The organism is Companilactobacillus kedongensis (genome assembly GCF_003946625.1).
Classification (GTDB): Bacteria; Bacillota; Bacilli; order Lactobacillales; family Lactobacillaceae; genus Companilactobacillus; species Companilactobacillus kedongensis.
Genome location: NZ_RHOR01000011.1, coordinates 1 through 57,671, shown reverse-complemented (window position 1 = coordinate 57,671; position 57,671 = coordinate 1). Strand labels below are relative to the sequence as shown.

The 57,671-nt window shown below is 35.0% G+C and carries 50 protein-coding genes, 1 other RNA gene and 1 pseudogene (1 of these 52 running past the window's edge); 19 read left to right on the top strand and 33 right to left on the bottom strand.

All coding sequences use genetic code 11. The features are described from left to right. Positions 1 to 600, top strand: partial view of a ribose/proton symporter RbsU gene (rbsU, locus tag EKM60_RS07515; RefSeq protein WP_125714054.1) — the 3' portion only. Its footprint begins 288 nt before the window's first position; 600 of the gene's 888 nt are visible here — the last part of the coding sequence; the start codon falls outside the window, past its left edge; it ends in the stop codon at positions 598 to 600. 254 nt (positions 601 to 854) lie between these two features. On the opposite strand, the gene EKM60_RS07510 is transcribed toward rbsU, so the two are convergent. The 3 genes from EKM60_RS07510 to EKM60_RS07500 are packed head-to-tail and all read right to left on the bottom strand — an operon-like array spanning position 855 to position 2,823. Next, positions 855 to 1,418, bottom strand: a complete 564-nt coding sequence (locus tag EKM60_RS07510) for an LOG family protein (RefSeq protein WP_125714052.1) — start codon at positions 1,416 to 1,418, stop codon at positions 855 to 857. Continuing rightward, a complete protein-coding gene (locus EKM60_RS07505) occupies positions 1,419 to 2,261 on the bottom strand; it encodes a phage integrase N-terminal SAM-like domain-containing protein (protein WP_125714050.1) in 843 nt (280 codons plus the stop codon). Then, a complete protein-coding gene (locus tag EKM60_RS07500; protein ID WP_125714048.1) occupies positions 2,254 to 2,823 on the bottom strand; it encodes a bifunctional transcriptional activator/DNA repair enzyme AdaA in 570 nt (189 codons plus the stop codon). Before EKM60_RS07500 ends, EKM60_RS07505 begins: the two co-directional genes overlap by 8 nt. Positions 2,824 to 2,900: 77 nt before the next feature. On the opposite strand from EKM60_RS07500, the gene EKM60_RS07495 reads away from it, so the two are divergent. The 5 genes from EKM60_RS07495 to EKM60_RS07475 all read left to right on the top strand — a co-directional run bounded on the left by EKM60_RS07495 (position 2,901) and on the right by EKM60_RS07475 (position 9,024). Next, entirely contained in the window at positions 2,901 to 3,413 is a 513-nt protein-coding gene (locus tag EKM60_RS07495; RefSeq protein WP_125714046.1) for a methylated-DNA--[protein]-cysteine S-methyltransferase, read from the top strand. After that, positions 3,400 to 4,173, top strand: a complete 774-nt coding sequence (locus EKM60_RS07490) for an HAD family hydrolase (RefSeq protein ID WP_125714044.1) — start codon at positions 3,400 to 3,402, stop codon at positions 4,171 to 4,173. Before EKM60_RS07495 ends, EKM60_RS07490 begins: the two co-directional genes overlap by 14 nt. 58 nt (positions 4,174 to 4,231) lie before the next feature. Then, complete coding sequence (gene recQ / locus EKM60_RS07485; protein ID WP_125714042.1) at positions 4,232 to 6,040, top strand: DNA helicase RecQ; 1,809 nt, start codon at positions 4,232 to 4,234, stop codon at positions 6,038 to 6,040. A gap of 1,272 nt (positions 6,041 to 7,312) precedes the next feature. After that, complete coding sequence (gene xerS, locus EKM60_RS07480; protein ID WP_125714040.1) at positions 7,313 to 8,377, top strand: tyrosine recombinase XerS; 1,065 nt, start codon at positions 7,313 to 7,315, stop codon at positions 8,375 to 8,377. An 89-nt stretch (positions 8,378 to 8,466) separates the two neighbouring features. After that, positions 8,467 to 9,024, top strand: coding sequence for an MFS transporter (locus EKM60_RS07475; RefSeq protein ID WP_164508360.1), 558 nt, complete (start codon positions 8,467 to 8,469; stop codon positions 9,022 to 9,024). A gap of 295 nt (positions 9,025 to 9,319) precedes the next feature. On the opposite strand, the gene EKM60_RS07470 is transcribed toward EKM60_RS07475, so the two are convergent. Both EKM60_RS07470 and EKM60_RS07465 read right to left on the bottom strand, forming a co-directional pair. Next, entirely contained in the window at positions 9,320 to 10,543 is a 1,224-nt protein-coding gene (locus tag EKM60_RS07470; protein ID WP_125714035.1) for a CAP domain-containing protein, read from the bottom strand. A gap of 115 nt (positions 10,544 to 10,658) precedes the next feature. After that, positions 10,659 to 11,525: a DegV family protein gene (locus EKM60_RS07465; protein ID WP_125714034.1), complete on the bottom strand. Its 867-nt coding sequence runs from the start codon at positions 11,523 to 11,525 to the stop codon at positions 10,659 to 10,661. 146 nt (positions 11,526 to 11,671) lie between these two features. Here EKM60_RS07465 and EKM60_RS07460 point away from each other — a divergent pair, with 146 nt between their 5' ends. Further along, on the top strand, positions 11,672 to 13,327 hold the full coding sequence (locus tag EKM60_RS07460; protein WP_125714031.1) for an Rqc2 family fibronectin-binding protein: 1,656 nt from the start codon (positions 11,672 to 11,674) through the stop codon (positions 13,325 to 13,327). 16 nt (positions 13,328 to 13,343) lie between these two features. On the opposite strand, the gene EKM60_RS07455 is transcribed toward EKM60_RS07460, so the two are convergent. The 7 genes from EKM60_RS07455 to EKM60_RS07425 all read right to left on the bottom strand — a co-directional run bounded on the left by EKM60_RS07455 (position 13,344) and on the right by EKM60_RS07425 (position 20,886). Further along, complete coding sequence (locus EKM60_RS07455; RefSeq protein ID WP_125714029.1) at positions 13,344 to 15,743, bottom strand: ATP-binding protein; 2,400 nt, start codon at positions 15,741 to 15,743, stop codon at positions 13,344 to 13,346. Beyond that, a complete protein-coding gene (locus tag EKM60_RS07450; protein ID WP_125714027.1) occupies positions 15,734 to 16,822 on the bottom strand; it encodes a carbamoyl phosphate synthase small subunit in 1,089 nt (362 codons plus the stop codon). The genes EKM60_RS07455 and EKM60_RS07450 overlap by 10 nt, the downstream gene beginning before the upstream one ends. 21 nt (positions 16,823 to 16,843) lie before the next feature. Then, the gene (gene pyrR, locus EKM60_RS07445; protein WP_125714025.1) at positions 16,844 to 17,365 is read right to left on the bottom strand and encodes a bifunctional pyr operon transcriptional regulator/uracil phosphoribosyltransferase PyrR; all 522 of its coding nucleotides are present in this window, start codon (positions 17,363 to 17,365) and stop codon (positions 16,844 to 16,846) included. 100 nt (positions 17,366 to 17,465) lie between these two features. Next, positions 17,466 to 18,368 carry an RluA family pseudouridine synthase gene (locus EKM60_RS07440; RefSeq protein WP_125714099.1) on the bottom strand — a complete coding sequence of 301 codons (903 nt, stop codon included), beginning with the start codon at positions 18,366 to 18,368 and terminating at the stop codon, positions 17,466 to 17,468. Beyond that, entirely contained in the window at positions 18,358 to 18,822 is a 465-nt protein-coding gene (lspA, locus tag EKM60_RS07435; protein ID WP_125714023.1) for a signal peptidase II, read from the bottom strand. Before lspA ends, EKM60_RS07440 begins: the two co-directional genes overlap by 11 nt. Next, positions 18,822 to 20,504, bottom strand: a complete 1,683-nt coding sequence (locus EKM60_RS07430; protein WP_125714021.1) for a formate--tetrahydrofolate ligase — start codon at positions 20,502 to 20,504, stop codon at positions 18,822 to 18,824. The genes lspA and EKM60_RS07430 overlap by 1 nt, the downstream gene beginning before the upstream one ends. Further along, the gene (locus tag EKM60_RS07425; RefSeq protein WP_225427025.1) at positions 20,488 to 20,886 is read right to left on the bottom strand and encodes an EbsA family protein; all 399 of its coding nucleotides are present in this window, start codon (positions 20,884 to 20,886) and stop codon (positions 20,488 to 20,490) included. Before EKM60_RS07425 ends, EKM60_RS07430 begins: the two co-directional genes overlap by 17 nt. 27 nt (positions 20,887 to 20,913) lie before the next feature. Between EKM60_RS07425 and EKM60_RS07420 the strand changes: the two genes are divergently transcribed. From EKM60_RS07420 to EKM60_RS07410, 3 genes are all read left to right on the top strand, one after another. Then, complete coding sequence (locus EKM60_RS07420) at positions 20,914 to 21,303, top strand: reverse transcriptase-like protein (RefSeq protein ID WP_125714018.1); 390 nt, start codon at positions 20,914 to 20,916, stop codon at positions 21,301 to 21,303. 84 nt (positions 21,304 to 21,387) lie between these two features. Next, positions 21,388 to 22,401 (top strand): lipoate--protein ligase, encoded by a 1,014-nt coding sequence (locus EKM60_RS07415; RefSeq protein WP_125714016.1) that lies wholly within the window; start codon positions 21,388 to 21,390, stop codon positions 22,399 to 22,401. 153 nt (positions 22,402 to 22,554) lie between these two features. Continuing rightward, entirely contained in the window at positions 22,555 to 23,499 is a 945-nt protein-coding gene (locus EKM60_RS07410; RefSeq protein ID WP_125714014.1) for a magnesium transporter CorA family protein, read from the top strand. Here EKM60_RS07410 and EKM60_RS07405 read toward each other — a convergent pair. From EKM60_RS07405 to EKM60_RS07390, 4 genes and pseudogenes are all read right to left on the bottom strand, one after another. Continuing rightward, entirely contained in the window at positions 23,496 to 24,614 is a 1,119-nt protein-coding gene (locus EKM60_RS07405; RefSeq protein WP_125714011.1) for a THUMP domain-containing class I SAM-dependent RNA methyltransferase, read from the bottom strand. The genes EKM60_RS07410 and EKM60_RS07405 overlap by 4 nt on opposite strands. A 71-nt stretch (positions 24,615 to 24,685) precedes the next feature. Continuing rightward, positions 24,686 to 25,042: RNase P RNA component class B (rnpB, locus tag EKM60_RS07400), an RNA gene on the bottom strand. Between the two features lie 281 nt (positions 25,043 to 25,323). Continuing rightward, positions 25,324 to 25,770 (bottom strand): annotated as a pseudogene (gene gpsB, locus EKM60_RS11220) (cell division regulator GpsB); the annotation flags it as partial. A gap of 65 nt (positions 25,771 to 25,835) precedes the next feature. Then, on the bottom strand, positions 25,836 to 26,387 hold the full coding sequence (locus EKM60_RS07390; protein WP_125714009.1) for an SLOG family protein: 552 nt from the start codon (positions 26,385 to 26,387) through the stop codon (positions 25,836 to 25,838). A 65-nt stretch (positions 26,388 to 26,452) separates the two neighbouring features. Here EKM60_RS07390 and recU point away from each other — a divergent pair, with 65 nt between their 5' ends. Then, positions 26,453 to 27,076: a Holliday junction resolvase RecU gene (gene recU / locus EKM60_RS07385; RefSeq protein ID WP_125714007.1), complete on the top strand. Its 624-nt coding sequence runs from the start codon at positions 26,453 to 26,455 to the stop codon at positions 27,074 to 27,076. Then, positions 27,076 to 29,508: a transglycosylase domain-containing protein gene (locus tag EKM60_RS07380; protein WP_125714005.1), complete on the top strand. Its 2,433-nt coding sequence runs from the start codon at positions 27,076 to 27,078 to the stop codon at positions 29,506 to 29,508. Before recU ends, EKM60_RS07380 begins: the two co-directional genes overlap by 1 nt. Positions 29,509 to 29,732: 224 nt before the next feature. On the opposite strand, the gene EKM60_RS07375 is transcribed toward EKM60_RS07380, so the two are convergent. The 6 genes from EKM60_RS07375 to EKM60_RS07350 all read right to left on the bottom strand — a co-directional run bounded on the left by EKM60_RS07375 (position 29,733) and on the right by EKM60_RS07350 (position 41,552). Continuing rightward, the gene (locus EKM60_RS07375) at positions 29,733 to 30,389 is read right to left on the bottom strand and encodes an endonuclease III domain-containing protein (RefSeq protein WP_125714003.1); all 657 of its coding nucleotides are present in this window, start codon (positions 30,387 to 30,389) and stop codon (positions 29,733 to 29,735) included. Next, a complete protein-coding gene (locus EKM60_RS07370) occupies positions 30,389 to 31,012 on the bottom strand; it encodes a DnaD domain protein (protein ID WP_125714001.1) in 624 nt (207 codons plus the stop codon). Before EKM60_RS07370 ends, EKM60_RS07375 begins: the two co-directional genes overlap by 1 nt. 64 nt (positions 31,013 to 31,076) lie before the next feature. Then, positions 31,077 to 31,556, bottom strand: coding sequence for a cell wall elongation regulator TseB-like domain-containing protein (locus tag EKM60_RS07365; protein WP_125713999.1), 480 nt, complete (start codon positions 31,554 to 31,556; stop codon positions 31,077 to 31,079). A gap of 47 nt (positions 31,557 to 31,603) precedes the next feature. Next, a complete protein-coding gene (locus EKM60_RS07360; protein WP_125713997.1) occupies positions 31,604 to 34,408 on the bottom strand; it encodes a helicase C-terminal domain-containing protein in 2,805 nt (934 codons plus the stop codon). A gap of 17 nt (positions 34,409 to 34,425) precedes the next feature. Continuing rightward, a complete protein-coding gene (gene addA / locus EKM60_RS07355) occupies positions 34,426 to 38,055 on the bottom strand; it encodes a helicase-exonuclease AddAB subunit AddA (RefSeq protein WP_125713995.1) in 3,630 nt (1,209 codons plus the stop codon). After that, the gene (locus EKM60_RS07350) at positions 38,055 to 41,552 is read right to left on the bottom strand and encodes a PD-(D/E)XK nuclease family protein (protein ID WP_125713993.1); all 3,498 of its coding nucleotides are present in this window, start codon (positions 41,550 to 41,552) and stop codon (positions 38,055 to 38,057) included. Before EKM60_RS07350 ends, addA begins: the two co-directional genes overlap by 1 nt. Positions 41,553 to 41,638: 86 nt before the next feature. Between EKM60_RS07350 and mvk the strand changes: the two genes are divergently transcribed. The 4 genes from mvk to fni are packed head-to-tail and all read left to right on the top strand — an operon-like array spanning position 41,639 to position 45,713. After that, positions 41,639 to 42,610 carry a mevalonate kinase gene (gene mvk / locus EKM60_RS07345; protein ID WP_225427024.1) on the top strand — a complete coding sequence of 324 codons (972 nt, stop codon included), beginning with the start codon at positions 41,639 to 41,641 and terminating at the stop codon, positions 42,608 to 42,610. Beyond that, positions 42,603 to 43,565, top strand: coding sequence for a diphosphomevalonate decarboxylase (gene mvaD / locus EKM60_RS07340; RefSeq protein ID WP_125713989.1), 963 nt, complete (start codon positions 42,603 to 42,605; stop codon positions 43,563 to 43,565). Before mvk ends, mvaD begins: the two co-directional genes overlap by 8 nt. A gap of 26 nt (positions 43,566 to 43,591) precedes the next feature. Beyond that, positions 43,592 to 44,671 (top strand): phosphomevalonate kinase, encoded by a 1,080-nt coding sequence (locus tag EKM60_RS07335; protein WP_125713987.1) that lies wholly within the window; start codon positions 43,592 to 43,594, stop codon positions 44,669 to 44,671. Continuing rightward, positions 44,664 to 45,713 (top strand): type 2 isopentenyl-diphosphate Delta-isomerase, encoded by a 1,050-nt coding sequence (gene fni, locus EKM60_RS07330; protein ID WP_125713985.1) that lies wholly within the window; start codon positions 44,664 to 44,666, stop codon positions 45,711 to 45,713. The genes EKM60_RS07335 and fni overlap by 8 nt, the downstream gene beginning before the upstream one ends. Here fni and EKM60_RS07325 read toward each other — a convergent pair. From EKM60_RS07325 to EKM60_RS07310, 4 genes are all read right to left on the bottom strand, one after another. Next, positions 45,702 to 47,048, bottom strand: a complete 1,347-nt coding sequence (locus EKM60_RS07325; RefSeq protein WP_125713983.1) for an RsmB/NOP family class I SAM-dependent RNA methyltransferase — start codon at positions 47,046 to 47,048, stop codon at positions 45,702 to 45,704. The genes fni and EKM60_RS07325 overlap by 12 nt on opposite strands. Positions 47,049 to 47,056: 8 nt before the next feature. Further along, the gene (locus EKM60_RS07320) at positions 47,057 to 48,028 is read right to left on the bottom strand and encodes a hypothetical protein (RefSeq protein ID WP_125713981.1); all 972 of its coding nucleotides are present in this window, start codon (positions 48,026 to 48,028) and stop codon (positions 47,057 to 47,059) included. A gap of 171 nt (positions 48,029 to 48,199) precedes the next feature. Further along, positions 48,200 to 48,967, bottom strand: coding sequence for a hypothetical protein (locus EKM60_RS07315; RefSeq protein ID WP_225427022.1), 768 nt, complete (start codon positions 48,965 to 48,967; stop codon positions 48,200 to 48,202). A 10-nt stretch (positions 48,968 to 48,977) separates the two neighbouring features. After that, positions 48,978 to 50,000, bottom strand: coding sequence for an acyltransferase (locus EKM60_RS07310; protein ID WP_125713979.1), 1,023 nt, complete (start codon positions 49,998 to 50,000; stop codon positions 48,978 to 48,980). A 169-nt stretch (positions 50,001 to 50,169) separates the two neighbouring features. Here EKM60_RS07310 and lepB point away from each other — a divergent pair, with 169 nt between their 5' ends. The 3 genes from lepB to EKM60_RS07295 all read left to right on the top strand — a co-directional run bounded on the left by lepB (position 50,170) and on the right by EKM60_RS07295 (position 52,194). Further along, complete coding sequence (gene lepB / locus EKM60_RS07305; RefSeq protein ID WP_125675876.1) at positions 50,170 to 50,835, top strand: signal peptidase I; 666 nt, start codon at positions 50,170 to 50,172, stop codon at positions 50,833 to 50,835. A 45-nt stretch (positions 50,836 to 50,880) separates the two neighbouring features. Further along, entirely contained in the window at positions 50,881 to 51,066 is a 186-nt protein-coding gene (locus EKM60_RS07300) for an LBP_cg2779 family protein (protein WP_125713977.1), read from the top strand. Between the two features lie 246 nt (positions 51,067 to 51,312). Further along, complete coding sequence (locus EKM60_RS07295) at positions 51,313 to 52,194, top strand: helix-turn-helix domain-containing protein (protein ID WP_125713975.1); 882 nt, start codon at positions 51,313 to 51,315, stop codon at positions 52,192 to 52,194. Here the strand turns inward: EKM60_RS07295 and EKM60_RS07290 are convergent. From EKM60_RS07290 to EKM60_RS11130, 7 genes are all read right to left on the bottom strand, one after another. Next, complete coding sequence (locus tag EKM60_RS07290; RefSeq protein ID WP_125713973.1) at positions 52,184 to 52,777, bottom strand: TetR/AcrR family transcriptional regulator; 594 nt, start codon at positions 52,775 to 52,777, stop codon at positions 52,184 to 52,186. The genes EKM60_RS07295 and EKM60_RS07290 overlap by 11 nt on opposite strands. Before the next feature lie 489 nt (positions 52,778 to 53,266). Further along, positions 53,267 to 54,463: a DUF2075 domain-containing protein gene (locus EKM60_RS07285; RefSeq protein WP_125713971.1), complete on the bottom strand. Its 1,197-nt coding sequence runs from the start codon at positions 54,461 to 54,463 to the stop codon at positions 53,267 to 53,269. 60 nt (positions 54,464 to 54,523) lie between these two features. Further along, positions 54,524 to 54,709: a 2-hydroxymuconate tautomerase gene (locus EKM60_RS07280; protein ID WP_125713969.1), complete on the bottom strand. Its 186-nt coding sequence runs from the start codon at positions 54,707 to 54,709 to the stop codon at positions 54,524 to 54,526. A 334-nt stretch (positions 54,710 to 55,043) separates the two neighbouring features. Continuing rightward, positions 55,044 to 56,027: an SLAP domain-containing protein gene (locus EKM60_RS07275; protein ID WP_125713967.1), complete on the bottom strand. Its 984-nt coding sequence runs from the start codon at positions 56,025 to 56,027 to the stop codon at positions 55,044 to 55,046. A gap of 34 nt (positions 56,028 to 56,061) precedes the next feature. Beyond that, on the bottom strand, positions 56,062 to 56,265 hold the full coding sequence (locus EKM60_RS07270; protein WP_125713965.1) for a hypothetical protein: 204 nt from the start codon (positions 56,263 to 56,265) through the stop codon (positions 56,062 to 56,064). A 257-nt stretch (positions 56,266 to 56,522) separates the two neighbouring features. Further along, positions 56,523 to 57,173: a recombinase family protein gene (locus tag EKM60_RS07265; RefSeq protein WP_125713963.1), complete on the bottom strand. Its 651-nt coding sequence runs from the start codon at positions 57,171 to 57,173 to the stop codon at positions 56,523 to 56,525. A gap of 306 nt (positions 57,174 to 57,479) precedes the next feature. After that, positions 57,480 to 57,671, bottom strand: a 192-nt coding sequence (locus EKM60_RS11130) for a hypothetical protein (RefSeq protein WP_164508359.1), incomplete at its 5' end; no start/stop codon positions are given.

Sequence of the window (57,671 nt, the reverse complement as noted above, 5' to 3'; positions counted from 1 at the left end):
GGATTTCAGTTGATCGGTGCATCACTTTGGGGTGTTTTAGTCTTGGGTGAGTGGTCAAGGCCTAGTGCTAAAATAATCGGTTTTCTTTCAATTTTATTGATTATTGTAGGTGTGTATCTAACAACTTATGGTGAGAATAAAACTAAAGAGAATGGATCTAGTGCCGTTAAAGGTCTATTGCTAGTCTTGCTTGCTGAAGCAGGATATCTAGGATATTCAGCTTTCCCACAAGCAATTGATGTTGACGGATTCCAAGCATTTCTACCACAGGCATTAGGTATGGCAGTCGTTGCTACTATCTTTGCCTTAGCTACAAAGAGCAATCGAGATTCCAAACCATTTACCACAAAGAGTTCATATACTAATATTATTAGTGGTTTCTTCTTTGCTCTAGCTGCTTTAACATATTTAATTTCAGCTCGTCCTGATGTTAACGGACTAGCTACAGGATTTACCCTTTCTCAAATGAGCGTTATCATTGCCACTTTGGGCGGTATTTTCGTATTACATGAAAAGAAAACGAGGAAAGAAATGGTTGCAGTTCTATCAGGGTTAGCCTTGGTGGTCGTAGCCGGAATTATTACAGCCTTTATTAAATAAAAAAAGCCACATCAGAAAAAATTCTGGTGTGGTTTTTTATTTATCAGGGAATTGATGGAATTTATTGATATTTCAAATTTATACAAATTAATCTTAAAATTGGGAGGGATTTATCATTTAACAATCGAGGGGGGAAATTAAATGATATATATATTTAAGGAGTATTCAGTCAGATAAGAGATTCGTTTATCTCTATCTGACACTGTTAATATAGTACCATTACCCTCAGATGTAAAATAATATGTTTAAACAATTTAAAAATGTCTAATTGGTGGTGCTTGATAGCTTGATATAAAACTATCTATTTCGTCTAATGAGTTTGAAAATAGTAAAGCCTTCCGAGCGTATACATCTAAAAATCCATTCTCTGTCATTGTATCGAAAAACTTTTTCAGAGCATCATAATAGTGATCGACGTTGTAGAAGATGCAAGGATTATTGTTATCACCAATTCTAGACCAAGAATAAGCTTCAGATATTTCCTCTAAAGTTCCAGGTCCACCAGGTAAAGCGATACTGGCAATAGAATCTTTCAACATGAGTTTCTTTCTAGTATCCATTCCATCAACGATATCTAACTTAGACAGTTTCTCATGTGTTAAGTTTCGGCTGTTTAAAGTTTCAGTGATGATGCCGTGAACATAACCATTATCTTTTAAGACAGTATCAGCAATTACGCCCATTAAGCCAAAATGGCCGCCTCCGTAGGTTAATCCGTAGTCATTTTTCACTATCCAGTGACCCAAATCAATAGCACTCTGCTTGAAAATATCTTTGTTACCAGATGCGGCACCGCAGTATACGGCAATATTTTTCATTTAATCTTGCTCCTTATGTAAAGGAAAGTTAGTTTCGCGTTTTAAACGACGGTAATACAAAATTGATGCTGTATCCAATGCATCCAGTGCACGTTGTTGGTCTTCTGAGATATGCTTGGTACTTAAGGCAATCAAGATAAACGTCGTATAAAGTTTCTTTGGTGCCAAATCAAGGCTTAATTCCTCACTATCAGTTTTCAAATCTCTGTGTAAGGCAGGTACAGATAACAACGGTGAGTTAGCAGCTTTATTTCGACTCAAAAACAAATTGTCATTTTGCCAGTATGTTTTGTATGGATCAATAAATGCTTGGTATATATTTAGAAACTTCTTTTCAAACTGTGCAAAATCCAGCTGGTTGAATTCCTTATAAAAGTCTGGTGCCAAAGCTTCCTTGTAAGTGAAACCTTTAGATATGACAAGAATAAGTAAGCGTGTATAGACGCTGATTTCTTTATTAAGATATTTAGGCAGTTCTAAGAATATTTCCGTAGGGAAGTCAGACTGCTTAGGTACGGTAACACTATTGACGTATAGAGTCGGGATCTCGATTGACTTTTTGATGCCAAAAATATATTTGAAGTAAACATTTAGATTGCTGATGACTTTATTGATCGTGCTGGGGCTTAATTCCAGATTAGTCAGCATAAAATTCTTGAATTCACGGACGTCTAACTCGTGAACATCTTTAATATCTTCAGATATTTTATATTCTGAATTATGTTCGATCACAAAGGCAAAGAAATCGTTCAATGAATTGTTATATTCGATATTAGCACGTTTAGATATGTGTCTCGTTTTTAAATAGGCGTCAAAACCAGCCTTAAAAGGTATTTTAACCATAAATGTCTCCTTTCAAACTTTGGCGGAATTCACTCGGAGTGATCCCAACCTGTTTCTTAAAAAAGGTCATGAAATATGTGTCACTAGAAAAGCCACTGTCGATTGATATTTTATTAATTGGTAGTTCAGTTTCTCGTAGTAAGTTTTTAGCGTAATTTAATCTGAGATCACTTAAATAGGATAGAGGAGTCTGGTGAATGATATTTTTGAATGTTCTTTGCAAGTAATAGGGACTACCATGACAATCTTCAGCAATTGTATTGAGAGTTAGTTTTTTCTTAAAATTATGCTCAAGATACAGTCTTACCTGTGTGACCCATTCCTCATTGGATAACCTAATTCCAGTAGGATGGCATCTTTTGCATGGTCTAAATCCCATCGATTGTGCTTCTTGAATAGTTTTAAAAATAACGACATTTTCCCTATTGGGATTTTTTGAATTACAAGACGGCTTGCAAAATATTTTTGTGGTAGATACACCATAATAAAATTTTCCATCTAATTGACTATTATTATTTATGATTGCAGTCCATCTTTGATCAGTTAATAGATGTTTTTTCATAAAACCCTCAATTAAAAAGCAAGATTTTTAAGTGAATTATAGCATATAATATAGCCATTACAAAGTAGGTGTATAAGATGGCAAAAGAAATCTTCTATTCTAAAACAAAAATAAATAATAGAGATTATTTAATAGCATCCACAAATTTGGGCTTGGCCTTTGTAGGATGCCAAAATGGTAACATGAATGAACTGAATAGCTTTTTTAAGCATGACAAGCTAGGCTATAATGATGAACTTAATAAACAATATATAAAAGAACTAAGAGAATATCTTGAAGGAATAAGGACTACCTTTGATATGCAGTTAGATGTAAGTGGAACAGAATTTCAAAAGCAAGTCTGGGATCAATTGCGGGAAATACCTTACGGACGGCTAAGCAGCTATTCTGAAATTGCTAATAAAATCAATCGTCCTAAAGCCGTTAGGGCAGTGGGAACTGCTATTGGAAGAAATCCTGTATCGATCATTGTTCCATGTCACCGAGTTTTAGCTAAGAATGGGACATTAGGTGGATACCGTGGTGGGTTAGCCATGAAACAAGAGTTGTTGAATTTAGAAAAAGAGGTCAGTGAACATGTCACAGTATAAATTAGCTTTTTTTGATATAGATGGGACACTGGCAGCACATAATGATCCTAAAGTTAAATCAAGTATGGTTGAGAGAGTACCAGAATCGACTAGACTAGCTATAAAAAAGTTAAAAGAGACAGGTGTCGAACCAATAATAGCGACAGGCAGAAATCACGGTATGATAAGAGAACTATTACAGAGTTTGAATATCGGTAGCTTCATCGCCAATAATGGACGTTACGTGGTATATAAGAACCAAAAAATTGCCCATGATGTTTTTTCAAAAGATCACCTACAAGAAATTGTTAAATATTTTGAAAGTAAACATATAGACTATTGTTTTGAGACGATTGATCATTTGTACATTAATCAAAGTTCTCAATTTCTAGACGATGGTGCGATGGATCTGGATAAAATACCTGATGGCAAGATTCCAGATGAAGTTATACAAATGATAGTTCGTAGTAAAGATTCTTTTGACGTGCCAATAGACGGTATTCAAGCTGTTAAGGTTGCCCCGGGTGTTTTTGATGTTACTATGGAGAATTCAAATAAAGCAGTGGGGATAGATAGAATCCTTTCGGCCATGAAGATAAGAGCGGGAGAGACGCTTGCCTTTGGGGATGAAGAGAATGATATAGAAATGTTTGAAAAGGCAGGGTACACGATAGCTATGGGTAATGGAATACCTAAAATTAAGGAACTAGCTGATTATGTCACGACCGATGTGACTGATGATGGAATTTGGAATGCTTGTATTGCCCTGAAATTGTTTTAGAGTGAGAGTATTAGTGATATTCTAGTAATTGTAGTCTAAAAAATAGGGAGTTTTTAAGTTGAACGATCCACAGTCCATACTAAAATCAACCTTTGGTTATGATGATTTTCGCAATGGCCAAAGAGAAATAATTGATCGAGTATTAGCAGGTAAAAGATCATTAGGCATTATGCCAACCGGTGGTGGTAAATCAATTTGTTACCAGATCCCGGCAATAATGTTTTCAGGTCTAACATTGGTCATATCTCCATTGATCTCACTAATGAAGGATCAAGTGGATAGCTTAAATGAGTTGAATATTCCAGCAACGTTTATTAATAGTACTTTGGAATATCACGACTTAGAGGAAAGAATGCGTTACATTGAATCTGGAGCAGTTAAGTTGTTGTATGCTGCACCAGAAAAAATAGAGAATCCTGATTTTTATAGCTGGCTGACACAATTACCAATAGATTTGGTAGCAATCGATGAAGCTCATGTTTTGTCATCTTGGGGACATGATTTTCGTCCTAGTTATTTGAATATCATTAAACCTTTGAATGAATTACCAAGTAATCCTGCTTGGTTAGCTTTGACAGCTACTGCTACTGATCAAGTTCAAGAAGACTTGATGTCCATTTTGAATGTCAGTGACGATAATGTCATTAAAACTGGTTTTGCTAGAACTAATTTAGCACTTAAAGTTGAACGTGGCGTAGATAAATTTTCTTATGTATTAAATTATGTTAAATCACATGCCAATGAATCAGGAATTATTTATGCTGGCCGTCGAAAAGACGTTGATAAACTCTACGACTATTTAAAAGATAGAGGTGTCAATGTGGGGAAGTATCACGCTGGTTTAAGTGACGAAGAGCGTCATGATCAACAAGAAGCTTTCCTATTTGATAAGGTAGATGTGATTATTGCTACTAATGCTTTTGGTATGGGAATCAACAAAACTAACGTAAGATATGTGCTACATTTTACTATTCCTGGAACAATTGAAAACTATTATCAAGAAGTTGGTAGAGCAGGTCGTGACGGTCTTCCCGCTGAAGCAGTATTGTTGTATACCCCAGCTGATCTGCGGTTGCACATGTTCTTTATTGAACAGTCAGAGGCTGATGATGCCTATAAACAAAGTCTAAATGTCAAATTAAGAAAAATGAATCAGTATGCAAAAACTGAAAAATGTCTAATGCAGTTTATTTTGAACTATTTTGGAGAAAAAACCACTCAAGTTTGCGGTCATTGTTCAAATTGTCTAGATAATCGTGAGATCACCGATGTGACCAAAGATGCACAGAAAATTCTTAGTTGTATTGTCAGAATGAAGCAGAATTACGGTAAGAAAGTCATTTCCCGTGTTTTAGCTGGCAAAGACGATGTTGCTAACGACTGGCGGAAATTTGGTCAATTACCGACCTTTGGATTATTAAAGGATTGGACCTTAAAATCTATTAGTGAATTTATCGACTTTTTAGTAGCAAATGGATTTTTGCAGATGACTAATGGTACTTATCCTGTTTTAAAGCTCACTGAGAGTGGTGCTTCAGCGCTTAAGGGTCATATGGTAGTTGGTAGAAAGAATGTCATCATGCCTGAGAGCAGCGAATCGATTGTTTCTGATGGTAGTTTTGATGAGAGATTATTCGAACAACTTCGTAAACTACGTTTGCAAATCGCTCATGCACAGGATTTACCACCATTTGTTATCTTTTCAGATAAGTCGTTAAAGGATATGTCGCAACGTTTACCAAGTAACGATTCAGAATTTCTACAAGTTAACGGTGTTGGTAATGCTAAACTTGAACGTTATGGAACTAGATTTATGGAAGTTATTAATAACTATCAAAAAAATGAAGCAGAAGTATCGAAATCCTAACATAATAGTTGGGATTTTTTATTTTGTTATTTGGATTATATGATTAGAAGGCATAATTAAGATAAATGTTTTACGAAAACGTTTCTAAAAAACCAAAAACAAAAAAACTACTCCAAAATAAACTACTTACACATAGACTTTAGGTAAACTTGACGTCTCAGAGCTCGTCTCAAGCACGTATAGAATCAGTAAGATTTCCACGCAAGCAAATTACAATTTAAATATGAAATGAAATTACTGACTGAAGATTTAAGAAATATAATAAGACAAGAAAATCTTAAAGATCGGCAAATTTATGATAATAGTGAGATATCTATTTAAACTTAACGGAAAATCATTACTTCTTATAATACATATTATGTAACCTTAAACAATAATTTAGAAGTTTGTATTGAAATCGTTCGTACCCTGTTGGTTCTTTGTTCAGACATTTTATAAACTTTCTTTATTAAACTGCTAAAGCTAATAATTACGGCAATCAAATTACTATCTTTATTTAGTCGATTGATCGTCAGCAAATCGATTAAATAAAGTTCTTAGGACGATAATATAATTATCTTGTAACTATTTAAATCTATCAAAGCTCGACCTTATAAATTCAACATTTAGGTATCCTTTTAGGACAATTCTAAGACGTTTTAACGATGACGACTTCAACTAAGATATGAACTTGTGCTTAGAATTAACGTATGATATTACTATTTGCTAACGATAAAGTCTTTCGTTGTTGTGCTGGTCTGAACGGACAAAACTGTGTACACTACATAGGATTTAAAATAAGTCTGGCGTCTCAGAACTCATCTCAATCATAAAGCATAATTACTGCTTAGAAAGTTAGCATTGTAAAGCTGAATCAAAAATTGTTAAGCCTTATCAGATACTAAAAACCTTAAATAAACTGGCTGGTTGATTATCATTACTTTAATTTGATGAAAAAAAAATATGTATGTAAAATTGTATTTTAAGTCTTCATAAACGCTGTTATAGCACCATTTATAACTTTTTAATTGGACATTTTTAGTAATTATGAGTAACCATCAAGATATTCTATATAATTACTTAAAAGCCTTGATATGATTGATTTCTCAATAGCTATACTATTTATATATTTTATGATCTCTTGGGTGTCTAGTGTTCCTCTTTATTATGTACTTTCATTAAAACAAATATTTTAAAGAGAGTAGTGAGCTAAAAATAGCTAGGGGACTTGCTTATTTTTACGTTCACCAGTATCATAAACATTATAAGAACATACGTTTGGAGAATACTTCTATGGAAAAACAACATTACCTAAAATTAATCAAAGAAGAACTTTCCAGTTCACCTTGGTACGTTAAAGAATACTATCAAGCAAAATCAACCATTCCCCTGTCACCAGCTACATTATATCAATATCTTACGGAATTTAGACGGTTCTTTAATTGGTTGATCAGTGAAAACATCGTGTCAGTAGCTCGACCTGCTGACATTGATATTCAAGTATTAGCAAAATTAAAAAAGGAAACTGTTGAATTGTACAAGTCTGCCCTACTTAATCAAACAAAATTGACCGGTGCATCAGGCAGTCGGACGCATCCAACAATTAATCGCTCATTGAATGCCCTCTCGTCATTATTTAAATATCTAACTGAAGATACTGAAGATGATAACGGTGAGGCCTACTTTTACCGAAATGTTATGCATAAGATCTCCTTGGTTAGAACTAGTGAGACTTATGCAACGAGAGCTGCCAATTTAAAAACTAAATTAATGTTAGGCAATACTGACCATGATTATCTTGAATTTATTGATAACAAATACGAATCTAGTCTTTCTCCTGTTCAGAAACGTTACTTTTATCGTGACAAAAAACGGGATCTAGCAATTAATGCATTATTATTGGGTAGTGGACTTCGAGTATCTGAAGCAGCGAATGCCGATCTTCGTAACCTTAATCTGAAGACTGGAACAATTGGAGTTGTTCGTAAAGGTGGCCAGCGCGATACTGTTCCAATTGCACCATGGACGTTACCATACATTCAAAATTATATTAACAGTCGTAAAGAAATGTATCATGCTACTAACGATGATCGTGCCCTTTTCCTAAGTGCTTATCGGGGAAAAGCATCACGTATGCAAGCTAATTCGATAGAAAAAATGGTTGCTAAGTATTCTACGGTATTTAAGGTTCGCGTCACACCACATAAATTGCGTCATACGTTAGCATCCAAATTGTATCTGGCTACTAAGAATGAGCAATTAGTAGCTACTCAACTTGGTCAAAATTCTACTAGTGCTACTGGTTTGTACACTCATATTATTGATGAAGAACAGCGTCAAGGATTGGATAAGATGTAGTTTAATGAGTAAAGAATTTTTGTTGATTTTGGCTTAAAATAAGTGGCACCCCTGTCTCACAGTACGGGGGTGCCACTTCACTCATTTTAGTGGTGCTCTCGTTTATAACTCTAATTGGACCCCAGGCAATTATCCCGACACTAATCCAGTCAATAATGCATTATACAGCTCTAACATCTGCATTGGTTTTATTACCCGGAGCGCTTGCCAGTGGTTTAACTTCATTGATTGCTGGTCACCTCTACGATCATGTTGGTGGAAAAATCTTAGGAATAATTGGCAGTTTGGTAGTTTCAGTCTCGATGGTACCATTTCTATTTTTGAATGTTCATAGCTCACTGATTATGATGGCAACATGTCTAATATTCAAAATGATAGGTAATTCTCTTGTCATGACGCCACTAACAACTGAGGCACTGAATGTACTACCAGATAAGCTGCTTAAGCATGGGAGTGCTATGTTGAACACATTACGGCAAGTAGGTGGCTCCATTGGCACAGGACTACTGTTGGCAGTTCAGTCATTTTTTAGCACACATTCAGCGTTTATTGGTGCCCGTGCATTTTTCATTGGGATCATTGTAATCGGTCTAGTTAGATTTTTACTTGCTCTAGCGTTAAGGCCAATCGCCCAGACGAATAATTAGTTTATTCTGTATACTGCTATTTCATTTTAATAATGAATAGCAGTTTTTTTATAAAAATAGTCTGCCCCCTTTATTAGATACTGAGAACAAACTATTAGTTTTACATAATATTATTATGGATAAAATAATATCTTAAAAGGCTTAAGTACTCATTCATTTATTGACTCACCAAAATTTAGCATGGCTAGTTTATTGATTGTTGTTTTTGTTTTTTGAATTGTAGTTTTCGTAAAACAAATATTATTAAATCAATAAAAAAGATACTTGCTAAAAGCAAATATCTTTAAAGAACTGTTTAATATGATAAGTCTGTTGCTCTTAACCAAGCATTTGTACCAACACGATACATCTTTGCTCCTGTAGTTAAGTTAGTTGATCTACGATCTGTTAGCCAACCTGAACCTGCTGCTAGATATTGCCCTGTTGGGTTACCATAATCGTCATAAATCTGAGCGTTAGTATTAGTTGTTACTGTTGTACCAGCCAGGAATGTTGCCCATGGCAATACATCATCTGCCAAAACAAAACCATTAGTAGATACGTGGAAATAGATATTATTATTAATAATTGCGATTATATCAGAAGCCCAATCAGTATGTGGTTGTAAAGCTATACTGTCATATTTATTACCATCTCTGTCATAAACACTAGTATAGTTGCCTTTAGTAGTTACACCACCACGTAAATCCACAATAGTATAATTATCTTTTGAAACGTAATCTTGGTTTTGACTTTGACGTTCAGCATCTGCTAAATCATAAGTTGAAACGTTAGCAAAGTCATTGTTGTTAGTCAAATAATAGTTGTACATGTCATTAGAATCATACTTGTCATTTGCTGCTTGGTCATTACCAATTTCTTGTGAGAAGTAAACCATACCGTTTGCTACAGTTACACCAATACCGATATAGTTAACATATGGATTTAACATATTCTTACGGTGACCATAATTTGGTTCTGGATCGTATTTTTCAACATAAAATTCTTTAGTAATTTTTTGAGCAATTGTTGTTGGGTCTGTTGTTCCTAAAACTGAGAAAGGAGTTTGAGCGATGTTCTCCTCTGCGCTTTGGTTATAAGGATACATATTTGCTGAGTCCCAGCCAGCGTGATCATCAACACCACTATTAATAAAACTATCAGTTCTGGTTTGCGCATATGAATTCAATACATCAACAGAAGTTAAGGGGCTTAATCCGTTTTGAGAACGTAAGCGATTGACCTCAGTCAACATTGCATCTTTAACAGCACTTACGTCGATATCATTAAAAGTTGATTGAGTAACGGCAGATTGATTTTTACTTGCATTTGAATCACTAGATCCGTTATTGGTGGTTGTTTGATCAGAGTTAGTATTGGCATTAACCTGACCATTCCCATTATCTGTATTGTTTGTTGCTGTAGAAACCGTTGTATCGGAAGCAGTTGTTGGATCAGCAAATGCAGTTGTGCTAAACGAAGTTGATAGTAGCACCCCTGAAGCTAATAAAACAGCTATCTTTTTAGTTTTTGAAAACATAATAATCCCCTTTCCTGATAGGAAAATAAACGATATATAAATAATATCTATAAACTACATTTTAATGTAAATAGACAAAATAAAAAAGCCTAATCGGGCTTTAAAATTAATTACTTTATGATTTATCAAAATCTCTGATCCAAGCAATAGCTAAAGCGTCTTTCCCTAAGTGTGCACCAATAACTGGGCCAAAATATGATCTGTCCAGTGTTAATTCTGGATGACGCTCTTTAAGGTGTTTGGCCCAAATATCTCCTGATTCTTTATCGTCAGCATCAATTACTAACAATCTTAATAGATATTGTGAGTTTCCAATGGCTTTTTCTAGCTTTTCTTCAGCTTTTAGTTTAGCCTTTTTAATTGAACGTACTTTATCGTATGCGACAATTTTATGGCTTTCATCATCAAATTCCAAAAGTGGTTTTATGTTTAACATTGTACCGATTACGGCGGATGTATTTGATAGACGACCACCCTTAACTAGGTTCTTAAGATCATTAACTACAAATGATTCTCCAATTGAATCTCTAAGAGTATTCAGTCTTTGAATGATTTCATCTACTGACTTGTCTTCTTGAGCCATCTTAGCAGCTTCTTGAACCATATATCCCATTAGTCTAACTGTGATCCATGAGTCATAGGGAACTACTTTAATGTTCTTAATTGAAGATGCAGCACTCTTTAAATTATTAATGAAGCCTGAAATGGTGCTTGCTAAATGAATAGAAATTACGGTATCATAACCTTCTTTGGCTAGTTTATCGTAAATATTCATCATTTCACCAATTGAAGGTTGTGCTGTAGACGGTAACTCTTTTGAATTTTGCAAGAGTTCATAGAACTCTGAAGTGGTTATATCAATATCCTCACGATATGTCTGACTATCGAAAACTACCTCGATCGGAACTACTGTTATATGATACTTATCGACAATATCTTGCGGTAAGTACGATGTACTATCTGTAACGATGGCTATTTTCATAAAATTATCAATTCCTTGTTTTACTTACGTATAATGATTGTATGACCATTAGATTATATCATATTACTTTTGCTATTTTTTTACCACTCGGCAAAAAGCAAAATTTGTTTTTTTATTATTTTTTATAAGAAAGGATTACCTTAAATATGTCATTTGACGGAATGTTTACCCATTCGATGGTAAACGAATTAAACCAAAACTTAACCGGCGGTCGAATTGCAAAAATTCAACAACCGTTTGCAAATGAGTTGATTCTTACAATTAGAAGCAATCGAAAGAATCAGCAATTGCTTCTGTCAGCTCATCCTAGCTATGCTCGTGTTCAAATTACGAAACAACCATTTGAAAATCCTGCCAAACCGGCTACATTTGTAATGTCACTAAGAAAGTATATCACTAGTGCTATTGTTCAAGGATTTCATCAGTTAAATAATGATCGTATCGTGATGATCGAGCTCAGTGCTAAAAATGAACTTGGTGATATTCATGAATATACCTTAATAACTGAAATCATGAGCCGCCATAGCAATATCTTTTTAATAAATAAAGAAACTGGTAAAATCATCGACTTGATCAAACGTGTTTCACCCGAAAATAATAGTTTTCGTGGATTATTGCCAAACGATGATTACAAATTACCACCAAAACAAGACAAAATAAATCCTTTTACGGCTTCACAAGATGATTTTAATGGTCTTGAATCAGCTGGAGATATTCGTCAAAAGTTTGAAGGTATCGGTCTTGATACTTCAGATGAAATATTCGCAGATATTGATAATGCACAAAAATTCATCCAAAGTTACGACTCCCCTGCCCCTAATGCAGCGCACGTAATCAAGAATAATAAACTGGGATTCTTCCCTATTTTATTCAGCAAGACGACTAAAGATCCCGTTTCATATGAAAGCTTAAGTGATCTACTGGATAATTATTATCTTGATCGTGCACGTGTTGACCGTATTGAGCAACAAACTAAGAGTATCACTCACCGTTTGAGTATTATCCTTAAAAAGGATAAGTCAAAAGTTAAGAAACTTAATAAGCAGCTTGATCAAACTAAGATCATGGATGAATATAATTTATATGGTGAACTTTTAACAACGTATATGTCCAAGATCGAGCGTGGCTCAAAGTCAATCACTTTGACAAATTACTATAATAATGAAGAAGTTAAAATCAAGTTGAACCCTGAGTACTCTCCTTCTGACAACGCTCAAAGTTATTATAAGAAATATCGTAAACTACAAAATTCAATTCCACACATCAAAGAGCAGTTAGAAATTACTACTAATGAAATCAATTATCTTGAATCGGTTTTAGCATCCCTAGAATATGTTGATATTGAGGACGTTGATGGCATTATCGAAGAATTGATCGAATCAGGCTATATTAAAAAGAAGCTTAAGAATGGTCGTAAGAAGCGTAAAAAGACTGTTGGCGAGAAATTTATGACTACTAACGGTATTGAGATGGTTGTCGGTAAGAATAACATTGAAAATGATAAATTGACGATGAAACTGGCACAAAAAAATCACTACTGGCTACACGTCAAAGATATCCCTGGTTCACATGTCATCTTAAAAGATAGTGATCCCGACGAGAGTTCAATCGTTGAAGCAGCTCAAATTGCAGCTTACTACTCAAAGGCTCGTGATTCTAATAAGGTCCCTGTTGACTATGTACAAGTTAGAAACATCAGAAAGCCTAATGGAGCAAAACCTGGGTTCGTTATCTTTGAAGGCCAAAAAACCATCTTAGTTGATCCAGACAGAAAATTAGTGAGCAAATTAAAAGAAGGCTAAAATTAGCCTTCTTTTTTTATAGCTTTTTAAGTAGTTCTTGAACACCATCATAATCTAAAAGTTGGTATTTTTTATCATTTGTTGTGACTAAATAATTAGTATCATAATTTTTGAAAATTTCATCTAAAGATAATCCATCATCAATCTTATTACCTAATATGAGCTTAACCAAAGTATCGATAACGTGAACAGAACTAGCCAATTCATGTCTAATAATATCTTCAGTCATCCCTTCATGTATCTTAGTTACGACCCAATGATCATTTCTTCTAACTATCTCTAAATTAAAGATATTTATCTCTTTATATAGATCCAATTCATGCTTTATTATAGTTAGAATTTCATCCTTATTCTCCACACTCAAAAAGTTATTAAAATCGCTTATTTCGTATGTTTGAGAATTTTTAACTGTTCGATAGATAATTGATGGTGCTAAATAGTTATTACCATCAGTAACCACCATTACTTTGATAGTCGTATCACCGGTAATATTAACATTCTTGATCTCACGAGCATTGATTGGAAAGACATCTTCGTTCTCAGTGTCTCCAGCATCAAGATTCCAAACTTTAGAAAAGTCGATCACCTTAAAAATTTTATCATCTGGTATCAATTTGAGATCACGCATCTCGCGATGTGGATCGTCGATTTCAAGTACCTTGTAACGAACTGATAATGGAGCCGTCCAAGGCTCACGTCCAATGACAACTGCCTCTAAGCCATTTTGCTCAATTGATTTAACAAGTTGCAGCAAAACGAACTGACGCACCATAATATCTGTCTTAGAAGTAATTATTGGCGACCGTACAATGATCTTATTACGCTCATTGAAGTCGATATCATTAGAAATACCACTTGTAACAAAATAGTTATGATTCATAAATCCTGGACCGGATGCACCGACAGCACGCTTACTCTTAACAACCGTCCGAGTAACAATATCATCGCGATTCTTTAGAAGCTTGCTGTTACCAACGCCCTTGATCCCATAATCAACTAAACGCTCAATATTATTTTCATCAACCTCATCGTCACGAATAACGGCACTGTTATCGATAACATTTTGGAGAGCAACTAAATACGGAACATTTATACTGGTTATCTCAGATAAAACTGGAATCTCAAATTTTCTTCTCAAGGCTTCCAGTAAAACATCTAACATCCAATTGGTTGGATGGATGATTTTTTCGAATAGTTCGTCATCATCTAACTTGTGCAACTCATTATATCGTTCCAAGTTGTCATTTATTTTATCGTTCAAGGCACCACGATTAAGTACTTCTTCAATACTAAAGCCATTGACGACAATACTAGAATTAGACGTCTTACTTGGTCCTAAATAACGTTGCTTAGGATCAGTCCACAATGGAAAACGTGAAGTTATATGGTCAACAAACGGCTCTGTGGCACCATTGAAGTTACTACCAGAATCTAGTTGCACTTTGTCAAGATGATAACCTAGACTGAGTTCCACTACTACTGTGGCTAAAGGGTAACTCGTAGCGTACTCAAGAAACTTTGTCTCCTCACTTAACCGCGGAATAAATTCGGTAATGTAGCACTCGTTAGTTTTATGATTGTAAGCAAAATGGACTGTACAGGCGCCAACAACGTTAAAAACCTGAGCTAACTGGATCGAATAGTTACGCAGCTTCTGTAACTTAGAGTCATTGAGTGAAACTGCTGGAGAAATCAAGTTAGAATCCAAATGGTGAATACCAATAGGCTCAATATCTTCAATAGTACCCACTAAAGCAGCATTTTCATAACGATCACGCATGACTGTGAATGAATACTCACTAAAGCCACGGATACTGCGCTCAATTTCGATTTTAGTATCTTCTAAGTCTTCAAGTGACATAAAATTATCGAGTTCAAACAAATTATTGATATTTGTCCAACCACTAAAATGACGATTAGAATATTTTCTTCTCGCAATGATCGGAAAACCGATTTTCCTAATAAAACTGTAAATCTCAGTCTCATCATCAGAAGAAACAAAATTGATAACTGGTAAGTTATTTTGACTCAATTTTTTTATGAATAATTCACGTTTAAATGTTGCCAAAGAGGCTAGATAATTAGTCCCTAGAATTCTTATATTACTTATCTTGCCATTTAAACTAGCTATGATGCCCAGTGCATTCTTATCACCGATGGTTGGCAAAATAGCATCCGGATGATAATCATTTAGATACTTTAAAATATTATCTCCAGTAACCCTTTCAACAATAATTCGGTCTAAAAATTCTCCAGACGATAATAGTGACGTTGGGTCCTCAACGATAATGGAAGTTTTAAAGCCTAATTTATGAAGGATCTCAACTGTATCATATAGGGCAGTCGAAAGATCAACATTCTTGTCACTGGCCGTTGGACCAATGATCAAAATATTATGCACATCGCTTATTGCCACTGATCTCCACCTCCATATTGATTCTTAGTTGAACCAATCAAATCAATAAATTCATCAAAAACATAATAACCGTCCGTGGGCCCTGGTGCGGCCTCTGGTTCAAATAAGACACACATGATCGGTAAATATTCATGACGCATACCTTCGATACTACCGTCCGCAACACAAATATTAGTCACGATAAAATCTGACGCACTAATATACTTAGGGTCGATCGTATATGAATGGTTATGGTTAACAAAGTCGATCTTGCCACTGGCAACTTCTTTAACAGCTAAAGATGACTCATGATGTGGCTGATCTAATAACTCGATCTTGCAATCATTAGCTAAAGCTATCAATAGATTGCCCAACCCTATTCCTAAAATGGGGTATTTTTTTTGAAGTACTTTAATATTTTCAATTGTTTGCGGTAAATCTGTAGGATCACCAGGTCCATTAGAGTAGATGATCCCATCTGGATGCAAACTTTCAATTTCTTCAGGAGAAGCGTTGTAATTAACGATAACCGAATTACAATCTCGATATGACAACTGGCGTAAGATAGAATATTTCAATCCTAAATCTACTACAACCATCTTCATACCCATATTAGGGTTTGGATACGACTGCTTAGTTGAGACACGTTTAACAAGATCAGGTGGCAAAACTAAGGCTTTGATCTGATCAATGGCGTGTTCATCATGTGTATCCATAATGCTGGCCTTCATCTCACCATATTCAGCAATATGTCTGGATAATGCTCTCACATCAACATTTTTAATGCCTGGTATTCCTAAAGTTTCGATCCACTCACCAAAGGGAATCGATCCATCGACAGTTGCCAAACTTGACGAACCGATCACGACACCTTTACATTGTGAGTTAATTGATTCATAGAAATCTCGGTTGATTCCTGACAGTCCAATTGCAGGCACAGTAAAAGCTATTATCTGACCTTCAGAATCCGGATCAGTTACGGATTGCTCAATACCAGTTCTATTATTTGAAACAACTAACTGACCAGTAGTAATAATGGATGAACCAAAACCGACCCCTGGAAAGACTGTCCCATCTTCTAAAATTAAATATCGTTTCATATTTAAAGGAACTCCTCCAAACTATTCGATTTCAATCTTATCCTCGCCGTCAACTTCTTTCATTGAAACGCGAATCTTCTCTTTTTGTGACGTAGGGATGTTCTTACCAACAAAATCAGCTCTAATTGGTAATTCACGGTGTCCACGATCGACTAACACTGCCAAAGAGATCTTCTTAGGACGACCAAACTTCATCAGAGCATCCATCGCTGCACGAATAGTTCTACCAGTATACAAAACATCATCTGTTAAAATAATATGTTTTTTATCAATGTCAATATTTAGTGGTGGTACATTAATATTCTCGATTTCATCATGTGTCATGTCATCACGGTATGGTGTAATATCTAATTCCGCTACGGGAATACTAATGTTTTCTAGTTGTTTTAATCTAGATTCAATGCGATGAGCCACAAAAACACCACGTGTTTTGATACCAACTAAAACCAAGTCATCAATTCCTTTGTTTCTTTCAATTATTTCATAAGTAATTCTAGTCAATGCGCGAGTCATTGTTTGTCCATCAATTATTTCTTTAGCCATAAAGTCTCTCCTTATAAAAAAGATCACCCACATTTGTGAGTGATCTTTATATTTTTCTCACATAACCTTGTTTTCAGATTATAGCACTAAGCTATGACTGTCAACTGCGCAGTTTATTCAAAGTTTCTTGAAAAATTGCTGGTGGGTCGATTGAGAATTCTAACCATTTATGAGTTCTGGGATGTTCAAATCCCAATTTTTGTGCATGTAAGAATTGTCCATTACCCTTTAGGGTATTTTTGGGACCGTAAAGTGGATCACCGGCAACTGGATGACCAATGTATTTCATATGCACTCTAATTTGATGAGTTCTTCCAGTTTCCAACTTCAAACGCAACAATGAGTATCCATCAAATTGTTCCAAAACAGTGAAATGTGTCACTGCTGAACGTCCATCATCGACCACAGCCTGTTTCTTGCGATCTTTTTTTGAACGTCCTAACGGAGCATTGATCTTACCATTTGTTTCCTTGAAATTACCATGAACAATTGCTAAATACTCACGCAAGTTGGTTTTTTCTTTTAATTGTTTCATTAAAGACTGCTTTGCTAAGTCGTTTTTAGCAACCATTAGAAGTCCTGAGGTATCTTTATCGATTCGATGAACAATACCAGGTCTTAAAATGTCATCATCATTGATCTTGCTGTGATATAAAATAGCGTTGACCAAAGTATGATCTGGATGACCAGCAGCGGGATGTACGACCATTCCCTGTGGCTTGTTGACTACGAGTACATCAGAGTCCTCATAAATCACATCCAAAGGAATATCTTGAGCAACAGCTTCGATCGGCTTTTCGTCAGGAATAGTAATATCTATTACATCCCCTTTAGTCACCTTAGATCCTGCTTTTTCAGCAATATTCTTATTAATTAAAATATTACCGTCTTTGATATACTTTTGAACTTGAGATCTCGTCTGATCTGCCAAATTTTCACTGACAAAATTATCCAGTCGAGATTTTTTTTCATCATTAAATGTTAATTGAACTTTATTGCTTATATTGATCACCTGCTGACGTAAATATTAGAGAAATAATAATTAGAATGACCCCTATTGTGATATATGTATCCGCCAAATTAAAAATTGGAAAATTAACAAAATCAAAACTAAACATATCGATCACATAATGTTGTGTGAATCGATCAATTGCATTTCCGATCGTTCCTGACAGAAGAAATATCAATGAAAAACGGTAAATGTAGTTTTTCTTAGGAGCCTTAATAAATAAGTAACTCAAGATTACTATAGCAATAATTGTCACAATATAGAAGAAAATCATTTTTCCTTCCAACATGCTCCAAGCTGCACCTGTATTAGTAATGTGAGTTAACGATAAGATGCCTGGTATGACTTCTTGAAAGTGCAACGTAGCAATATTATTCACTACATAAAGTTTCAAAGTCTGGTCTCCTACCACAAGTAAAATTAATAGAATTGCATATACTACTGGCATTAAAATAGTCCACTAATTGTCCCATCGTTGTCGATATTCATATTCAAAGCTGCGGGTTTCTTAGGTAATCCTGGCATCGTTAGTACATTACCGGTTAAAACAACGACAAAACCTGCGCCAAGTTTTGGAACAATTTCCTTTACATGTAGAGTGAAATCTCTTGGACTACCTAATCTCTTAGGATCATCACTTAGAGAATATTGAGTTTTTGCGATACAGACAGGTAGATCATCCCATACATTATCTTTTAAGATCTTTAATTGATTCTCTGCCTTCCTACTATATTCAACATTGTTGGCTCCATATATTTCAGAAGCAATCGTATCGATTTTTTCAACTGTCGTCTGTGCATCGTCATAAAGTCTTGTATAATTTGACTCTTTATCTGTTGCACGTACGACCATACGTGCCAATTCTTTACCACCCTTACTTCCATGATGATGAATATCGGCAACTTCAACATCAACACCTAGACCTTCGCAAAGAGTTCTAAGCAATTTGATTTCATTATCAGTATCTGTATCAAATTTATTAATAGCTACAACAACAGGTATGTGATAATAACGCATATTTTGAACGTGACGTTTCAAATTCTTAAATCCGATCGTCAATGCATTTAAATCTTCAGCTTTTAGTTCAGCAAGTTTTTGTCCACCATTATATTTAAGAGCACGTATAGTCGCAACAATAACAATTGCATCAGGAGTATGGCCTAATTTAGGTGTTACGATATCAAGAAACTTTTCGCCACCAAGATCGGCACCGAATCCAGCTTCAGTAACAGCATAATCACCAAGCTTCATAGCTAATTTTGTCGCTAAAATACTATTACATCCATGGGCAATATTAGCAAATGGACCACCATGAACAATAGCTGGTGTATTCTCAAGTGTTTGCACTAAATTAGGTTTTAAGGCGTCCTTTAGAAGCATAGTGAGTGCACCTTCAACGTTTAGGTCACGTACGAATACAGGCTTTTTGTCATATGTATAAGCAATCAAAATATTTGCGATACGTTCTTTCAAATCATCAAGATCTTGTGATAAACATAAAACAGCCATCAATTCACTAGCAACAGTGATTTCAAAATGTTCTTCACGAGGAATCGAGCTGGTTGGTCCACCAAGACCTACAACTGTATTTCTTAATGAACGATCATTGATATCAAGAGCACGTTTCCAAATAATTCTTCGTGGATCAATATTCAATTCATTGCCTTGATGTAAGTAGTTGTCGATCAAAGCGGCCAAAGTATTGGTTGCACTAGTTAAAGCGTGCATGTCACCAGTAAAATGTAGATTAATATCTTCCATTGGAACTACTTGGGCGTATCCACCACCAGTGGCTCCACCTTTCATCCCCATTACTGGACCTAATGAAGGTTCACGTAAAGCCAAAACAGTTTTTTCGCCTATGGCTTGCATGGCATCTGCTAATCCAATGGCAACAGTAGATTTACCTTCACCAGCTGGAGTAGGATTAATAGAAGTAACTAAAATCAGTTTTCCATTTTCCTGCTTCATAGCTTTTCTGATCCCATTACTAGAGATCTTAGCCTTAAAATGTCCATATGGTTCAATATCGGCTGTATCTAACCCCAATAAACCTGAGATTTCTTCAATATTCTTCATATTATCGTGCTCATTAATTTGAGCTATTTCAATATCACTTGGAAATGACATTTATCTCACCCGCTTCTCTTTTAATTGATGATAAAATTTTCTTTGTTGAAACAACCTTCATTGGAAAATAATCGTGATTCTCAAAACTTATCGTAACTAGGTAGTCGTTAATATACTTTAAACTGACATCTTTACGATCAAAGGATCTCGCCTTGTAGTAGTTGGGTTCTTTAACGACGATTTGATCTTTTGATATCTTTATCCAAGAATTGGATAAAATATAAAGTATATAAACTATACCAACGAACCAAATTATAAAGGGCACTATGCTGAACTCAAATATTTCTAATTGCATAATGATCCCAAAAAAGATAATACTTAATGCTAAAGACCATATAATAATTCCCCATGATCCTGTGGGTTGTACATAATACTTCTTCATAATCTCTCCTGAAAGGCTTTTGATAATATGATTAGATTGTACACCGACGCTGGTTTAAATACTAATTTAAATCTTGCCGCCATTGCATACGTAATAAGAAAAGATGACGAAACGACAACCCATGCTGAACAGACACCAGCGGCCGATAATCACTACCTAGAATTCTTAGCTTTGAGTAAGGCTTTGGACAAAATAATCAGCTTAAACATGAATGATATTCTGTTCATCCACTCTGATAGCAAGATTTTAACTGATAGTATTGCCAAAAAATACTCTAAACACTATCAAGATATTCTTGATCCGATCCTGAAACAATTGGACAATTTTCCCAGTTATTTCGTCAAACACATTGCCGATAAAGACAATCGATTTGCCCATTCTTTAGTCCATCAAGAACTGCTTAAAATCAGACCATAATAACTGATTGCTTTCGTTATAAAATCCCCAAATTATATGGTATGATAAAAGCGTTTTCAATTAATAGCCGAGGGGGCACTTTGTATGTACTACGTTGTAATGAAAGATCGCGACATTCGTGATAACTTAGCAACTGAACAATATTTGATGAACAATGTTGAATTTAACGAACCACTCGTTATGTTTTACATTGAGGGACCATGTATCATCGTTGGTAGAAACCAGAATACAATGGAAGAAATCAATCCTGACTACATTAAAGATCACAATATAACTGTTACTCGCCGTTTATCTGGTGGTGGTGCTGTATATCAAGATCTTGGAAACCTTTGCTTCAGTTTCATGGTAGACTCAGATGATAGCAATTTTGGTGATTTTAAGTCATTTACACAACCGATCATCGATGCACTACATCAAATGGGTGCTACAACTGCAGAAGTTTCAGGTAGAAATGATCTACTAGTTGATGGTAAGAAATTCTCTGGAAACGCAATGTACTCAAGAAATGGTAAGACATTCTCTCATGGTACTCTATCACTAGACGTTGACTTAGATGTTTTGACAAGCGCCTTACACGTTCAAAAAGATAAGATTGCCTCGAAAGGTATCAAGTCGATCAGAAGCCGTGTAACAAATCTTCGTCCATACTTAGATAAAGAATATCAAGATCTAAGTACTGAACAATTTAGAGACAAATTATTATTGGAATTATTCCATGCTAACAAGCTTGAAGATATCAAAGCTCATGAATACATCATTACAGACGATGACCAAAAAGAAATTGATAAGCTCAAAGAAAAGTATTACTACAACTGGGATTGGGTTTACGGTAAGTCACCTGCCTTCACATCAAAGAAGAGAAAGCACTTTGATATGGGTACTGTTGATATTCGTTACAATGTTGCCGATGGTAAGATTGCAGACGTACAAATTTATGGTGACTACTTTGGTATGAAAGACGTTACCGACATCAAGAAAAAACTTTTGAATACAAAATTCGATCGCGACGATATCATATCTGTCTTAGACAAATTTAACTTAGACGATTATTTCAAAGGTATCGCTAAGGATGAATTAGTTACTCTATTTACTCCATAGAATTAAATTAAAAAAGTGTACCTTCGGGTACACTTTTTTTGTTGGAAAATAAAGAGACAGTTTGTCATTTGTATTTTTTGTCAGTTTGACATATCATGCATCTTCAGTTATATGCCTTTTATGCTATGATTATTTCTGATAAGGAGCTCAAATATGATCAATCAACAAATACTACACCAGAATATAAACCTAATCGACATTCACTCTAAGGAAAATTTAAATGATGAAGATAGATCTAAATTAATAAAGGATTTTCAAGTTACAAATGAAATATTGGATTACGCCGATGATATCGATGAACGTGCCCGTTTAGAATATGATGAACCTAATAATGTCTTTCTAGTGGTCTTTAATGCTCAAAATGAACAAAACACAGTTGAAGAGGCTTCAAAAGTAACTATGCCGATCTCTTTTGCGGTTAAGGATAACAATGTTTTTTTGTTTACCAACAGTCAGACTCATTATGTTAAAGACTATATCTTACAGGCTGATAAGGATTTAAATAATATATCTAAAGATCGTATCTGGTCTTTGATCTTCTATGTTTTCGATCAAATATCAAACGATTATAATGACAAAATAAACGAAATAAATCATAGACGTAATCAAATACAAGACCATATCAAGCGCCGTAAATCCAGTAATAAGCAAATTTTTGAACTGTCTGATCTACAGGATCTGATAACTTATATCAGTACATCTATCAATGGTAACTTTAATGTAGTTAAGCAAATTGAAATAATTTCCAGTGGCAAAATCCGTAGTGTCAGCTTATCCAAAAATTCCCATGAGCATTTACATGATTCCATTGTTGAAATTGAACAGATCCGTGAACAGGCCAGTTTAGCATCTGACACTATCGATCGAGTTGCTAATACTTACAATAATATTCTCAATAACCAAACAAATACGACCATGAAAATACTGACAATATATACTATTGTCCTAAGTATTCCCACGATCGTATCTGGCTTTTATGGAATGAATATGCCCTTGCCGGTTTCTGATAAGAAATGGTCTTGGTTATTCTCCATTATTTTAACTATTTTTATGATTGGTCTAATTCTCTGGGATCTGCATCGCCGTGATAATTCTTAGTGACGACGGGTTGCCCAGTATTGATAGTAATCAGTTCTAATTGAACCATTATATAATTTACGTTTTTTTGTAGCTTTTTGACCATAATATTTTTCAAATTCAAGGTCACTAGTTAGAATATATTTACTCCAAGTGGGGATGGTGTCAAACACTGTTCCCATTTCTTTGTATAATTCTCTAACTTTAGAAAGTTCACTCATACGTTGACCATATGGAGGGTTGGCAATAACCACACCGTCGTCCCCTTCGATCTTTAAATCTTTCAAAGCAATCTGCTTGAAATCAATGTCGTGCAATACGCCAGCCTCATGAGCATTCAACTTGGCAATGTCGATCATTGATCCATCGATATCACTAGCAAAAATATTTAATTCTGGACTAGTTTCGCCAGCTTTAGCTTCTTCTTTAAGATTTTCAATTAATTTAGAATCAAACCAGTCAAAGTCTTCAAATGCAAAATGTCTTTGAATACCAGGTGCAATGTTTTTAGCCAAACGTGCAGCTTCAATAGCGATAGTACCAGAACCAGTTGTTGGATCAACAAAAGGCATATTGGGATGCCAAACAGTCAAAAGGATCATTGCTGCAGCAAAGTTCTCCTTCAGAGGAGCAGCACCGTGTTCTTGACGATAACCACGTTTGTAAAGTGAAGCACCAGTAGTATCAAGAGTAACTTCAACTTCATCCTTGTGAATTCTAGTTTCAATTTGGAATGTTGCACCAGATTCTGGTAAACGTCCACGTCTCATATAGACATCAGCCATCTTATTAACGATGGCTTTTTTTGTGATTGCTTGAATATCACGTTCAGAATGTAAAGCTGACTTAACGGTTCTAGCTTTAATTGGAAAGGCAGCATTTAATGGCAACCAATTATCCCAATCAATGGCATGGACCTTTTCGAACAGTTCATCAAAAGTTGTTGCTTTAAAAGTACCGATCAGAATTTTGATACGGTCAGCACTTCTAAGCCACAAGTTAGTCTTTGCAATGTCCTCTTGCTCACCATCAAAGTAAACTTTCCCGTTCTCAGTTTGTGTCTCATATCCGAGATCTTTGAGTTCCCTTGCTGTAATAGCTTCAAAACCACTAGACATGGTTGCAATTAATTTCATGTTATTCCTCTTAAACTTTATTTTTTATACAAAAAAAGGACGAACAAAGTCGTCCTCTGCCTTGGGCAAATTTCTATAAGCCACGTTCTGTTCATGTACCGACTAGGCGGTCCGATACAGTTAGTAATCATCTATCTACAATTATGCCTTCACAGTAGATTCATTTCTCGTTATGAAGCGCCCCTACCAAAGTTTGGGTTGCCCGCTCGTGGGGTTTACCTCGTTCCACTGCTGAGATTTCTCTCAGCACTACGTCTCTGTGGCACTTTCAAGCTATTAACACATAGTCAAAAACCTTAGTGCTTTCGCTGCCGTTACCAAAAGGTACCTTGGCTTATTAGGCCAAGCACGAACACTACCAGCATCTCAGCCCGTGCGGGCGTGGACTTTCCTCAGCCTAGATAACTAGGCCGCGATTACTCAAAATTTACCAATGGGACTATTATAACTAAAATTGGTTATAATTTCCACTATTATTCATATTTTTATTAAAACCATTCATATTTTGACCTTGATTAGGGTTTGGACGATTTGTTTGGAAATGATCTGGTGAACCATTAAATCCATTATTCATTGGATTTTGATTGTTCATTTGACCTTGGTTATTCATATTATTGTTCATAGGATTAGGATTGATCTTGTTATGACCATTTTCCAAATTATCATGATTCATATTATTAGGAACAACTGCGGATGCAAATTGTTTTACAGAGTTATTGTTTTCTGATTCATTAGGAACACCATTAGCAAAGTCATGTCCAAAGACACGTCTCTCCAAATTAGAAACTCTTCTTAAAATATCATAATTTGTTGACGGGTTTTCAGCTTTAGCAGTTGCTGTTGGACGAGGTTGTTGCATTGATGGACGCATATTATTATTTTTCACGCCGGCTCTAGGTTGTTGTTCTGGTTGTTTACCACTACCTAGTTGTTGTCTCAAAGCATCGTTTTCTTCTCTTAAACTGCCAAGTTCATTTGAGAATGTTTCGTAATCTTTAATAATTCCATCCAAGAATTGATCAACTTCAACTGGATCATAACCACGCATTTTATTCTTAAATTCTTTTTGTAAAATATCATTTGGCTGATAATTCAAAACAAATTTATTATCGTCGTTACCTTCTGGAGATTGATTTTGTTGATTATAACCATTCATCTGATTCATATTGTTCATTAAAAACACCCCATTGCATTATTTTAATAGCAAAAAAATAAATTGAACTAGTTGTCATACATAATATTAGCAAAGTCCTGCATAGTGTCAAAGTCTACAAGCTCTATTTGGTAATCATTTCCACGATCCACATAACTTTGCATCGCCTCGTAATCATACTTGGGCTTACCGCCGCTATCTGGATCATAGAAAATAATTGAACCATCACTGTGTTTTAACATAAAGTCTTGCCATACTCTTAATTGTTTACCTGAATGATACCGCATATTTGTTAAATTATTGACGTAGTCCGCATTTCTTAAAAAAATATTTAGTAATCGTTTGTTATTATCATTCCACTTGTCCCCAAATTCCGCAAATGGCAACATAACACCATGCTTTATATTATAACCTTTATCCTTTAATGAAGTTACCGCTTTGCCAATTATTTGTTCCGTACCTAATTGAGCACCAGTTAGGACCCACTCGGTTCCATCTTCAATATAGTTGATCAAACGTTCCTCAAAAAATTTTTGGATAACTTTGGCTTTGGGGTCATCATCTTTAAACATTCCGATCTCATAGGAACGGTAACCGGTGACCCATAAATTTTTGAGCATTAAGCACCCTCCCTTAATTAATATTTTCATTGCCATGGTATAATTCACAGGTGGGAGTTGATATTTTGAATCTAAACTATCCTGATGGTAGAAAATTTAATCAACCATCAAAGAAACCTGTTTCATCCGCCTCAACTAAGAAGAAAATCCTCTTTGGTGATCGTGGAATGACTCTTGAAGAAGAGATCAACGAAAGTAACAAGTACTATCGTAGTCATGACATTGCTGTTATATATAAAAAGCCTACACCTATTCAAATAGTAAAGGTAGACTATCCGAAAAGAAGTCGAGCAGTTATCAAAGAAGCTTATTTTTCACAGGCTTCTACTACTGATTATAACGGAGTCTACAATGGATATTACGTTGATTTTGAGGCCAAGGAAACTAAACATAAAAATACCTTTCCACTAAAGAACTTTCATCAGCATCAGATCGATCACTTGAAAGCTTGTCAAAAACAAGGCGGCATTTGCTTTGTAATTATAAAATACGTCTTATTAAAAAGATATTTTATCATGCCGGCTCAAAATCTGATAACATATTGGAATAATCAAAAACATGACGGAGCTAAGTCGATCCAGCTTCAACAAATCGTTGACTGTTCCGTTGAAATTGATTCATCGTATAATCCTACCCTACCTTATATCAAGGCTGTACAACAATTAATTGATAATGAGAAGGAGAAATAATGAGTAATACACCTAAAGATCGAAGAAATCCCAAAACTCCTTCAACCTTTCGTAATGTAATGAAATGGCTTGGAGCTATATTAGGGATTTTAGTTGGTATATTTTTAATTATATTTGTCTATTATGCATTACGCGCCCCTACGGTCAGTCAAGAAAACCTCCAAAGTGGCGGCTCTTCCACTATTGTCGATACCACCGGCAAAACAATTGCCTCCCTTGGTGATAATAAAAGAAATTATGTAACGATCGACAAGGTCCCGCAGCAAATGCAAGATGCTGTTGTTTCTATTGAAGATAAGAACTTCTACAACGAACCACTGGGAATTGACCCCGTACGTATCATCAAATCCGCTTATACCAATGTAACTAGAGGGACTTTGCAAGGTGGTAGTACTTTGACCCAGCAATTGATCAAATTAACGGTCTTTTCAACTGATTCAAAGGATCAAACCTTTAAGCGTAAGATGCAGGAAGCTTGGTTAGCTATGAAAGTTAGCCAACAATTCTCTAAACAACAGATATTGGAATTTTATATCAATAAAGTTTACTTAAATAACGGTATCTATGGTGCCGAGACTGGTGCCAAATACTATTATGGCAAAACATTAAAACACTTGAGTTTACCTCAAATGGCTTTGATCGCTGGATTGCCAAATGCTCCAAGTAATTATGATCCATACACGCATCCAGAGGCTGCTAAAGAGCGTCGTGACACAGTCATTAGTGCAATGTACAATAACAACAAAATAACAAAATCTGAAGCAACTGAAGCTATCAATACACCGATAACTGATGGACTACAACCATATAAGAAAGTTTCAAATAGTAGTAACACTCGTCGAGTAATTGCTGATCCTTACATTAAAGAAGCAATTACTGAAGTTAAGAAAAAGGGCTTTGATCCATATCGTGATAATCTAAAGATAACCGTTAATATGGATTATGATGCTCAAAAGAAACTTTATAATATCGTTAATTCTTCAAATTATGTTCAATTCCAAGATTCTAAGATGCAAGTTGGTGCATCGATCGTCGACCCTAATAATGGTAAAGTCATTGCCATGATCGGTGGTAGAAATCTTGAAAATATTCAATTTGGATTGAACCGTGCTGTTCAAACGACACGTAGTAATGGTTCAACTATGAAACCGATTCTTGACTATGGGCCTGCTTTTGAATATCTGAACTGGTCAACTTATCATCAATTGGAAGATAGCGAATATACTTATCCTGGTACCGATATCGTCTTGAAGGACTGGGATGAACAATATGAAGGTCAAATGAGTCTTCGTCAGGCACTGGTAAATTCAAGAAACGTACCTGCTATTAGAACTCTTTCGGCTGTCGGATTCTCAAAGGCTAAGAAATTTGCTTCTAACTTGGGTATCAAGATTGGTTCTGATCAAGGTCTATCAGCTGGTATCGGTAGTGATGTTTCCAGCTTACAAAATGCTGCAGCTTATGCGACATTTTCTAACGGTGGGACTTACTACAAGCCAACCTATGTATCTAAGATCGAAACGGCTGATGGTATCACCCACTCTTACCACTCTAAAGGTAAACGAGCTATGAAAGATTCAACTGCTTATATGATCACCGATGTATTAAAGGGTGTACCGAAGACATATGCAACTTATGCAAATATTTCTGGATTACATCAGGCTGGTAAAACCGGTACAACTAATTATGGTGATGAAGCTATCGCAAGTAACTCGGCACTTAGTGGTAAAGCTAAAGATGCTTGGTACGCCGGATATACTAAGAACTATTCCATGAGTATCTGGACCGGATATGATTCACCTAATTCTGAAGGTATAACTGAAAGTTATCAAAATGTAGCTGGAAAAATTTACAAAGCTGAAATGTCTTACTTGAAGAATAAGAAATCTAACTCTGACTGGAAGAAGCCAAGCAGTGTTGTTTCCTTAAGAATTAAAACTGGCGGATCTGAGACACCTATTGTTGCCTCTCCTAGTTCTAGTTCTTATACTAAAGAATTATTCGTCAAAGGATATGCGCCAAACAACCCTTATAAGGGACAAAGTTATTCGTCTTCATCAAACAGTACATCTGAATCGAGTGATAACGATGTAACAACAAATAGACGTACAACTGATAACGAAACATCGGATTCAAATAATTCAACAGATAATACCGAAAATGGTAATACTAATACCGGTGATGGAACAACAAGTTCAGAGAATAATTCCAATAATAACAACAGTGGTTCAACCAATAATGGTGGAAATAACAACGGTAATACTAATACTGGCAATACCAATACAGGAGATAACGGTGGTTCAACCAACAATGGTGGCGGAACAACTGGTGGAACTGATACTGGTAATACCGGCAATACCGGTGGTAATAGTTCTACTCAAGGTGGATCTACCGGCTCTACAACTCAGAGTTCTACAAACACTGGAAACTAAAAAATCTGCATCTACTTAAGTAGATGCAGATTTTTTTATTTAACAATACCTAGATAAATCCTTGATTGTGCCGTTGCAATAATGGCAGATTTCAAAGAAGAAAACTATTGCTGCGGTCATAGTATAAGAGTACAGTAAGCGACCACTTACTTGCTTTTATAAAAAATATAATTAATATACTAGCCTTCGGTTACGAGAAATGTAGACAGCAACATAGCATAGAATCATTTGTTATCTAATAAATAATTTTGTTCATTCAAACGATCACACTCTTGAATCAAAGGATTGACCTCTTGTTCTGGAGCCAGCTTCATTGAATATTTACGTCCATATTCGATCATTGTGTGATGAGCACGATGAAGTTCCTCAGGTTCCATAACACTGACAATCTTTTTTTCAACTTGGATCGGTGTAGCTTTTTGATCAATAAAATGCATTCTTTTAGAGATAGCAGAAACATGTGTATCAACCGCAAATGTCGGTTGATCAAAAACATCACTCAAAACTACATTAGCAGTCTTACGTCCAGCACCTGGTAAAGCCATGATACCAGTTCTTGTAGTTGGAACTACATCATCAAGTTCCTCATGGACAATTTTGGCAGTTTTAATGATATTTTTAGCCTTATTGTGGAATAGTCCTACACTTTTGATAATTGCCTCTACGTCTTCTAAATTAGCATTCATCAAGTCTTTAGGTTCAGGGTAACGTCCAAACAAAATTGGAGTCACTTTATTTACAGATACATCAGTGGCCTGTGCGCTTAAAATAACTGAAACTAAATATTGAAAAGGGGTTCTAGAATCCAGTGATGGAGCAACCGGACCTATTTCTTTTTCCATTTCCTTGATAGCCCATACTATTTGATCATCTTTTAACATTAATAACCCAACTTCTTTCGTCTATCTTGTAGTTGTTCAGCTGTTTTGATGTTGCTCTTTTCCCAGCTGATCAGAATTCGATCCATGTATTTCAATGAGTAGGCCTGATTTAAAACAGCTTCTTTCAAAGCCAAATCGATCAATTCGATGCTGTAATGATCATTGTCGATCCATTGATGAACTTGTTCTTGTTCGATCGGTGAAATTGGACGTCCAAATTCAACCTCAAGCTTCTTGAACAATTCTTCAGTATCAGTCATTAATCTCTTTTGTTTCTGACTTTGATTTTCTTGTTCTAATAAATTATTTAAACGTTGATAAATCGGCGTTAATGAATAAATATCACGTTGTTGATGATTTTCAATAACTGTCTTCAATTCAATGATCCCAAGTTTGATCAGACCCTGAATAATTGTATAAATACTAGCCTCGTCCATCCCCGTATCTCTTGAAATATCCTTGGCCATTGGAAATTGTACGCCCTTTTGAGCATACATTGATAAGACTAAATAAATAACTAGATCCTTTTCAGTCATGCCAAGTTTACTATAATTTTTTAAAATTAAATTGTTTAAATTGGTAGCACCACTATTGATAACTTGATGCAAAAAGTCTTCATTCATATTTTTGACCCCTTCAAAAGCTGACAAAAAGGAGGCTGAGAAAAAATCCCCTCCTCCTTTATTGTTAAATATTATTTATTATTTGTACACTCTTGCCAGTTCGAAAATCTACCAAATTATAGCCGATAGTCCCCTTTTTATTTTCAAAGGCAACTTCCCAAGTAGGCTTATCTTTATATACTCCTAAATTGATATGGAGAACCTTCTTAGGATCATAGCGATCGACTACACCTTGGACGATTTCCTTACGTATAGGTGCACTATTTTTATTAATAACTTCAGTTTTACCACTTTTAGCATTGATAATAATATATCGGTATTTATCCTTATTTGTTAAACCACCAACAGAATAATATTGCTTATCTCGAGTATAGTTGCCAAAATAGTCAGGTTCGACTATCTGAGCCTTTTTCTCAGCAATATCATTTGCCTGTGACTTCGCACTAGAATATGGTGCAAATGAAATATTTATGTAAGTCAGTACCGATACTATAGCCAATACAACTAGCGATATTCCTAATAAAATCTTTGTGCCTTTAGTCATAATTCTTCCTTTACTTAGTTATCAGAAATAGTATATCAACTTTTTACCTAATTCAAAAACTCATTTATATCTTTTTTAATCAAATCCATACTTTCGTTGACGACTGGAAGTCCTTTTGGAAGAGAATCCAAAATTTCTTTACCATAATTTTTGGTCAAAATACGATTATCCAATAATAAAATTACACCTTTGTCTTCTGGATTACGGACTAAACGTCCTAATCCTTGGCGCAATTGCAGAATTGCCTTGGGTAACGTATCAACTTTAAAGACATCTAGCTTCTGTTCGTGCAAAATATCTTGTCGGATCTTAACGTCAGATTGTTCCGGTGATTCAAAAGGAATACGTGTAACAATAAGTATTTCCAAGGTTTTGTTCGGAAAGTCGACACCTTCCCAAAATGAATTAGCACCCAACAAAACTGATCGTTGGCCAATAGCAAAGCGTTTCTTGATCTTTTCATTTGAGCCGCTCACACCTTGTGCCAATATCTCCCACTTTTCTTTAATAGTAGTTGACATCAATCGATCATAAACATGACTTAATGTATTCAATGAATTGAAGAGGATCATGGTTTGATGATCCATATCGTTTAGAATCTCAACAATATAATGAGTTACCATTTCATAATACTCTTCACTGCTCAAAGATTGAATATCAGATATCTGATCTGGTAGATATATTTTACTGTTTTTAGACATATTGTTAGTATCTGGCAAAATAACCATCTGATTGATCTGATTTTGGCTCAGTTGCAAATTCATAATGAAGTAAGAGAAATCTTTTTGAACGGTAATTGCTGCACCGACCGCAAAAATCTGGCTGAAACGGTCATTGGTTGCCTCAACTTGATCATGAATATCAAATTGACGCCAGCTTAGTTTAAGACTATTAGGTTCATAGTAATCACGCATCTCTATCTGTACACCAAATTCATCGCTAGGGACATGTAGTGATTGCAACAATTTATCCAAATTTCCTAATTCACCATGCAATTTGCTGTTTTCAATAATGAGATTAGAAATAATTTTCGATAACTCAATTGAAATAAAATTCTTCTGAAAATTGTATTGATCGAACAATGTATCAATTCGATTAACTACTAGCGTTAATTCGACGATTAAATCCGAAATCAATTCAACTAGTTCTAAATTATCTTTACCAAATTTTTGTTCACTATCAATTATTGAAACGAATTGTTCGCGGTCCTTAAAACTAACTTCATTTTTAACATAATTATCAAAAATATTATATTCAATTCGCTGCATTAATTCATCGATCACTTGAAAATGTGCTTCCATATCTTGAAGATCTTGATAATTCCACAATTGTGTCGTTACTTCAGTAAATGCATATCGAAGTGTGACTCTATTTTGATAGAGAATGTCACTTATTTTTCTGACATATTCATTCAATCTTAAGAAATCAACTGTTGGTGAAGCCACATTTCTCAAACTGTCAGACAGATGATTAGCTTCGTCGACGACGAGATAGGAATTCTCACCCCAAATCGTACTATCAATGTTTCTCGATAAATAAGATTGATTAGTAACTAAGATCATTGATTCTTCATAGCGGTTTTGTTGATAAAGCCAAAAATCATCTTCGCTAAATAACGTTTTAGTCTTTAATGCACCACGGTGACGAATGATCGTAAACAAGGGACTATTGTAATTAGTCAAATGCAGTTCACTCAAGTCTCCTGTCGTTGTCATCGTTAACCAAACAATAATTTTCATCTTTAGAATTGCTGTATGACTATGTAGTTTATAGTTATCGATAGATTCGAAAAATCTATCCAAATCTATAAAATTATAACTACTTTTAACTATTTCAGCATGGTGACTATTACCTGTTACTTGATTTAATAATGGAATAGCTTGTTCAGCAATTTGCTGTTGCAAAACCTTAGTAGTTGTTGCGATAACTAACTTCTGTTTCCCATTGATCAAATAAGATAGTGGCAATAAATATCCCAATGTCTTACCGGCACCAGTAGGTGCTTCGATTAGATTCCACTTTTTTTGCTTGTTACGATGCTGACTAGTTTGATAGATATTATCCATCAGCTTAGATTGGTTCTTACGATAATCCAGAATACCATCAAGAAGTTTCTTCTTCTTTTCTTTAGTATCAGGATATTTTTGACCACTATTTAGTGTCTCAGTTATATGAAAATCCTTTTTACGTAGAACTAATCCATTTTTTTCATATAAGTAATCCGGCAGAACAGTGTTACTGTTCGCTACTTTTGCTAAAACATTTTTAAATACCAGATTTGTCTCACGCAAGGTAGATTTACCCAGTCGAGCTAATAATTCAAGTGTTGGAACGGGAAGCTGTTGCAACCGCTTATTGATCACTAAGAATAATTTGGCGGTTACCAATGCATCGCTGTCAGCACGATGCGGATTATCATGTTCAATACTCAAATAATGGGTCAGATCTTGTAACTTATAACTACTGATCGTTGGAAATAGGATCTGTGACAGTTCGACTGTATCAATAGCCTTTACGTTCAACTCATTCATACCAATTCGCTTTAATTCACGATTTAAAAAAGTTAAGTCAAAATTTACATTATGAGCGATAAAGACACGATTCTTGAGAATTTTGAAAATATCTGGTGCGACATCTTCAAATATTGGAGAATCGGCAACATCTTTGTCACTTAACTTGGTCAATGCGGTAATTCTGCCTGGTATTGGAACTTGAGGATTAATTTTTTGATTGTAGACCTTTGTTATCTTTCCATCTTCAATGATCGCACAACCAAATTGAATAATACGCCCGTTGTCATGCCAATTAGCATTTGTTGTTTCTAAATCAACAACAGCGTAGGAATTTTTCAAATTAATTCACCACTCATCTAATTTAGATTTTTATTCAAATCAACCATTTCATTGATCTTTAAGAAATAAAGATACTTACCTAGAATTGGCTTATTTTTAATCGTTGAAATAGCCTGAGCATAAAGATTTAATTGACCAGAGTAATCACTAATTTTCTTAGATAAATTCTGACTAGTTACATTATCAGTTTTATAATCAAAAATCTTTATTCCATCTTCTAATTCAATCACACCATCAATAATACCATGAACTAGTATTTTATCATTGAAAGAATCGCTATCGATTTCCTTTTTGAAGAGTTTTTTAGCTGGCATTAGGGATGAAAACGGAACTTCACGTGAAACTGATTGACTATTGGCGACAATATCTTGCCCCAATTCACTTTGATAAAACTTAGCTAAACTATTTAAATCAATCTTTTTTGCTACTTCTGACTCAATAATTCTGTCATTTACTAGATCAGTTACCAAATTTTGAAAATCAGCCAATTCTGGTGTCTGGTCAATCTTGATTCTTTGTAAGACCAAGTGAGTTGCACTACCAACATCTGCAGAAGAAACCTTTGATTGTGCTAAAAATTTAGGCTTAGCAAAGCTTTCCATATTGTAGCGTCCACTATCACTTAATAGATTAGATTTAGACATTTTTTCATCATCTGGGTCTGCAAATAGCCCTTTGATCTCAGAAACGGATTGATAGGCAGTAGTTTCAACTGCTTCTTGATATGGATATTTAAAATCTAAAATATGATCGACCGTCTGTTTGAATAAATCAGATGGTTCTCTAACATCAACAACTTTTAGTAAACCATTGTCACTTTTATCATCAATTGCTTCATCAAAAATAATATCGAGATTTAAACGACAATATTCATTTTTTGCATAATGATTATGTGAACTGATTCGGTCATAGCTGTTTAACGATCCCATACCAATCAAATTCTGATAATTACCAGCTGCTAGTCTTGACCCATCATCTATAACTCCGTTTTTAGATAGCTTTACCTGATCCCACTTATTGACCATTTTGGTAGTGTCCTTGTCATAACTCACGATGATCAATTTTTGCTTAGCACGTGTTAAAGCCACATATAATAAACGCATTTCTTCAGATACTGTTGAAACACGTTTTTTCTCACTAATAATTGCATGCTGCAAAGTCCGCACTGCGACACGAGTTTGCGTATTTAAAACGGTCAACCCTAATCCTATTTCAGAATCAAATAAAGTCTCACTATTAACATCACGCATATTAAATCCGCTACCGGCATCTAGCAAAATCACAACTGGAAATTCTAATCCTTTACTAGCATGGATCGTCATGACTTTGACAGTATCTTCAGTTGCTTCAATGCTATTTGGCTGCGACAAGTCTCGATCCATTTTTTCCATACGCTGAATAAAATCAATAAAGGCATGCAATCCTTTAAGGTTATTATTTTCGTAATCACTGGCACGCTGATATAAAACATGTAAGTTAGCTGCACGTTGCTTACCACCAGGCATACCTGAAACGTATTCCAAAATAGCTGTCTCTTGATATATCTTCCAGATCAATCGAGAAATTGTATTTTTATTGGAAAAATCACGATAAGTATCCAGTTGAATCAAAAACGACTTCAGCTTTCGAGCTAATTCTGGCTGTGAGTCTTTTGCTGAAACGTAGTCTAACATTGCCGTATAGTAATCTTCATCTTTATTAATCAAACGAATTTGGGCCAGTTCCTCTTCGTTTAAGCCAACTATCGGCGAGCGAAGTACAGCAACTAGCGGAATATCTTGACGAGGATTGTCGACAATTTCTAACATCGACATCATGATTTGTAATTCTGTCGTTTGAAAGTAGTTTTGAGCATCAGTCACCATTAATGGAATCTCTGCTTTAGCGAAATACGAGATCAAGTCAGTATTGTTATTACGATTTCTAACCAGAATGGCTATATCTGAGTACTTTAATGGACGTACCTCGCCTTTTTTGGCATCAAAAACCTGAAAGTTATCTGTCATCAATTTCTTAATTCTTTGAGCAGTAAAGTGTATCTGGCTCTGTCGACGCTCGATCTTATTGGCTTTTTCTTCATTTGTTAGGATATACATTTCACTGGTTGTATCAACTTCTTCAGGAAAATTAGTTCCCACAACTAGTTTAGATTGATCATCGTAATCAATCTCACCAATGTTTTTATCGAATATTTTTGTAAAAATCGTATTGACCAAATCATCGACCTGTTCTGAAGAACGGAAATTCTTTGACAGTTGAATCAATTCGTCAGGATTATCATCCTTTTGAAATTTTTCGTATTTACCTGCAAAGATGTACGGAGCCGCCTGACGAAATCCGTAAATAGACTGCTTAATATCCCCTACCATAAAAATATGATTCTCATCAGTCTTCAATAGTTGAATGATTCCCTCTTGCATGGCATTGATATCTTGATACTCATCTAACATAATTTCGTGGAACTTATTTTGATAATAATTAAGAGCAACTTTATTACCTTGAACCTCAGTCGAAAGGATCTTCATTGCCATATGTTCAAGATCATTAAAGTCTAGAACTTGCTGACGATTCTTTAAGCGTGAGAATTCCTTCATAAATCTTTGTTCGACCTCAACTAGTTTAACAATCAGTTGTTTGGCTTTAGCAATCTCTTTTAACGTGTCATCTTCATTCAAAAGGAAAAAGTCATTAACCAGGTCTTTGGTGATTTTAGTTCCTAAATCTTTGCGAATGTCCTTAAGTATCGACATACGATCTTCATCAGGTTCGACATCTTTAGGAGCAGTACGCTTCCTAGTAAAGCTTAGATTAAAGACTTCTTCACGCAATTGGTTATAATCAATATCTTTTCTTACATCATCATGTATTTTTTTAAGTTTATCGAGCATATCTTTAAATACAGGCGTATAAGTATTGCTAACTTCATCTTCAACGGCAATATCCATACCGCTCTCTAAAAGATTCTTGATCTGTTCTAATTTATTCAAGATCTGTGGAGAATAAAGTAATTTGTAAAAATTAGATTCGTTCAAGGGTGAATCAACTGTATAAATATTTGTCAGTTGGTCCAACCACTTATCTGTTTGATCATTTGTAATAGCAAAGTCATATAATTTATAAATAATGTCAGTTAGTCCGTCATCACTACGATCATTGGAAAAATTATCAACTAATTTTAAATAATCCATATCGTGTTTTTCATAATAATAATTTCTGACATTGTCTAAGGCTTGATCTTGAATCATAGACTTTTCAACTTCGTCACTCAAAAGTCTAAAGTTTGGGTCGAGGTCGATCACGTAGTAGAATTTTTTGATAATACTTAGACAGAAAGCATGTAAGGTGCTGATGTTTGCGATCGGGATTTTGAAGATTTGTTCTTGTATATGTTTTCGTAAAACTTTATTTATTAGATTATCATTAGTTAGGTCTTTCAAACGACTAACTAGTCGATCCTTCATTTCTGCCGCTGCAGCCTCCGTAAAAGTAGCAACTAACAAATTATCAACATTTTCACCTTGCTTAACCATCTCAATAATGCGCTCTATCAAAATAGTCGTCTTACCTGATCCAGCTGAGGCAGAAACTAAAATGTCATGCCCATGGCTATTTATCGCTTGTTTTTGTTCTTTTGTCCATTCAGGCATTATTCTCCATCCTCCAGAATACTTTGAATTTTTTCCAAAACATCTTGCTTATTGTAGTTAATAATATCGTGATAATCGTTCTCGGGTAGCATGGCATCAAACTCAAAAATGGACTTATAGTCACTATATTGCAATCCTGTATTCAAGTTACGATCTCGATATGGGTTCAAGCAAAGTTTGCCCGAATAAATGTCGTTTCCTGCTGTGGTTATCAAGTGTTTGTTATAACTTAGTATCCTGAACAAATCGTCCTGAGTAACTAGATTGTCACTCTTAACTTTGACATCCCCACTCTTTGTCTTACTCATCGGTAGAACAGTCGAGTTTCCTGAGATCAAACGTGTATCCAAATTTTCTATCAAATCTTCATCATCAACGATCAACCCTGATAACTTGAATTTCTTTAACAACTCCAGTTCAGGATGAACACCCTTATTCAAGACAATTTTGGGATTCTGAATATGTGAGTAAAAGGCTCCAGCAATCTTCGTCGGCTTACCTTCTGACAACAGATCTAAATTGGCTGCCAAACTCTGTAAATAAGTTGGCATTTGCATCGATAGACCCTCTAAAAATTCTGAAAATGAGAATTTATGTTCACTGGATTTATAGTCGATAACCGCTAAATAATTTATATCATCAATCGTTAACTCATCGATTCGGTCAATTTTTCCACGAACATTTATCTTATGGTCGTTAGCTAAATCAAATGACAATCCTGGCAAATTATGTTGATTCCTAATTCGACCAAAAGTAACTTCTGAAGCACGAGGTACAAACTCATTATGTGTTAACTGTTCTTTCATAGACATTATCAGTTGCAAAACTGTTGATTCTAACTTATTAGAAATAAAGTCCATTCGATCATTGATCCTAAAAATACGATTCTCAGAAAAGCTTATCTGAGTTTGGAATATTTGATGAACTAACTGCTGAATCTGATCATCTGACAAATATTTTAGATTTGAACTATCATTATTCAGATGTTTAACTAATCCATCTAATACGGCATGGAAAAGTGACCCAGTTTGAGCTGGAGTAACTTCAAAAATCTGTCTTGGCTGTAAACGCAGGCCATATTTCAAAAAGTACTCATATTCATTCTTATAGAACGTCTCTAAACGAGAAATAGAAACGTTGACATTACTTCCGTATAATTCTGAAACGGTATCAGTATTTAAATCATGGGGTAAATTTTTATAATTCAAAGAATCCAAAACAAATTCAGTCTTTTTAGGTTCTTCATTATAAAGTCGATCACGAACGTATTTCCATTGATTAGAAATATCTGACTTATTGTCAACCGCAGAACGTGACACGCGAATCAGATAATTCAAACTAGACGATTTTGAACCAACGTAACGAATAACCTGCTCCGCGTCCTCATCTGCTTCAGGATTGAACAAAATATCCTGTTCTTCTAGCTTGAAGTGATTCTTGATCCTGACAACATAACTTGAAAGGTCCTTTTGTTTATTATCTTCAGTGAATCCCGGATAAGTAAAAATCAGACGTGTGCTAGGCGTCGTGAAGACTAAGTCATGCAAAAATGGTTCTGAATTATTGACTATCTCGTCAGAATCTTTCAAGAACTTATCTTCGCCTAACGAATCTGAGATCAATTTGCGCTCATCATTAGTAATAATGTTATTTGAAACAGATGCCGCCGGCATATTCTCTGTTGTAGCTCCAAGGATCAAAGTGATCTTACGATTATTAGGCTGAACCATCCCAATTTCAGAAATATTGACAGCATCTAAGGTAGAAGGTATCTGAGAATACTGTGCTGTCTCAAAAGCTGCATCCAAGATTTCAATAAAATTTTTAGAATTGAATTTTTCATCTTCAAAAGTATCTACATACTCATCCAAAATCTCATTAAACTTATTTACAACTTGCTCAGGTTGATTAGCCAATGATAAATCATTCTGCTCTGTGGCTTGCTTTTGCCAGGCCAACAATTGTTCAAATACTCCGTGCCTACTCAGAAAATCATACAAAAAAGCTGCACCTTCTGTGGCACTATGTTCATCTTTAAAGAATTTATCCAATTCACTAAAAATACCCTTGACGAAATTTTTGATCAGATTGATCAGACGATACTTCTCAATTACTGAAGCATCAATGACTGCATCTAAGTCAGCAACTGGTTCAAAGTCATCTCCTAGCCAATTCTTCTTAGTAACACCGGCTGCCAAAACATAGTTTTCTGTCAGATCAATGGCATTACGATAAGCAGCAATTGAATCAAAATTATCAGGGATCAATAATTCAGCTCTCAATAAAGCAATTACATCAGCACTTTGCATTCCACGATTTAGAACGGTAAATAAGAGATCGATCAATTTTTTAAATGGATGATCAGTCATTTTCTTTTCCAAATCAATAAAATACGGTACATCGTTTACTTCCATAAATGATTCAATAAAAGAACGATACTGGCCTAAATCTCTGGCTACGATCAAGAAATCACGATAACGCGTATTTTGAGTTGCCACTAATTGACGAATATAAGTGCTGGCAGCTGAAACCTCAGTTTGCTTATTTGTACACTTCCAAATCTGGATCGAGTTAACATTCTTTAACTTAGCATCCCCATCTACTACACCGGCACTGCTTGATTGAATCCAATAATCCTCTAACTTAGCAATATCAGGATCAATTCGTTCATCAGTAGCAAAGTTGTTATAAACAGGTATTTGGTTATTCCTAGCTAGCTGATACAGCTTTTGATAGGTATTCTCAGGTCGATAATAAAAACTAGCTGCATCTAACTCACCTAAAACAGGTTGCTCAATAACTAACGAAATATTGAAACTAGCACCGTTTACGATCAACGAATTAACTAAATTAAGTTCAGCCGCTGTAAATGAAGAAAAGCTTTCTACATAAAAGTAATAGTTCTTAGATTTTAAATCCTGATCCAAATATTTTGATAAAGAATTTAATTGGTAGTCAGCTGTTTCATAATCTTTGGTTGCTTCAAGATAATCACTGTAGATCATATTTAACTCAGCTACTTTATCTTTAAACAAGGCTTGATCATCGATTTTTAATGATTGTTCAATGTCATCAGGCTGAACTTGACCATTTTGAAATTCATTAAATTGTTTTGATAGTTGTTCAAAAAAGCCACTTTTTTCAGTCATACCTGAAAAAATTTTAAGTGACTTTTTATTTTTATTTATAATATTTCTCAAAATCATTGCTGATTTAGTTGAAGTTAAGCTTTCAGTGGTAAAAGTAGAGTTGCTACGTAAAAAATACCAAGCTAATCGAGAAAACGAAAAACTCTGGACGTTACTAGTAGCAATCAGGTCATCATCATCGTTCCCGAGTTCCTTTAACATATTAATTTCTGACTCAAACTTAATATGATTAGGCACTAGGAAAAAGAACTGGCCTTCTGGATTCTTTTGATAATCTTTTCTAAAGAGTTCCATCATTTTTTGATGGTGATCAAACTGGTTTTTTCCCAATACAAAATTTAATGTCATAATATTTCTCCCTAAAAAATTTTATCATATTTACGATAATTATATTGAAAGTGGAAATCCGGACAATAGATGTATAAAATAAGTACTTGAAGAAATTAAGAGGTGAGCATGTGCTTAAAGGAATTGGAAAAAGTCACGGAAAGACGATCATTATGGGCGAACATGCGGTAGTCTATGGCTACCCTGCTATTGCTGTACCCTTGGTCAGTATTCCAGTGATCGTTAAAATAAAGCAAAATTCAGAAAATATTTTATCGTCAAAATATTATGTTGGTAAAATATCACAAATACCTGATACACTCTCAGGTGTAAAGTACTTGATCGAATTGTTAGATGAACACCTGAATAAAAATAAAATAAACTATGCCATTAGTATCGACAGCAATTTACCGATCGAACGCGGTCTGGGTTCATCTGCAGCAATTGCGGCTGCATTAACACGAGCCTTTTTTGATTTATTCGATTGCTCTCTAGACACAGAAACACTTCTAGAATATGTTAACAAATCAGAAACCGTAACACACGGTAAAGCTAGTGGATTAGATGCATTAACTGTTATTTCAAATAAACCAGTACTCTATAGTAAGGATACGATCGAACACTTCAATTTTTCATCAGATGGATTCATCGTTATTGGGGATTCTGGTGTCAAAGGAAAAACTAAAGAAACTGTCGCTGATGTTCATCAAATGTATCAAAAAGACCAAGTTACAGTCGGTTCATATTTAGAAAAACTAGGCGCATGTACCTCAACAACTAAGAAAAGCCTGATGGATAACAAATTACGTCTTTTAGGACAAACATTTGATCAGGCAAACAATATTTTAACCAAATTGAATCTAGCAATACCTAAAACTGATCAATTAATAGACGCTGCTAAGAATGCCGGATCACTCGGCAGCAAGATCACTGGCGGTGGACGTGGTGGCTGCATTATTGCTTTAGCAAAAAGCCTAAACAATGCCACTATGGTGCAAAAGGCACTTATCAAAAACGGTGCTGAACAAACTTGGATCCAACCACTATCTATCTATGCGGAGGAAACTGACGTTGACTAAAACAGCTCGGGCCTTTACTAATATCGCTCTAATAAAATATTGGGGCAAAAAAGATCAAGAATTAAAACTACCTTATACAAACAGTTTGTCACTAACATTAGATCGTTTCTACACTGATACATCATCTGAAATAATTGATTCAAATAAGGATGTTATCTCTTTAAATGATACGTTACTCAACGAAGAAGAAAGTAAACGGATCGTAAAATATTTAGATAGTACCCGAGAAAAATATGATTTTTCTGAACATTTTAAAATCAATTCAGTTAATCATGTACCTACATCGGCTGGATTTGCTTCATCAGCTTCTGGGTTTGCAGCATTAGCTGCTTCGATCGATCAAACAATGGCATTAAATCTTGATAAATCTCAATTGTCGATTTTAGCTCGTCGAGGATCTGGTTCGGCTAGTCGATCGATCTATGGTGGATTCGTTGAATGGATTGCTGGAGACAATAATGACAACTCATTTGCCGTTCCGATCGATGAAAATCCAGATATTGACTTAGAAGTCTTATCTGCTGTTATAAATAAGAAAGCTAAGAAAATCTCATCGACCGTTGGTATGGAAAAAAGTGTCGAAACTTCCCCTTTTTATCCAAATTGGGTTAAACTAGTAGCTTCAGAAACAAACGAAATCAAACAGGCAATCGAACAAAAGGATATTCAAAAAATCGGTGAGATTGCTGAACACAATGCGATGAGTATGCATGCATTGACATTATCCGCCAAGCCTTCATTTACATATTTTGAACCAGAAACTGTTGAAATAATTCATTTAATTCAAGAGCTCAGACAAAAAGGCATCTTGGCGTATGTTACTATAGATGCTGGTCCAAACGTAAAAATACTTGGAACGCATAAATCTATTGAACAAGTTAAATCTTATTTAAATAATTTATCTGATGTTACTACAGTTGTAGCGAATATTGGTCATGGTATACAATACTTCTGATACAGATATTGAAAGGTATGATATTTTTGTCTACAGGAAAAGCACCTGGAAAGTTATATTTAGCAGGAGAATACGCTGTTGTTGAAACTGGTTTCCCTGCTGTTATCGCTTCAGTTAATCAGTATGTTACTGCCACAATCACTCGATCCGAGGATGGCGGTACAATTCAATCTAAAAATCTTAATAAAGAACTTATTCATTGGGACCGACAAGGTACAGAATTAGTCTTTGACGATACTGAAAGTCAATTACAGTACATCTTGGCGGCCATTAATTTTGTAGAAAAATATGCTTTAGAGAGAAACAAAGAATTGGCATATTATGACCTACTAGTTACAAGTGAACTTGATTCTAAAGATGGTAAAAAATATGGTCTAGGATCATCAGCTGCTGTAACAGTTGCTGTTGTCAAAGCCTTAGGAGAGTTCTACAAACTCAAGTTAACACCAATGGATATTTATAAGTTGGCTTCTATCGCCCACTTATCCGTTCAAGGAAATGGTAGCTTAGGAGATATTGCTGCAAGTGCCTTTGGTGGTATCGTTGCTTACAAGTCACCTGATCGTAACTGGGTCTTCAATATAATTCGTAACCACAGTCTATCAACCGTCCTTGAACTTAATTGGCCCGACCTTGAAATTGAAACTTTGATTTTGCCAAGCGATCTCGAATTAACTGTTGGTTGGACTGGTTCTCCAGCCTCAACTTCTATCTTAGTTGACCGTATTGCTTTAACAAAAGCTCAAAAGGTTGAAAAATACCAAAACTTCTTAAAAGCCAGCCGTAAGAGTGTCGAAACTCTGATTCATGGTTTTAGAACTTGCAATTCAGAATTGATCAAAGAAATGATCAATCAATATCGTACATTATTAGCTGACCTAGCTGAATTTAGTAATGTCCATATCGAAACAGAATTATTAACTAATTTATGTGACATTGCTCAAAAATTAGGTGGTTCTGCTAAAACATCTGGTGCTGGTGGTGGAGATTGTGGAATCGTCATCAGTGACCGTGATCTAAACCTAGATTTATTAGAGGAGAAATGGAAAAACGTTGGTATCACTCCCCTATCCTTAAAAATCGGAGAAATAATTGCTAATGCCTAAACAAGACAAACAAATTCAACGTAAAGTTGAGCACCTCTTTCTAGCCGAAAAATACTATACTGACGAATCATTTGCTGATTTTGACAATGTTAGATTATTACACGACGCATTGCCCGAACTAAATTATCACGATGTTGACTTGTCGGTTGATTTTCTAGGTTTTAAAGCTAGTTTACCGATTTACTTTAATGCCATTACTGGTGGATCAAAACAATCAGAACGATTTAATAGTGAACTATCAAAGTTGGCCAAAGAATTAAACATCCCCGTATCAAGTGGATCAATGGGTGTTTATTTTAGGATTCCTGAAACTGCAAGCAGCTTTAAAGTCTTGCGTGAAAATGATCCTGAGGGATTTGTGATCGCCAATGTATCTGCTAAAGCAACACCTGAAATGGCACAACAAGCTGTTGACCTTATTTCTGCTAATGCCCTACAGATTCATTTAAATGTCACTCAAGAACTCGCTATGCCTGAAGGTGACCGAGAATTTGTCTGGTTAAAAAATATTCAGGCTATCGTTGAAAATATCTCTGTACCTGTAATTGTCAAAGAAGTCGGCTTTGGAATGTCACAAAATACAATTCAAAAGTTAAAAGACATTGGTGTCATGCACATTGATATCGCTGGTTTTGGTGGGACTGACTTTGCCCAGATAGAAAGCGCTAGAAATCACGAATTAGATCTCACCTATTTGGATCAATTCTCACTTTCGACCGTCGAATCATTGATTGAAGCTAGACCATTTCAAGATAACCTGGATATCTTTGCTTCAGGTGGTATCCGCACACCAATGGATGTCATCAAAGCACTGAAAATGGGTGCTACATCAGTTGGTATGTCTGGATTAGTATTACATCACCTGCAAAAATACTCATATGAAGAAACAAGTCTCTTCTTTGAAAGTTTTATTGTTCAACTAAAAGTGATCATGGCTAACATTGGTGCTCAAAATATTGAACAAATAAAAAAAGCTCCCATCATTTATGATGAAAGCTTGATAAATTATGCTAAACAACGTCAGATCAATCTACTTTCTTAATCCTTTAGGATAAACGTTTTTGATCTGTTTATTACTGTATCGACCCCAACTGAAGAGTTTTCCTTGATAACTAAGGCCGATCCACTTATTAGAAAAATCTTGTTCTACCATGACTGATTCACCATGCAAATATTTAGCAAATTGGTCATCAGTTAATTCACATATTGATTTCAAATCATCAGGTTTGAGCGCTAACATCCATGAGATGCTGGGCTCAAACCTATTTTTTTTGAGTTCTCCTAGTTTTAATCCATTACGCAATACATGTAATTTTTTAAATCTAGTATCAAATGTAGCGGCTTGATAAAGATCTTCTTTAACTTTAAAAATCTCTGACAATGAATTACTCGTCAAATTTTGTTTTATAAACTTATCCAAATAACTCATTTCAACTTTTGTAGGTTGATTCTTGAAAATCCTAACTTTAACTGCACTAGCTGAACCGTTTTTGACCATCTTACAAATGAAGTGCCCTTCACCGTTAAATTGATCAGGAAACATTCTTAAAGCCTTAGTCAGATCTTGATTGTCATGGCCCCATTGTGGACGACCATCTTCCATACCGGGATATTTTTTGATCGGTACGATTTCTATTTCTGGATGTCTCTCAATAAATTCTGCAATGTTTTCTTCATTTTCTTCTGGTGCAAAAGTACAAGTTGAATAAACTAATGTTCCGCCGTCTTTTAATAAATTAAAGGCTGAATCTAAAATATACTTCTGACGGTTAGCACACTGTTCCACATATTCTGGTGACCAATATTGAACTGATTCTGGATCTTTTCTAAACATCCCTTCACCAGAACATGGCGCATCAACTAAAATTCGATCAAAATATCCTTCAAATCCATCTTCCAGATCCTTAGGTGAATTGTTTATCACTACTGCATTTTTGATACCCATTCTTTCAACGTTTGAGGACAGGACACGTGCTCGTTTGTTATTTATCTCATTACTTACCAAAAGCCCCTGAGAGTCCATTATTGAAGCCAGATAAGTTGTCTTGCTCCCAGGAGCTGCACAGAGATCGAGAACTTTTTCGTCAACCTGTGGATCAACCACTTCAGCAACATACATTGCACTTGGTTCTTGGCTATAAACGTAACCTGACATGTGGTCGATCGAGTTACCATCAATATCTCCAAAGTAACCGATCTTAGAATATTCAATTGGCTGATCTAAACTGTATTGCACATTCTGATAATTATTTTTTAAAGGATTGAGTCGAAATGCATTCTGACTATCAGTTTCGATAGCCGCAAATAGTTTTTCCGCCCTATCACCTAACAAATTTTGATATTTAGTTTTAAACTCATCGCTTAAATTAACTCTCATTAAATCTTTCACTCCGTTCGTTTCACGAAAAATATTTGATGAAGTCCGACAATTATTGCCAAACCTACTGAACCGATCATAAACATATTAAATGTTGTATGACTGATTATGACGATTTTCCAACTTACGATTAAATATCCTGCTAAATAAGGAAGCAATGTATACAATAAATATCTAAGCAACAAACCATTTCGATAATTATTCTTCAAATCTCCCGTCAAATTAGATCTTTGCAAATCATATTTTAGTGGTACCAAAATATAGAATTCAACCGCGATTGCCAAAATGAATAACAAGACAATTCCGACTTTATAAAGTTCTCCATTGTTCTCAACTTTAACAGCACTGAAATCATCTGTCTGAGGACTGTACTTATGGGAACTTCTAACATGCAGCGTCTTCTTGATCCTGCTGTAGCTTTCCTTAGAAGTAACTGCCCTACCATCTAGCACAGTAACTACATTTTTCAGAGACTTTTTAATTTTAGGCTGATTGGGTGACAGAGAAATCAGTGTCTGATCATTCAACAGATCAGAATTTCCAAAACCCATCGTACCGATCACCGAAATATAACGTTGACCGACCTTAATATAAGACTGACTCTGCGGTTTATATACTTCGATCTCAGAACTTTTACCTTGAACGGCAAATGGAATTTGGGATGAAAAATCGCTCTTAGAAAAATAACGTCCAGATATTATTGGTAATTTATCATTCTTTTTGTAGTTATAAATATAGCCAATGTCACTATTATTCTTATCAAAGAATGTTATCTGATAACTGGTCAATTTCTTCTTGTTTAAATCTTTAATTGCGGTAACCAAACTCTTTTTAGAATTAGTTTCTAAAACAGTCGCATCTTCGCTCATTCCCAAGCGATTCATAGTATTACTATATTTGATCGAATCACTTTTAGAAATAGCAGTTCCTGCCAATAAAACTACAATAAATATGACAATACTAGAAATTATTTTTTTCATTCAATCCACCTAGTCTAACTAATACTTGTACGATAATTCATTTTACACTAATAGAGATAGTGCGACAAAACATGGTCAGATTTTGAACGTTAAGGAAAATAGAAGCAGTAATCGATTTTGATTACTGCTTCTATTTTGTCTTAAGCGGAGGAAGCTATCTTTTGTCACAATTTACTTAACTAAATAAATTCTGTCGTTAACAAGATCATAGTGTGAATATATTTTATTTAATTGATCTATTTTGGTGTCTTCAACTATTTCAGCATATTCCCAAAACTTATGACTATTAGTAGCTCCATTTTTTTCACCGATCACAAACAGCTTTAAACCAGCTTTCCTAGCTAATTGTAAAATATCATAATCGATTTTCTCTCGATCAGGACTCCAAGCCAACACCACGGCGTCAACCGCGTTTTGGTATTTTTCTAAAGCCGTAATAGCGTCCAAATTCTCAACTTCTACTAAAGTTTTTAGACCGGTCTGACTCTGCTTGGCCCAACTAAGATCATCGGTACAGATCGACTCTACGTTAAAATCTTTGAAACCGCGTGAAATATAGCCATTACCAGCCATCAATTCTAAATACTGGGTATCAGGATACAACTCACTCCAAGTTTTCATAAAATCTTCAGTTATCGTAGCCCAATAGCCAAAACGAACTTGTAAATAAGTCCTGAACTCGCGCAAATCATGATCGAATTTTTCCAATTTTTTTACGGCATCATCATATGCATCTTGATCTAAATCCATCAATGAACCTAAATAACTGTAAAGATCCTTTTCAGATAATTGGAACTGTGGAAAGTGATATTTAGGTAATTCCTTGTCCGATAAAGCTTGGCAAATATGATCCATAAAATCAATTCGAGCCTTAAAACGTCTTCCATTGGGAAGTACACTTATTTCATCTCTTAATTCGCCGATATAACTCAAACTCATAATATCACCTCTAAATTAGATACTTCTTTGCTACCGGGATCAGACTGATGATCCAAACGATAACTAATGAAACAACCATTGCTAACGCGAATACGCCTAAGAAATTCAAACTATTGACATAGTATTGTGCTAAACGAATACCAATTCCGTGTACCAAGTATACTCCGTAAGTCAAAGGAGCAATATACTCGATAACTTTCCCCATAAATGAAGGAACTTTCGGATCAATTTTCTTGAATGACAAGAAAATCAATGCTGATATAACTGGTACAAAAACTGATGGTTCATACCCTGTAACTGGAATATGTACGCTGCTGTCATGATATGTCCAATAGTTGATACCGATCATCGTTGCTATCAAAATCACACTGACAAATAAATTTAATGACAAATGCAACTTCTCCGTATCTACTTTAGATAACTTATAACCTAAGATAAAGTACCCTAATGATTTAGAAACAAAGAACAAGTTACCAAAATTATCAACTTTAAAAATATCAGACCATGGGTTTGGCATAGTGACAACCAAGAATGGCAAGATCATATTAGTGACGAACCATAAGATCAACGCATAATTCAGCAATTGATCATTCATATTATCAACTAAAGCCTTAATTATTGGCGAAAGTAGATAGAATGCTATCAACGGATAAATGAACCAATAAGCCTCCAAAACTGGTTGATGATAGATCAATGACATATTTTTCAAAGTTAAGTGCCATGAAAAGCCGGTATTCGGATCGATATATTGGAAGAAAGCCGTCGAAACAAATGACCAGAACACAAATGGTATTAAAACCCGTGTCAATCGATGCTTGAATAGATACCCTATTCCATAAGTCTTTTTACTATTGAGCAGGTTTGCTCCACTAATCATAAAGAACAATGGTACAGCAGGTGTAACAATGACAATAATCGCATTGGCCAGGTTCCAATAATTTGAAAATGACTTAGTGATCAAAATATCGGCGCTGGAATGAGCCATAACCACACCAAGCATGGCTACAACTCTGATAAAATCAATATAGATCAATCTTTTAGATGAATTAATAATAACGATCCCCTTAAAATAAAATTCTTAAATATTATACAATAGTTAGTCTGTTAATTTGTTAATTAAAAAAGATTTAAAAACAATACAATTATTTCCAATAATCTCCAAAAAGTGTAATATTCTAGTTAGTATACATACGAGGTGAATTATGGCAAACAATAGAACAAGACAAAAGCCTAAGAAGGAGGAAGAAGGCGGTTGGAAGTTTTGGTTGCAAACGATCGCATTAACCGCAGCCATTTACGCAGTCCTCTTCCTTCTTATGCAATTTGTTTTTTCAAATGACAAGGTTTCAGGACCCTCGATGCAACCGACCTTTGAAAACGGGGATAAGGTAATCGCAGTTCGACATACTAAGCTATCTCGAGGCGATGTAGTTGTTTTGAAGGCTCCTGACGAACCTGGATCATTTTATATTAAGCGTATCATCGGATTACCTGGTGATACAGTTGTTTCTAAGAATAACAAGATGTACGTCAATGGTAAAAAGTTAGACGAATCATTCTTAGATGCAGGCTCCAAGGTAAAAGAACCAGATACAAGTATTTATGCTAATACACCATACAGCTATACTTATAACTTTACATTAAGCAAACTTGCTAAAGAATCATCAGAATACAAGCAAAGATACAGCACCAGCTATCTTAAGAAAGTTGAGAAAACCAACAAAGTACCCGCAGGTTCTTACTTTGTAATGGGAGATCATAGAACAGTTTCTAAAGATAGTAGAATCATTGGTTTCATCAATAAGAAGAGTATCATTGGTGAAGTTAAATGGCGTTACTGGCCACTAAATAAATGGTCAACGTTTTAAATAATCTCGTCTTAATGCTATTATTTAACTAATGGAGGTAGTGATATGGATAAACCAAATATTGCTGAAACAATTATTCACTTTGAGCGTGATAAAAATATGAACGATACACAATTTGCTTTTGAAAGTCACCTTTCAGTTGAAAGGATCCATAATCTTAAATCTGGTGATTATGAACCTACAGCCGAAGAAACAAAAACAATTCTTGAATATATCAAGTTGCATTCATAAACGAAATTATCGAGTGGACCAAATGGTCCACTCTTTTTTTGTACCCTTTTTTAGCACCTGTATCTGTCACAGTAGCTAGTTAATGTACTAATAACATATTGATAGATCTACCGTTATGAATTACCTTCCAATAATCATAACGCCTATAATTGACAACTGTCGTTAGGAAATATTAATATATGTAATATAAGAGCAATAAATAAGAGCTGATTATTACGTATAGTAATATTATAAAGGAGGCGTCATATGCTTTTAGGACAAACCATTCAAAATAAACGTAAATCATTAAATCTCAGTCAAGAAGAATTGGCCGATGGAATTTGTACTCAGGCTGTAATTAGTAAAATCGAAAATCAGAATACCCCCCCTTCAATCAATTTTCTAATTGCTATTTGTCAGAAATTACATCTGACTTTGGACCAAGTCTTCTCCGAATTCTCATCCTTGCCATCTAGCAATATGACACAAGATAAATTCCAAATTCTTGATAACGCCGTTCAAGACGATGACTATAAGACAATTGAAGCTGAGATCCTTACAATAAAAGAAAGCACCCTCCCCTCTCGAGAGAAAGCACATCTACATTTCCTATTTGCCAAATTAGCTGAATCAAAAAAAGACTTCGATGAAGCTATCTTTCAACTTAATTATTCTTTGGAATCATTAACGAATCGAAGTGTCTTTTGGGGAACAATGATCTATGCCGAACTAGGGTCAATTTACTTAGCTAAATCCCAACTAGATAAGACTAACTACTATTTAGACTTAGCATTTTCTGGCATTGATATCGTCGTAAATTCCAGCAGTGAATATTTTTACTATCGTTCTATGATTATTCTTTTAGCAAAACAGTATTCAAAGAATAAAAATTACGAACGCAGTGATCAATTAATAGCTGCCGGGTTACATAAATTTAGTAAATACTTTACGGCTAAATTTACGGATGAATTATATTACCTATCGGCTGTAAATATCCTTAGTCAGACACCAATTGGCTATAACAAGTTAAGTCATGCTTTGACAGCTGCAATAGCTTTTGCCGATTACAACGACAATAATAAGTTACTCGACCAAATAAAGAATCTGATGAGCTCTCACAACATCAATGAGCTCAAAATTAAACCTTAATCGCATTTCCAAACTGTTCGTCGACACCTAATAAGTCGTATGGGCTCAAATAACGAGTCTTCATAATAATGTCAACTATTCGTTTCTTACTCTCAGGTTTGCTCTTAGATAGCCAATATTTGATCGTATCAAGTAGAGCTGAAGTTATGATCTCATACGCGTAGTCCTTAGGGATCACATCAACATTTTTGGTATTTCCTTTATCCAGATAAAACCCATTGTCGACTATTTGGCGAAAAATACCCTTAATTTTTTTCTCAAATGATCCGATGGTCATCAATACTTTAATCAGCTCAAATTCTGACTCAATGTAATCAATCACCAATCTGATCACAGGATATGCATTATCCTTATTAGACGTATCAAGATTGTCATTAAGCGTCTGCCCCAATGACTTTAAAACAGACTCTTCATAACACTGAAGCAAGTCATATTTATCATCATAATGAGCATAAAATGTGCTACGGTTTATTTTTGCAGCCGTAGTAATATCACTAACCGTCAAAAGTTCAAATCCTTTGGCCTTCATCAATTTGATGAAGGCCTTTTTTATTTTGTCTTGAGTTTGCGTATTTCTTTGCATAATTGAGCCTTCCTTAAATATACATTATGTCGTTTTAGTTGAATAATATGACCAATATCCAAGCTAAATATAGTTTCTTAATACAACACTATGTTTGTATAACAATTGTATCATGACGGTACTCTAAGTCAAATATAGACATTATTCTAACAACATTTATAATATAGAATCATTTATATTTTAAAAACATAAATTATCCCACCTAACTTTCATTTCAGAGAATAAAAAAGAGCAGTATCATACTTGAATTATCTCAAGTACAATACTGCTCCTACCCTATTGGTGATATCCAAAACTATTTGATATATTTTTACCAACGTAATATTATCTTTTACTAATTCACGACTGTATATTATTTTCTCTTTATTTGAACCTCGAAGAACTCCCCAAATAATAGACGTCACTTTCATCGACTCGATCCACATGGCAACTAAATATTATCAAACCTGAAGATATAATATTACTTCTAATATTTTTTGTTATGTAACCTTATTTCCCCTTTAAGAAATCATAGATTCTCTGGTCATGAAAATAAATATAGACTCCTTTAACTCCACGTTTCAACAACACATTCATTGAATTAAGAATTATCTTCTGCTTTGCTTCATCAATATCAGAAATATCATTTAAGTGTCTCTTCTTGAACGCTTCATGATCTTCATACTTACTAACATCAATCTTAACTTTACCATTACCGTCATAAACCACCGATGGACCTATGATCACGGCCACATAATTAAGGTCGAATCCTTGAATCGTATAGATAGACCCTACTTCATCAATAGTTGACGCCTTTTCAGCCCAAGTGACGTTAGAGTAATTATACTGGTCCCAGGGCAAATGAAATCTACCTTCATTAATAAAATGTTTCTTGCCATCTAAAGTCGATGGATAGTCGGCTGTCGATACGATACGTGATTTCTCGACCGTTTGATTATCTAAACGTACCCTCTGATACATCTTTTCTGCATCATTAAAGATTTTGAAATCATATCCTTGAAACGTCCCGCCTAAGTAGTTCTCTGATTTCTGATCAATTGGATCTAACTGCAATTTATTGGTAAAATCGTCGATCCAGCTGATAATCTTTCGTGGAGCTCTCATCCGCATCTGAACGTGTAGTGTATTTAATTTATATCTCAAATCATAATTTGAAACTAATTTATCAATAATGGACTGCGACCAATAGCTCTTCATCTTTAAAACCTGACGTTCATCATATACGATCACAACAACTTTACTAAGCTTGATGATCTCTTCCAGTTGGTTACTCTGACTAAAGTTATTATATTTATCTGCCTCACTAAGTAACAAATGAGCTTCATCAATTACAACAACGTCGGCCTGTCTATGATCCTTGTGCATTCTATTAATGAAGGTAGTCGGACGAAGAAATCTATTCTTACGCAGTTCCGCAAATAATCCAGCATTGTCCTGATAAACCTTCAATAGTTCCGGATGATTGACCAAAAAGTAATTATCGTGACCATCAAACTTAGCAGCCTGTTCCATTTTTAGAAATAATTGAGTTAAAATGACACTTTTACCCGTTCCAGCATCACCATTTAGTTGAAACAAACCTCTGGTATCGTTATGCAAATTATCCTGACAAAAATTTAATATCTCATTTAAAACATCCTGCTGCTCATCAGTAAGGTGTTTATTTGGTAAAACTGACTCTAACATAATACGCTCCTCAAATAAAAAATCCGCATCGAGTATTCCCGATACGGACATTACTAATATCTATTCGTCACTCTTAAGAACGCCACCAACTGCATAGTGCTCCTTCTTCATTTCACTCAAAACAACATGAATATGTTCTTTAGGTGCACCTGTATTTTTGGAAATAGCTTCGGTAACATCCTTGACCATTCCTTTAAGTTGTTCATGATTGCGTCCTTCGATTAGTTCGATGTGTACTAGTGGCATAATAATTCTCCTTTATTCATCAGCGCTTCAAACGCTTAATTTAGTGTTAAACGGCTCTACACCAGTACTTGAGTCTATTATGTAGAACTGTCCTTATTTTTTGTTTCACATCTTTTCATCATGTTTCGTACAATTTCCGTCCTCTATTTTTAGAGAATTCATTGCAAAATCATCTTATCCATCCAATGAACAATGCAAACAAAAAGCAACTAAATTATCTCACAATCTAGTTGCTTTTCAAACTGCTTATTCTTCATATTTCTTATTTATAGAGTTCAGGTTATTCCTGATCCCATACTCTTTAATTGTAAAAATATGAATACGTTGTAGTTATCTAGTTTTCCGTATATGGGATATTAAAGGTTTCGCCATCTTCTTGTATTGTATATATTAGATTATCATTATTTTCTCCTGGAACCACAGTATATCCAGCAATCTCAGGTGCTTTAATCGTAACTACATCACCTAATTTAGCATGACCTGTTTCAGTCTTCAATGTAATTGGAGCGGAACCAAATTTCGAACTGTCAAAATAATTGACAGTATAGGTTAACATTCCATCTGAATCGGTTGGTGTAGTGGTTGAACCGCCTTCATTAGGATCTTTATCACCATCTGGATTAGTAGTAGTAGTAGAACCGCCATTATTGTTTGTATCTGTTGTATTTGTATCCTCAGCATCTGGATTGTTCTTGATATATGTTTTCTCAGAACGTGAACTTTCTGATATTAAGCTTACATTATTAGCTTTAACCCACTCATTGGTAGAAACACGATAGTATGTAACACCATCGACAGTAACCTTCGTATCAGTCTTCCAGTCTGTGGTACCTTGTAAAGAACGGTTGCTGATCAACTCAGCACCTTCAAGTGGGTTTGTATACAATCTAGCATATTGAATATTGTCGACGCGAACAACACCGGTCAGATCCTGCTTTGAAGTTTCATCCTTTAAATCCATTTCCTTTGCGTTAGCGTATTCATTACCACCAACTAATAGGTAAGTTTCACCATCAACGCCTTTTACAGCCTTTGCAGTCTTCCAATCAGTACCATTTTGAAGACTTCGACTTGACTTATGAATGCTATCTTCAGTAACACTATTCCATAATGGAACTGATGTTCCTGTTGTTGAGTTTGCTGTAGCCACATTATTAACAGCTGATGCATCAACACTAGTTTGAGTCAACGCTGTAACACTAAGAAGTGTAATGAAAGTTAAACCACCTGTTAGCCAACCTTTCTTACCATGTACTAACTTAAATTTATATGTCTTGTCCTCAAGTACTCTACTTAAACGCTTTTTTCTAAAATCCATATCCTTTTCCTACCTTTTTTAATTTTTCATTTCATCACTTTAATATCAAATATAGAACAAATATTGCGATCCCAATTATTATGATTACTCCAAGGTAATTCATGATAAAACTTATTCCGTACATCAATGCAACAATGGCAATGATGGTAACAATACAACCGCACCCACATCCACATCCACCGTCATCTTCAACCCAATTCATTTCTTGAAAAACTCTACCTGGTTCCCAATGCCCCATAAATGTGTCACTCCTAAATAATTTCTAAAAATTTCTAAAAAGTATTATATATTTAATCGTCCCCCCCTATTTACTGCAATCCCATATATGACTAAAACGAGCGTCGGGGACAGTACAAAAAAAGAGTTGATACAACTGTTATGAATCCAGTTGTATCAACTCTTTGAGTAAGACACTTTTTTTTAATTTAAGACTGATTAAAACGCTCGTTTTAGTCATGAATTACAATAATTTCTATGCATTCATTATAAATCAAGTTACTCAATAAAGGAAGAACCTTTCTTAAAAGTTCTGGATAAATTCCTGTCTTTAGCAATCCTATAAACACTTCTCTCTGACACGTCACATTTTAAAGCAACTTCTTTTACAGTTATATCTGGATTTCGATAGTATTCTTCTATCTTATTCTGTGTCTCCATATCCAATCCTGGACGACCTAAAATTTTACCATCTAACCTAGCTTGATGTAATGCCTCCTTGGTCCGTGTTCGAAGCGTATTAACCTCAAATTCTGAGAACATGGCTAAAAGTTGCATCATCAGAATACCAGCAGCTGAACTAGTATCAATATTTTCAGTGACTGACTTAAACGCTATTTTGTTGGCCTTTAAATCTTCTAAAATATTGAGCAAAGCTGACATCTTTCTTGAGACTCTATCTAACTTAACAACTGTAAAAGTTACTGAATACCCTTTTTTAGACATAGATTTGGCATATCTAATAGCCTTAATAAATTCAGGTCGATTGTCCTTTCTGCCACTAATTTTCTCACTGTATATCTTAGTAACTTTATTATCTGATAGGATTCTCTTTTGCGCTTCAAATCCAAGCTTCTGTCTATCCTCAATCGTAGACACCCTCACATATCCTATTGCTATCTTCTTTACGCAACTACTTTCAACATTCATTAATAACACTCCTTATGATAAATCACTAATTATATTGTTATTAATAAATGTCAGTAATGCCATCATTTCATTTCATATATATAAGATCACTAAGTTGATGGCATAAATTTTATGCCATTAGATGAGTTAACCTATCTTACTCACTGAATACTTCATTATTTCGAAAGTAACTTGATTCAAATTTTAGTATTTGCAGTTCTTTGTAATAACGTATATAGAATAAATTTAGATTAATTCAATTATATTCAGATAATCATAAAAAACACTCAGGCCTTGATTGGGCTTAAGTGTTTTTTTAGGTATGGTTTATTCAGTTGGTGCAGTTACCTTTTCTTTATATTGCAAGGTAATTGTATTATCACCATCTTTTGTTACTTCTACACCTAGATCTGCTCCTTCCGTCACTAGATCATAGTTGCTCATATCTATTCCTTCTGATCCTTTTGGTGTTAAATCATCACCGTTTGCTGTGTATGTATCTCCAACTTTTTGAGCACT

What these genes read in the sequence shown, in the direction of transcription:
- EKM60_RS07420 (WP_125714018.1), top strand. Translation starts at nt 20,914, where the DNA reads ATGATTAGATTGTACACCGACGCTGGTTTAAATACTAATTTAAATCTT.
- EKM60_RS07280 (WP_125713969.1), bottom strand. Translation starts at nt 54,709, where the DNA reads ATGCCACTAGTACACATCGAACTAATCGAAGGACGCAATCATGAACAA.
- EKM60_RS07505 (WP_125714050.1), bottom strand. Translation starts at nt 2,261, where the DNA reads ATGGTTAAAATACCTTTTAAGGCTGGTTTTGACGCCTATTTAAAAACG.
- EKM60_RS07380 (WP_125714005.1), top strand. Translation starts at nt 27,076, where the DNA reads ATGAGTAATACACCTAAAGATCGAAGAAATCCCAAAACTCCTTCAACC.
- EKM60_RS07490 (WP_125714044.1), top strand. Translation starts at nt 3,400, where the DNA reads ATGTCACAGTATAAATTAGCTTTTTTTGATATAGATGGGACACTGGCA.
- EKM60_RS07275 (WP_125713967.1), bottom strand. Translation starts at nt 56,027, where the DNA reads ATGGATTTTAGAAAAAAGCGTTTAAGTAGAGTACTTGAGGACAAGACA.
- EKM60_RS07300 (WP_125713977.1), top strand. Translation starts at nt 50,881, where the DNA reads ATGGATAAACCAAATATTGCTGAAACAATTATTCACTTTGAGCGTGAT.
- addA (WP_125713995.1), bottom strand. Translation starts at nt 38,055, where the DNA reads ATGCCTGAATGGACAAAAGAACAAAAACAAGCGATAAATAGCCATGGG.
- EKM60_RS07390 (WP_125714009.1), bottom strand. Translation starts at nt 26,387, where the DNA reads ATGCTCAAAAATTTATGGGTCACCGGTTACCGTTCCTATGAGATCGGA.
- EKM60_RS07470 (WP_125714035.1), bottom strand. Translation starts at nt 10,543, where the DNA reads ATGTTTTCAAAAACTAAAAAGATAGCTGTTTTATTAGCTTCAGGGGTG.
- EKM60_RS07370 (WP_125714001.1), bottom strand. Translation starts at nt 31,012, where the DNA reads ATGAATGAAGACTTTTTGCATCAAGTTATCAATAGTGGTGCTACCAAT.
- EKM60_RS07425 (WP_225427025.1), bottom strand. Translation starts at nt 20,886, where the DNA reads ATGAAGAAGTATTATGTACAACCCACAGGATCATGGGGAATTATTATA.
- EKM60_RS07375 (WP_125714003.1), bottom strand. Translation starts at nt 30,389, where the DNA reads ATGTTAAAAGATGATCAAATAGTATGGGCTATCAAGGAAATGGAAAAA.
- EKM60_RS07295 (WP_125713975.1), top strand. Translation starts at nt 51,313, where the DNA reads ATGCTTTTAGGACAAACCATTCAAAATAAACGTAAATCATTAAATCTC.
- EKM60_RS07495 (WP_125714046.1), top strand. Translation starts at nt 2,901, where the DNA reads ATGGCAAAAGAAATCTTCTATTCTAAAACAAAAATAAATAATAGAGAT.
- pyrR (WP_125714025.1), bottom strand. Translation starts at nt 17,365, where the DNA reads ATGGCTAAAGAAATAATTGATGGACAAACAATGACTCGCGCATTGACT.
- EKM60_RS07315 (WP_225427022.1), bottom strand. Translation starts at nt 48,967, where the DNA reads ATGAGTTTGAGTTATATCGGCGAATTAAGAGATGAAATAAGTGTACTT.
- EKM60_RS07460 (WP_125714031.1), top strand. Translation starts at nt 11,672, where the DNA reads ATGTCATTTGACGGAATGTTTACCCATTCGATGGTAAACGAATTAAAC.
- EKM60_RS07320 (WP_125713981.1), bottom strand. Translation starts at nt 48,028, where the DNA reads ATGAAAAAAATAATTTCTAGTATTGTCATATTTATTGTAGTTTTATTG.
- EKM60_RS07365 (WP_125713999.1), bottom strand. Translation starts at nt 31,556, where the DNA reads ATGACTAAAGGCACAAAGATTTTATTAGGAATATCGCTAGTTGTATTG.
- lspA (WP_125714023.1), bottom strand. Translation starts at nt 18,822, where the DNA reads ATGCCAGTAGTATATGCAATTCTATTAATTTTACTTGTGGTAGGAGAC.
- EKM60_RS07410 (WP_125714014.1), top strand. Translation starts at nt 22,555, where the DNA reads ATGATCAATCAACAAATACTACACCAGAATATAAACCTAATCGACATT.
- EKM60_RS07430 (WP_125714021.1), bottom strand. Translation starts at nt 20,504, where the DNA reads ATGTCATTTCCAAGTGATATTGAAATAGCTCAAATTAATGAGCACGAT.
- EKM60_RS07500 (WP_125714048.1), bottom strand. Translation starts at nt 2,823, where the DNA reads ATGAAAAAACATCTATTAACTGATCAAAGATGGACTGCAATCATAAAT.
- EKM60_RS07415 (WP_125714016.1), top strand. Translation starts at nt 21,388, where the DNA reads ATGTACTACGTTGTAATGAAAGATCGCGACATTCGTGATAACTTAGCA.
- xerS (WP_125714040.1), top strand. Translation starts at nt 7,313, where the DNA reads ATGGAAAAACAACATTACCTAAAATTAATCAAAGAAGAACTTTCCAGT.
- EKM60_RS07510 (WP_125714052.1), bottom strand. Translation starts at nt 1,418, where the DNA reads ATGAAAAATATTGCCGTATACTGCGGTGCCGCATCTGGTAACAAAGAT.
- lepB (WP_125675876.1), top strand. Translation starts at nt 50,170, where the DNA reads ATGGCAAACAATAGAACAAGACAAAAGCCTAAGAAGGAGGAAGAAGGC.
- EKM60_RS07285 (WP_125713971.1), bottom strand. Translation starts at nt 54,463, where the DNA reads ATGTTAGAGTCAGTTTTACCAAATAAACACCTTACTGATGAGCAGCAG.
- EKM60_RS07450 (WP_125714027.1), bottom strand. Translation starts at nt 16,822, where the DNA reads ATGAAACGATATTTAATTTTAGAAGATGGGACAGTCTTTCCAGGGGTC.
- fni (WP_125713985.1), top strand. Translation starts at nt 44,664, where the DNA reads ATGCCTAAACAAGACAAACAAATTCAACGTAAAGTTGAGCACCTCTTT.
- EKM60_RS07405 (WP_125714011.1), bottom strand. Translation starts at nt 24,614, where the DNA reads ATGAAATTAATTGCAACCATGTCTAGTGGTTTTGAAGCTATTACAGCA.
- EKM60_RS07265 (WP_125713963.1), bottom strand. Translation starts at nt 57,173, where the DNA reads ATGAATGTTGAAAGTAGTTGCGTAAAGAAGATAGCAATAGGATATGTG.
- EKM60_RS07350 (WP_125713993.1), bottom strand. Translation starts at nt 41,552, where the DNA reads ATGACATTAAATTTTGTATTGGGAAAAAACCAGTTTGATCACCATCAA.
- EKM60_RS07465 (WP_125714034.1), bottom strand. Translation starts at nt 11,525, where the DNA reads ATGAAAATAGCCATCGTTACAGATAGTACATCGTACTTACCGCAAGAT.
- EKM60_RS07270 (WP_125713965.1), bottom strand. Translation starts at nt 56,265, where the DNA reads ATGGGGCATTGGGAACCAGGTAGAGTTTTTCAAGAAATGAATTGGGTT.
- EKM60_RS07290 (WP_125713973.1), bottom strand. Translation starts at nt 52,777, where the DNA reads ATGCAAAGAAATACGCAAACTCAAGACAAAATAAAAAAGGCCTTCATC.
- EKM60_RS07325 (WP_125713983.1), bottom strand. Translation starts at nt 47,048, where the DNA reads ATGAGAGTTAATTTAAGCGATGAGTTTAAAACTAAATATCAAAATTTG.